Below are 56,724 nucleotides of genomic sequence, written 5' to 3'. Positions count from 1 at the left end.
GCGTGCACCGTGGAGCGCGAGCGAGGCGGCAAGGTTGACCGTCGTGGTCGTCTTGCCCACCCCACCCTTCTGATTGGCCACCACCATGACGCGCGTCCGGTCAGGACGAGGCAGGCCCTCGCCGGCGCGGCCAAGGGCCTCGACCGCCAGCTGGGCCGCGCGACCGATGGGTGTGTCGTCCATCGGCGGCGGTGTTTCACGTGAAACACCCTCCCCCGCCGATTCGGTTCGGGGACCGGGGACCGGATCGGTCATCGGTCCCGCAATGTTGGCGTCGGACCGCAAGGATTCACTCTCCTCGACTTCAGGCTCGCAATGAACAGAGCCTGCCATGCTTTCGGGGTCGTGAACCAGCGAGGCCCGCTCTTCTGTGGATGAATCCACTTCTGTGGACAACTCCGTAGCCCTATCGGGCCCGCGATACCGCGGCGCGGCAGCCGCACGACCGCGGCTGATGATCCCATGCAGCAGAGAGCGACGTTTCACGTGAAACACGATGCCCCTGCAGCGTAGCTACAGGGGCACGACACTCCGCACGGGGCACGTAAGGCTACTTGCCGGGATCATTACCAACAGACGACACAAACCATACGTAGTGGTTGAGTCCACAGCGTGACCCAGCGGGTCAGCGGCGCCGCCGCGTACGGCTCGTCCTCGCGGCCTTGGCCCGCTTCGCGGCGAACCTCACACCACCCGGGCTCTCGCCGACCACCACGCGCACCACCGTGGACATCGGATCGACGATGCCCTCTCCGACATGCAGCACCTCGGTCTCCACCACACCGAGCTTGCTCAGGGCCGCACGCGCCCCGGCGATCTCCTCCTCGGCCGTATCCCCCTTGAGCGCCAACATCTCCCCGTACGGACGCAGCAGCGGAACGCCCCAGCCGGCCAGCCGGTCGAGCGGCGCCACGGCCCGAGCCGTCACCACGTGAACCGGCTGAAGCGTTCCCAGGACCTCCTCGGCCCGGCCACGCACGACCGTCACATGGTCCAGCCCCAACAGTTCGACGACCTCCTGGAGGAAGTTCGTCCGACGGAGCAGGGGCTCCAACAAAGTGATCTTGAGATCCGGACGCACCAGCGCCAAGGGGATACCCGGTAGACCCGCCCCCGAGCCCACATCGCAGACCGTGACCCCTTCGGGCACGACTTCGGAAAGCACCGCGCAGTTCAGCAGATGCCGCTCCCACAGGCGCGGCACCTCACGCGGGCCGATCAGCCCGCGCTTCACCCCGGCATCCGCCAGCAGTTCCGCGTACCGGACAGCCTCCGGGAAGAAATCGCCGAAAACCACCCGCGCCCCTTCGGGCGCCTGGGGAAGCTCTACTTCCGCCGTCACGGGAACCGTCCTTCCATACCGCACTACCGCACTGTGGGCGGCTGACTATCAGGCTGATAAAGATCGGCCCCGCCTGCGAACAGACGGGGCCGACAGAACAAGGGTCCGGTCAGGCCGGGAGAACGACGACGAAGCGCTGCGGCTCCTCGCCCTCGGACTCGCTGCGCAGACCGGCGGCCGCGACCGCATCGTGCACGACCTTGCGCTCGAACGGCGTCATCGGGTCCAGCTTCACCGGCTCACCGGTGCTCTTGACCTCATCAGCGGCCTTGGCGCCCAGCTCGGCGAGCTCGGCCCGCTTCTTGGCCCGGAAGCCCGCGATGTCCAGCATCAGCCGGCTGCGGTCACCGGTCTCCCGGTGCACAGCAAGCCGCGTCAGCTCCTGGAGCGCCTCCAGCACCTCACCGTCGCGGCCCACGAGCTTCTGCAGATCACGTGCCGAATCGCTGATGATCGAAACCGCGGCCCGGTCCGCCTCGACGTCCATGTCGATGTCGCCGTCGAGATCGGCGATGTCGAGCAGGCCCTCAAGATAGTCCGCTGCGATCTCGCCCTCCTGCTCAAGGCGGGTCAAGGTGTCGCTGCCCTCAGCGGCCGTGGAGGTGGTGCCTTCCGTCACGGATGGACTCCTTCTTACTTCTTGGACGGGTGCTTGGGCCGCTGCGGACCCTTGCGCTGTCCGGACTTGGCTTGGCGTGAGGAGCCGGACGCGGACTTGCCCTCCGGCTTGGGCCTGTCGTCCTGCTTCTGCAGGGAGGTCTTGGACCCCGGCTCGGTGGAGCCGGCGTCCTTGGTGCCACCGGTCTGACGCTGGGCCTTGGTCTGGCGCTTGGGCTGCTGACGCCGCCCCGCGGCCCCGCCCTCGGCCTCGGCAAGAGCCGTGTCGCTCTTGATCACCGTGCCGTCCTCCTGGGCGGCAAGGCCCAGCTTGGCCAGCCCCGTGATGAACTTCCGCTCGATGTCATTGCGGTCCGGGCCCTTGGACACGATCCGCTTCACCGTATTGCGCTTGGTCCTGCCACGAACCTCACCGTGAGCGGTGACGCTCTTCAGCAGACGTCCCAGGTACTGGTCCTGCGCCTTGCTGCCCGGCGTCGGGTTCTGGTTGATCACGTACATCTGCTGACCCATGGTCCAGACGTTGGTGGTCAGCCAGTAGACGAGGACACCGACGGGGAAGTTGATGCCCATGACGGCGAAGATCACGGGGAAGATGTACATCAGCATCTTCTGCTGCTGCATGTACGGCGTCTTGACCGTCAGGTCGACGTTCTTCGTCATCAGCTGGCGCTGGGTGAAGAACTGCGACGCCGACATCATCACGATCATGACCGCGGTGACGACCCGGACATCGGTCAGCGAGGCACCGAGCGCGTGGAGCGTCGCTTCGCTGTCCATGAACTTGGCGGCGAGCGGAGCACCGAAGATGTGTGCCTTACGGGCGCTGTCGAGCAGCGGCTGGTCGATGACGCCGATCGTCTTGCCCGAGGCGATGGCCGACAGCACGTGATACAGGGCGAAGAAGAACGGCGACTGCGCCAGGATGGGAAGGCACGAGGAGAGCGGGTTGGTGCCCGTCTCCTTGTACAGCTTCATCATCTCTTCGGACTGACGCTGCTTGTCGCTCTTGTAGCGCTCCTGGATCGCCTTCATCTTCGGCTGGAGCACCTGCATGTTCCGGGTCGACTTGATCTGCTTCACGAAAAGCGGGATCAGGCAGATCCGGATCAGCACCACCAGGGACACGATGGACAGGCCCCAGGCCCAACCCGTGTCATCGCCGAAGATCGCTCCGTACAACGTATGGAACTGGACGATGACCCATGAAACGGGCCAGGTGATAAAGCTGAACAGACTGGCAATCGTGTCCACTAATCAAGCTCCTTGAGCATTGGGCGAAGTCTCTGCGGCCGGGCTCGGGGGTTCGGAATCCGACCCCCGGGGAGGCACATCAGCGGCGGAGTCCCCGCCCTTGCCACCGCGCATGGCATTACGCAGCAGTTCGTGCCAACGCGGACGTTTGCGCGGTGGAACATGGTCCACGCCACCGGGTGACCACGGATTGCACCGAAGGATGCGCCAAGCCGTCAGCGCGGTTCCCTTGATCGCTCCGTGCCGGTCGATCGCCGTATATCCATAGTGGGAACACGACGGGTAGTAACGGCAGACAGGCCCGAGGAGTGGGCTGATCGTCCACTGGTACAGCTTGATAAGAGCCAGCAGCGGGTACTTCATCGCGCGCCACCTCCCAGCAGCCGCTGCAGAGCGGCGTCCAGGTCTCGGGCCAGCTGTTCATGGTCGGCGTCGCCCGCTCCGGGCAACGCTCGTACGACAACCAGGCTACCGGGGGGCAGCAGGGCCAGCCGTTCGCGGACCAGGTGGCGAAGCCTGCGCTTCACCGCTGTGCGCACAACCGCTCCACCCACGGATTTGCTGACAACGAAACCCGCACGCGGCGGGGGAGCGTTCTCCCCAGTCACGTGCGGGTCCGTTGCACCGCTGCGTAGATGAACGACGAGTAGCGGGCGGCCGGCCCGGCGTCCTCGACGTACTGCGGTCGCGAAGTCCTCGCGCCGCCTCAGCCGATTCTCGGTAGGCAGCACGTCATGACCTGTAAGCGATCAGGCGGACAGGTTGGCGCGACCCTTGCCACGGCGGGACGCGAGGATCGCGCGGCCGGCTCGGGTACGCATACGCAGCCGGAAGCCGTGGGTCTTCGCGCGACGACGGTTGTTCGGCTGGAAGGTGCGCTTGCTCACTCGGGGGCTCCAGAAATGACTCGTGTGTTGGCGGGACATCGCCTGGCTGTCACCGTGCGCCCACGAGGAACTCGCGTAAACGCTCTAGTGCACCGCTTCACAATCACAGATCGTGATCTTTGCCCATCGGAGGCAGGCGGCAGCAGCCATCGACAACTCGACCTGGTCACGGTACGCGCGGCTACGCCATCCGGTCAAACCGGCCCCGCGGCACCCCGCACTGTGCACAGCCTGTGGACAACGACTTGAACCACGCGGGTCGGCCTGACTACCGTGGCTGAACTCCGGTTCTTTTTCTTCCTGCCTGCCGGTCCTCACCCATCCCGACCCATCCCGTCCCGAGAACCACACATTCGTGGGACCAGCGAGAGAGCGTGCCTTGTGGCTGATGTACCTGCCGATCTTGCCGCAGTGTGGCCACGCGTGCTGGAGCAACTCCTCGGAGAGGGCCAGCAGGCCATCGAGCCGAAGGACAAACAGTGGATCGAGCGCTGCCAGCCGCTCGCACTGGTCGCCGACACGGCGCTGCTCGCCGTACCCAATGAATGGGGCAAGCGCGTCCTGGAGGGCCGGCTCGCGCCGCTCATCAGCGAGACGCTGAGCCGGGAGTGCGGCCGCCCGATCCGCATCGCGATCACCGTCGACGACTCCGCGGGCGAGCCTCCGAGCCCGCCCGCGCCTCCGATGCATCAGTCCCAGCGGCCCCAGCAGCACCGCTATCCGGGACCGCAGCACGACGAGCGTCAGCACAACGACGCGTACGACGGATACGGGCACCGGCCCTCGGACGACGGCTTGCCGACCGCGCGTCCCGCCTACCCCGACTACCAGCAGCAGCGCCCCGACCCCGGTGCGTGGCCGCGCACCCAGGAGGACCTCTCCTGGCAGCAGCCGCGGCTCGGTGGATTCCAGGACCGCGACACCTCCGCGGAGCAGTGGCGCGAGTCGTACGCCGGCGGCCGTCCCCAGCAGCCGCAGCACGACTACCGGCCGCAGCCGCCCGAGCGCCAGGGCTACGAACAGCAGCGCCCCGAGCACCACGACATGCAGGAGCCGCAGCACCGGCAGGGCGGCGCGGGCACCGGCCGGCCCGGCGGCGGCACCGGGCCGACGGGCGCACAGCCCGCCCCCGCACCCGGCCCCGGTGAGCCCGCGGCACGGCTGAATCCGAAGTACCTCTTCGACACCTTCGTCATCGGTGCGTCCAACCGGTTCGCGCACGCCGCGGCGGTCGCGGTGGCCGAGGCACCCGCGAAGGCGTACAACCCGCTCTTCATCTATGGGGAGTCCGGACTCGGCAAGACCCATCTGCTGCACGCCATCGGGCACTACGCCCGCAGCCTCTACCCGGGCACGCGGGTGCGGTACGTGAGCTCCGAGGAGTTCACCAACGAGTTCATCAACTCGATCCGCGACGGCAAGGGCGACACCTTCCGCAAGCGCTACCGCGACGTGGACATCCTGCTCGTCGACGACATCCAGTTCCTGGCGAGCAAGGAATCGACGCAGGAGGAGTTCTTCCACACCTTCAATACGCTCCACAACGCGAACAAGCAGATCGTGCTGTCCTCCGACCGGCCGCCCAAGCAGCTGGTGACACTGGAGGACCGGTTGCGGAACCGTTTCGAGTGGGGTCTGACCACCGATGTGCAGCCGCCGGAGCTGGAGACGCGGATCGCGATCCTCCGCAAGAAGGCGGTACAGGAACAGCTCAACGCCCCGCCGGAGGTCCTGGAGTTCATCGCGTCCCGAATCTCCCGGAACATCAGGGAGTTGGAGGGAGCCCTGATCCGGGTCACGGCCTTCGCCAGCCTCAACCGTCAGCCGGTGGACCTCGGGCTGACCGAGCATGTGCTGAAGGACCTGATTCCGGGGGGCGAGGACTCGGCTCCGGAGATCACGGCGACGGCCATCATGGCGGCGACCGCGGACTACTTCGGTCTGACGGTGGACGACCTCTGCGGAACCTCGCGCAGCCGTGTGCTGGTGACGGCCCGCCAGATCGCCATGTACCTCTGCCGGGAGCTCACCGATCTCTCACTGCCCAAGATCGGGGCACAGTTCGGCGGTCGCGACCATACGACGGTGATGCACGCGGACCGGAAGATCCGTGCGTTGATGGCGGAGCGACGCTCCATCTACAACCAGGTCACCGAGCTCACCAACCGCATCAAGAACGGCTGACGACCAGCCGTACACGCTCCGTACGCGCCACAGGGGCGCTCGGAGATCCCTCACAGGGCTCTCCGAGCGCCCCTCCGCGTTGTCCGGCTCCTGTCCGGAGCCAGCCCGGAGCCAGCCTGTCCGAAGCCCGTCCGGAGCTTTCCTGGAACTTCCCGGGCGGCTCCGGGGCTTCTCGAGCTCTCCCTGAGCCGTCTGGGATCCGCCCCTGGGGACCATGGGACGCCACCGCGGAACCCGCGCGAAGGCCCTCTCGGCACCTCAGGCCGCTTCCTGAGCCCTCCCGAGCCCCGAAAACGCCCTCCGGAGCTCCCCGAACCTCGCCGTCGGCCCCCTCCGAAGCCCGTTCCCGGGCCTCCGGCACGGTCGCGGTGTTCGAATACCTGCCGTCGACCGTCCGTTCTCCACAGATCTGGGGAGAATCCCCCCTCCACAGCCTGGGGATTCGGAAGTTGTCCATATTGCTTCCACAGGGGCGACTGTCGATACTCCATCAGGCCAGGTCAAGGGCTTGGGGATTTGTGGCCAACAGTGATCCACAGGCTGTGGACAACATCTTCGTCCACAAGGAGCCGATGATGTTGTCCACCGGCAGCCCACAGCTCGGCCCGTGTTGTCCCCAGCTTGGTTGGGCTTCTCCACACCTCTGTCCACTGTTCGGCAACGCAACACCGCCTTTCACTGCCCAGAGTGAAAGGCGTCACATCAAGAAGGTCGGTTGGGCTGTGGGGAACCTGGGTAAAGCTGGGGACAGCCCTGGGGAGAAACCCCCCTGCCCTGTGCACCGGGTGTGCAGAACTTTCGCGTGTCCACAGAACCACCGGGTTGTCCACCGGTGCCACCCACAGGGTCGGTGGACAAAAAACCGCGCCTGACCTGGGAAAACGACGTTATCCACGGTTTCCACAGGCCCTACTACTACTGCCACCTAGAGTTAGCCCGGAATCCGCTTCGAAGTGGGGCCTGTGCACAACTCGGCGCCGGAGCGCTCCGACGCTCTTGTCGCGACTTGACCCCGAGCAGCACCGAGTGTCGGTGCCGTACGTCAGACTGGTCCCCGGCGTCCTCCCGCTCTCATCGGCGGGGCGACCCGATCAGACGACGAAGGCCAGCAGGGCGAGCGAGCAACAGCAGGAGGCGGTTCCGGTGAAGATCCGGGTGGAGCGCGATGTACTCGCGGAGGCTGTGGCCTGGGTGGCCCGTAGCCTCCCGGCCCGTCCGCCGGCGCCCGTTCTCGCGGGCCTTCTGCTGAAGGCTGAGGACGGCGCCCTCAGCTTCTCCAGCTTCGACTACGAGGTCTCGGCCCGGGTCTCGGTGGACGCCGAGGTCGAGGAGGACGGCACGGTGCTGGTCTCCGGCCGGCTGCTCGCCGACATCTGCCGCGCCCTTCCCAACCGCCCGGTGGAGATTTCCACAGACGGTGTACGGGCGACCGTGGTCTGCGGCTCCTCGCGATTCACCCTCCACACCCTTCCTGTGGAGGAGTACCCGGCGCTGCCGGAGATGCCGACCGCGACCGGCACGGTCCCCGGTGAGGTCTTCGCCTCGGCCGCCGCCCAGGTCGCCATCGCAGCGGGCCGCGACGACACGCTGCCGGTCCTGACCGGTGTGCGGATCGAGATCGAGGGCGAGACCGTCACCCTGGCCTCCACCGACCGCTACCGCTTCGCGGTCCGCGAGTTCCTCTGGAAGCCGGAGAACCCGGATGCCTCGGCCGTCGCCCTGGTGCCTGCCAAGACGCTGCTGGACACCGCCAAGGCGCTGACCAGTGGTGACACGGTGACTCTGGCGCTTTCCGGCTCGGGTGCCGGTGAGGGGCTGATCGGTTTCGAGGGCGCGGGCCGGCGTACGACCACGCGACTGCTGGAAGGCGATCTGCCGAAGTACCGCACGCTGTTCCCCACCGAGTTCAACTCGGTCGCGGTCATCGAGACCGCTCCGTTCGTCGAGGCCGTCAAGCGTGTGGCCCTCGTCGCCGAGCGGAACACCCCGGTGCGGCTCAGCTTCGAGCAGGGCGTGCTGATCCTGGAGGCGGGGTCCAGCGACGACGCACAGGCTGTGGAGCGGGTCGACGCGGTGCTGGAGGGCGACGACATCTCGATCGCCTTCAACCCGACCTTCCTGCTGGACGGGCTGAGCGCGATCGACTCCCCGGTCGCCCAGCTCTCGTTCACGACATCCACCAAGCCCGCGCTGCTCAGCGGCCGCCCGGCTGTGGATGCCGAGGCGGACGACACGTACAAGTACCTGATCATGCCGGTGCGTCTCTCCGGCTGATCCGGCCACCGGTCCCGCAACGGCAGGTCCCGACGGGCACGCTCAGCGCCGAGCATGCCCGTCGATCTGTCCCCGGCCGGGCGTAGGCTCGACTGTGGGTACGAATCGGCACAACGCTTAAGGAATCTCTGATGGAGCTCGGTCTCGTCGGCCTCGGCAAGATGGGCGGCAACATGCGCGAGCGCATCCGCCGCGCAGGCCACACCGTCATCGGTTACGACCGCAACCCGGACGTCTCGGATGTCCAGAGCCTCGAAGAGCTTGTGGGCAAGCTGAAGGGCCCCCGGGTCGTCTGGGTGATGGTTCCGGCCGGTGCCCCGACCCAGGCCACCATCGACGAGCTGGCCGGGCTCCTCTCGCCCGGCGACATCGTCGTGGACGGCGGGAATTCCCGCTGGACGGACGACGAGAAGCACGCGGTCGAGCTCGGCATCAAGGGCATCGGCTTCGTGGACTGCGGAGTCTCCGGCGGTGTCTGGGGCCTGGAGAACGGCTACGCGCTGATGTACGGCGGCGACGCCGAGAACGTGGCGAAGGTCCAGCCGGTCTTCGACGCGCTGAAGCCCGAGGGCGACTTCGGCTCCGTCCACGCGGGCAAGGTCGGCGCCGGCCACTTCGCGAAGATGGTCCACAACGGCATCGAGTACGCCATGATGCAGGCCTATGCCGAGGGCTGGGAGCTCCTGGAGAAGGTCGACTCCGTCACCGATGTGCGCGAGGTCTTCCGCTCCTGGCAGGAGGGCACGGTCATCCGTTCCTGGCTGCTCGACCTGGCGGTCAACGCGCTGGACGACGACGAGCACCTCGAGAAGCTCCGTGGTTTCGCCGCCGACTCCGGTGAGGGCCGCTGGACGGTGGAGGCCGCGATCGACAACGCGGTGCCGCTGCCCGCGATCACAGCGTCGCTCTTCGCGCGTTTCGCCTCGCGCCAGGACGACTCCCCGCAGATGAAGATGATCGCCGCGCTGCGCAACCAGTTCGGTGGCCACGCGGTCGAGAACAAGAAGTAGCCGCAACGAGGAGCGGGCCGGGCCGAGGCGTCCGACCCGCACTACGGAGCACGGAGCAGGAAGCCGGGAAGGTCGGCGTACACCCATGCATGTCACGCATCTCTCGCTGGCCGACTTCCGCTCGTACGCCCGGGTCGAGGTACCTCTCGATCCGGGCGTCACCGCTTTCGTGGGGGCCAACGGCCAGGGCAAGACGAATCTGGTGGAGGCCGTCGGCTATCTCGCGACGCTCGGCAGCCACCGGGTGTCCTCCGACGCACCGCTGGTGCGGATGGGCGCGGACCGGGCTGTCGTCCGAGCCGCTGTCACACAGGGCGAGCGTTCGCAGCTGGTCGAGCTGGAGCTCAACCCAGGCAAGGCCAATCGAGCCCGGATCAATAGATCGTCGCAGGTCAGGCCGCGTGATGTGCTGGGGATCGTGCGTACGGTGCTGTTCGCCCCGGAGGACCTGGCGCTGGTCAAGGGGGATCCCGGGGAGCGTCGGCGCTTTCTCGACGAGCTGATCACGGCGCGTTCGCCGCGGATGGCGGGTGTGCGTTCGGACTACGAGCGGGTGCTGAAGCAGCGCAACACCCTGCTGAAGTCGGCGGCGATGGCGCGCAGGCACGGTGGCCGGTCGATGGATCTGTCCACGCTCGATGTGTGGGATCAACATTTGGGCCGGGTCGGTGCGGAGTTGCTGGCGCAGCGCCTGGATCTGATCGCGACTCTCCAGCCGCTGGCCGACAAGGCGTACGCGGATGTGGCGCCGGGGGGTGGTCCGGTGGCGTTGGAGTACCGGAGTTCGGTGGGCGCGGGGGTGGATTCGGCGCATACCCGTGAGGAGCTGTTCGAGCAGCTGATCGCGGCCCTGGCGGAGGTCCGTAAGCAGGAGATCGAGCGGGGTGTGACGTTGGTCGGCCCGCACCGCGACGATCTGTTGCTGGGGCTGCGTGGCATGCCCGCCAAGGGTTATGCGAGCCATGGTGAGTCCTGGTCGTACGCGCTGGCGCTGCGGCTGGCCTCGTACGAGCTGTTGCGCGGCGAGGGCAACGAGCCGGTGCTGGTGCTGGACGACGTCTTCGCCGAGCTGGACGCGCGTCGTCGTGAGCGGTTGGCGGAGTTGGTGGCTCCGGGTGAGCAGGTGCTGGTGACGGCAGCGGTGGACGACGACGTTCCGGGGGTTCTGGCGGGGGCGCGGTATGCGGTGGCCGCAGGTGAGGTGGAGCGGCTGTGAGCGGTCGTGGTGAGGCGTCCGGGGAGCCGGCGCAGGCTCGGCCGGAGGAGGGCAGGCAGCCGGAGCCGTCGGGTGTCGATCTGGCGCGGGTGGCGTTGCGGGCGGCGAAGGAGCAGGCACGGGCGCGTGGAGCTGCCGCGCAGCAGAAGAAGCAGGCCAGACGGGGCGGCGGGCTGCGTTCGGGGGCGCGGGCGGACGGGCGTGATCCGCTGCCGCTGGGGGCGGCGATCAATCGTCTGATCACTGAGCGTGGCTGGGAGACGCCTGCGGCGGTGGGTGGGGTGATGGGGCGCTGGCCTCAGATCGTCGGTGCGGATCTGGCCAATCACTGTGTGCCGTTGCGGTACGACGAGGATCCGGACGAGCGGGTGCTGACGGTGCAGTGCGATTCGACGGCGTGGGCGACGCAGCTGCGGTTGCTGGCGCCTCAGCTGGTGGCCAGGCTGAACGCGGATCTGGGGCAGGGGACGGTCAGGTTGATCAAGGTGTTGGGGCCGGGGGGCCCGCAGCGTCGGTTCGGTCCCTTGCGGGCACCGGGGAGCACGGGGCCCGGCGATACCTACGGCTGAGAGCCTGTCGGGTGGCCTCGGACCGGATGGCGGGCGCGGTCCGGTGCGTGCGGTTTTGAGGCGGAGGGGGGGTCGGATGGGGTCTCCCCTGCTCGAACGCGGCTGAGAGCTCGGGGAAGGAACGTCGGCGACCGACGACGACGCGGGAAGCGTGCGCGCCGGACCGCGCCCGCCCGGTCGGAGGCCACCCGACGGGCTCTGAGGGCGTGAGCTGGGCTTCTTCCCGTTTCTGAGCGCGGTGGGGCGGTGTTCCGGGTGGAGCGCCGACCCTGTCCGGGCTTCTCGGCGGCGCTGTCCGTCGCATCCGAGTCGTGACGGTATGTGGTGGTTGCAACCGGACGGGAGGAGTGGGGCGTCCCTCACGGTAGCGGGAGGTTGACAGGCCGAAGCGCTCAATGCCCGTTTGAACGTCTTGGGGGCCCATCCTGAATATGGGGAGTCGTCAGGCGCTGGTTCAGGGCGGCACATGCGTACTCAGGTACCCGCAAACCCCCATTCGTGTCAGTGCTACCGGTAGACTGGTGGACAATCCCGCATACCTGCGGGAGTCGTCGATACAAGCCGAACGACGCAGCCGCTCCCGTTTGCCCGGAGAACGGCCTGTGCTGTGCCAGAAAGGGCGCTTCGTGGCCGATTCCGGCAACCCCAACGAGAACATTCCGTCCACCCCCGGTGAGAGCGGCGAGGTCATCGCCTCGGGCGAGGCATCGGCGTCGTACGACGCCAGCGCGATCACCGTCCTTGAGGGCCTGGACGCGGTCCGTAAGCGACCTGGCATGTACATCGGCTCGACCGGTGAGCGAGGCCTTCACCACCTCGTGCAAGAGGTTGTCGACAACTCGGTCGACGAGGCGATGGCCGGGCACGCGGACACGATCGACGTCACGATCCTCGCCGACGGCGGGGTCCGCGTGATCGACAACGGCCGGGGTATCCCGGTCGGCATCGTGCCGTCGGAGAAGAAGCCGGCGGTCGAGGTCGTGCTGACCGTCCTGCACGCCGGCGGTAAGTTCGGCGGCGGCGGTTATGCCGTCTCCGGTGGCCTGCACGGTGTCGGTGTCTCCGTGGTGAACGCGCTGTCCTCGCGTCTCTCCGTCGAGGTCCGGACGGACGGATACCGCTGGACCCAGGACTACAAGCTCGGTGTGCCCACCGCTCCGCTGGCCCGCAACGAGGCCACCGACGAGACAGGGACGTCCGTCACCTTCTGGGCCGACGGGGACATCTTCGAGACGACCGAGTACTCCTTCGAGACCTTGTCGCGCCGCTTCCAGGAGATGGCGTTCCTCAACAAGGGCCTGACCATCAAGCTCACCGACGAGCGCGAGTCGGCGAAGGCGACGCTGGGTGCCGAAGTCGCCGAGGTGGCCGAGGGCGCCGAGGCGGAGCAGGCCCGCACGGTCACGTACCACTACGAGGGCGGCATCGTCGACTTCGTGAAGTACCTGAACTCCCGCAAGGGCGATGTCATCCACCAGTCGGTGATCGACATCGAGGCCGAGGACAAGGAGCGCCTCCTCTCGGCCGAGATCGCCATGCAGTGGAACACGCAGTACAGCGAGGGTGTGTACTCCTTCGCGAACACGATCCACACGCACGAGGGCGGTACGCACGAGGAAGGCTTCCGTGCGGCGCTGACCACGCTGGTCAACAAGTACGCCCGTGAGAAGAAGCTGCTGCGCGAGAAGGACGACAACCTCACCGGTGACGACATCCGTGAGGGTCTGACGGCCATCATCTCGGTGAAGCTGGGCGAGCCGCAGTTCGAGGGGCAGACGAAGACCAAGCTGGGCAACACGGAGGCGAAGACCTTCGTCCAGAAGGTCGTCCACGAGCAGCTCACGGACTGGTTCGACCGCAACCCCAATGAGGCGGCCGACATCATCCGCAAGGGGATCGCGGCGGCCACGGCCCGTGTCGCGGCCCGCAAGGCGCGCGATCTGACCCGTCGCAAGGGGCTCCTGGAGAGCGCCTCGCTGCCGGGCAAGCTGAGCGACTGCCAGTCCAACGACCCGACGAAGTGCGAGATCTTCATCGTCGAGGGTGACTCCGCCGGTGGTTCGGCGAAGTCCGGCCGCAACCCGATGTACCAGGCGATCCTGCCCATCCGGGGCAAGATCCTGAACGTCGAGAAGGCCCGTGTCGACAAGATCCTGCAGAACACCGAGGTCCAGGCGCTGATCTCGGCCTTCGGTACCGGGGTCCACGAGGACTTCGACATCGAGAAGCTCCGCTATCACAAGATCATTCTGATGGCGGACGCCGATGTCGACGGTCAGCACATCAACACCCTGCTGCTGACGTTCCTCTTCCGCTTCATGCGTCCGCTGGTCGAGGCCGGGCACGTCTACCTCTCCCGCCCGCCGCTCTACAAGATCAAGTGGGGCCGCGACGACTTCGAGTACGCGTACTCGGACCGTGAGCGCGACGCTCTGGTCGAGCTGGGCAAGCAGAACGGCAAGCGCATCAAGGAAGACTCGATCCAGCGCTTCAAGGGCCTCGGCGAGATGAACGCCGAGGAGCTGCGCGTCACCACGATGGACGTCGACCACCGGGTCCTCGGCCAGGTCACGCTGGACGACGCGGCGCAGGCCGACGACCTCTTCTCGGTGCTGATGGGCGAGGACGTCGAGGCGCGGCGCTCGTTCATCCAGCGCAACGCCAAGGACGTCCGCTTCCTCGACATCTGAGTCGGCCGCACCAGCAAGCCGCCGCTCGAAAGGACTTTGACCAGCAATGGCCGACGAGAACACCCCTGTGACACCTGAAGAGGAGCCCACCACCGCCGGTGTGGGCATGCGTGTCGAGCCCGTGGGGCTCGAAACGGAGATGCAGCGCTCCTACCTCGACTACGCGATGTCCGTGATCGTCTCGCGTGCGCTGCCGGACGTACGGGACGGTCTCAAGCCCGTGCACCGCCGGGTGCTGTACGCGATGTACGACGGCGGCTACCGGCCCGAGAAGGGCTTCTACAAGTGCGCCCGTGTCGTCGGGGACGTCATGGGTACGTACCACCCGCACGGCGACTCGTCGATCTACGACGCACTGGTGCGACTGGCGCAGCCGTGGTCGATGCGCATGCCGCTGGTGGACTCCAACGGCAACTTCGGTTCTCCGGGCAACGACCCGGCCGCGGCCATGCGCTACACCGAGTGCAAGATGATGCCGCTGTCCATGGAGATGGTCCGGGACATCGACGAGGAGACCGTCGACTTCCAGGACAACTACGACGGCCGCAACCAGGAGCCGACGGTTCTGCCGGCGCGCTTCCCGAACCTGCTGGTCAATGGTTCGGCGGGGATCGCGGTCGGCATGGCGACCAACATCCCGCCGCACAACCTGCGTGAGGTCGCGGCCGGCGCCCAGTGGTACCTGGAGCACCCGGAGGCCTCGCAGGAGGAGCTCCTGGACGCGCTGATCGAGCGGATCAAGGGGCCGGACTTCCCGACGGGCGCGCTCGTCGTGGGCCGCAAGGGCATCGAGGAGGCGTACCGCACCGGCCGCGGCTCGATCACGATGCGCGCGGTCGTCGCGGTCGAGGAGATCCAGAACCGGCAGTGCCTGGTCGTGACGGAGCTTCCGTACCAGACCAACCCGGACAACCTCGCGCAGAAGATCGCCGACCTGGTGAAGGACGGCAAGATCGGCGGGATCGCGGACGTCCGTGACGAGACCTCGTCGCGGACGGGCCAGCGTCTGGTCGTCGTGCTGAAGCGGGACGCGGTCGCCAAGGTCGTGCTGAACAACCTGTACAAGCACACCGACCTGCAGACCAACTTCGGCGCCAACATGCTGGCGCTGGTCGACGGTGTGCCGCGCACCCTCTCCATCGACGCGTTCATCCGCCACTGGGTGACGCACCAGATCGAGGTCATCGTCCGCCGTACGAGGTTCCGTCTGCGCAAGGCGGAGGAGCGGGCCCACATCCTGCGTGGTCTGCTCAAGGCGCTGGACGCGATCGACGAGGTCATCGCCCTCATCCGGCGCAGCCAGACGGTCGAGGTGGCGCGTGAGGGCCTGATGGGCCTGCTGGAGATCGACGACATCCAGGCGAACGCGATCCTGGAGATGCAGCTGCGCCGGCTGGCGGCGCTGGAGCACCAGAAGATCACGGCCGAGCACGACGAGCTCCAGGCGAAGATCAACGAGTACAACGCGATCCTGGTGTCGCCGGAGCGCCAGCGGCAGATCGTCAGTGAGGAACTGGGTGCGATCGTCGAGAAGTTCGGCGACGACCGGCGTTCCAAGCTGGTGCCCTTCGACGGTGACATGTCCATCGAGGACCTGATCGCCGAGGAGGACATCGTCGTCACGATCTCGCGCGGCGGTTATGTGAAGCGTACGAAGACGGACGACTACCGCTCGCAGAAGCGTGGCGGCAAGGGCGTGCGGGGCACGAAGCTCAAGGAAGACGACATCGTCGACCACTTCTTCGTGTCGACGACGCACCACTGGCTGCTGTTCTTCACGAACAAGGGCCGGGTGTACCGGGCGAAGGCGTACGAGCTCCCGGACGCCGGCCGTGACGCCCGTGGCCAGCACGTCGCCAACCTGCTGGCCTTCCAGCCGGACGAGCGGATCGCGCAGATCCTGGCGATCCGTGACTACGAGGCCGCGCCGTATCTGATCCTGGCCACGAAGGGCGGTCTGGTGAAGAAGACCGCGCTGAAGGACTACGACTCACCTCGGTCCGGTGGCGTCATCGCCATCAACCTCCGGGAGATGGACCACGGCGCCGAGGGCACGGCCGACGAGCTGATCGGCGCGGAGCTGGTGTCGGCCGAGGACGATCTGCTGCTCATCAGCAAGAAGGCGCAGTCGATCAGGTTCACTGCGACGGACGATGCGCTGCGCCCGATGGGTCGTGCCACTTCGGGCGTGAAGGGCATGAGTTTCCGCGAAGGCGACGAACTGCTCTCGATGAATGTTGTCCGGCCGGGTACGTTCGTGTTCACTGCCACCGACGGTGGTTACGCGAAGCGGACCGCCGTCGACGAGTACCGCGTTCAGGGTCGTGGCGGCCTGGGCATCAAGGCCGCCAAGATCGTGGAGGACCGGGGCTCGCTGGTCGGCGCGCTGGTGGTCGAGGAGTCGGACGAGATCCTCGCCATCACGCTCGGCGGTGGTGTGATTCGTACGCGAGTCAATGAAGTCAGGGAGACGGGCCGTGACACCATGGGCGTCCAACTGATCAATCTGGGCAAGCGCGATGCCGTCGTCGGCATCGCCCGCAACGCCGAAGCCGGCCGTGAGGCCGAAGAGGTCGAGGGGTCCGAGGACGCCGAGGCCGCGACGGCGGGGGCTGCCGAGAGCACGGTCGAGGGCAATGTCGAAGGCACGTCGCCTTCGGCCGGGGAGCACGAGGAGTAGAGCGTGAGTGGAGCCACGGGCGCCGGTTCGGCCGCTTCCGGAGCTGGAGCGAACGGTGCCCGTGGCCCTGCCACGGACTCCCAAGGGGGCACTGTGACGGACACCCGGGGGCCTCAGCCCCAGTACGAGGGTTACGCGACCGGGCCGTTGCCCGGTGAGCGGGAGCCCGCACCGGGGCAGGCGAGCGGGCCGTACCACCCGCCGCAGGCGTATCCCACGCCCGCGGGCGGGACCCAGGGCGGCCGGACGCGCGGCGCGCAGGGCGCCGGCGCCGCGCAGGCGGCCCGGCTGCCGCGGACGGGGGCGCGGACGACTCCGCGTACCCGCAAGGCGCGTCTGCGGGTGGCCAAGGCCGATCCGTGGTCGGTGATGAAGGTGAGCTTCCTGCTCTCCATCGCGCTCGGCATCTGCACGGTGGTGGCGGCCGCGGTGCTGTGGATGGTGATGGACGCGATGGGCGTCTTCACCACCGTGGGCGGCACGATCAGCGAGGCCACCGGCTCGAACGAGAACAACGGCTTCGACCTTCAGTCGTTCCTGTCGCTTCCGAGGGTGCTCATCTTCACCTCGGTCATCGCGGTGATCGACGTGGTGCTGGCGACCGCGCTGGCGACGCTGGGCTCCTTCATCTACAACCTGTCGGCGGGTTTCGTGGGCGGCGTCGAGCTCACCCTGGCCGAGGACGAGTAGGGCTCGGAGTATCGATTTTGGGACTGGCCCCGACGTGCGCTAATCTTCAGAAGTCAGCGCGCAGCGCGGCGGGGCTATAGCTCAGTTGGTTAGAGCGCATCCCTGATAAGGATGAGGCCACAGGTTCAAATCCTGTTAGCCCCACCAGCACGAAGGCCCCTCACCGGAAACGGTGAGGGGCCTTCGGCGTCTGCCCCCGGCATCAGCCGATCAACGGATCTTCCAGCAGCTCCACGAGCATCGCCATGGCTTCCCGCTCCCCGTCGCCCACCGCGCGGGTCAGGAAGGCCGGCAGGGCGCCGCAGGTGTGCCTAGCGAGCCGCACTGTGATCCGACGGCCCCGGAGCGCTTCCCGAGGCGGTCGAAGGTCCGGGAGAAGCCCACGGGATCGATCGGGCCGCCGTGCTTCGGAGGAGAAGGTCAGATCTTGGTCCGGCTCCTGGGGACACCCGGTCCCCACGGTCCTTCGCTCCGGGTCTTGCAGCTCCCGGCGCTCCTGTGGGGCGCGGGCGCAGAACTCGGGCAGTGGCGGCACGGCATTTCACCGACCGTCGCCGTCATCGGAGTTGGGCTCCTGGCCATCGGCCACGTCGGTGTCGCGGGCACGTGATCGGTCAGCCGCAGAGCCCGTTCTCGGAGAATGCCGAGAGGGGCGATCGGCGATGACATCAGTGGCTGACGCCTGCGGCGCCGCACATCCGCGATCCTGGGCGGTCTGGCACGGCCGGTGAATCCGTGGCCGGGCGTGGTGCACCCCGTGCCACTGGAGCACGAGCGCGCCCGGCGCCGTGCTGGGACGAGCGGGGCAGGGTGCGGCGGGAGCGTACGAAGAAGCCCCCGTCCGGTGTGAACCGGCCCGGGGGCGCTGTGCGTCGATTGCGCCGCTCTCACGGCGGCAGGAGGGACACGTCCCCCGCTGGGGCCCCGTGGGTGGCGCGGGCGGCGCTTCTGATGTCCATGGCGTCCGTCGTGTCCGTGGACAGCTGCCGGGCGGCGGGCGAGGAGCCGTGTGCCTCGGCCCGGATGCGCTGCTTCATCGTGGGTGGCAGCGCCCGGTCACGCGGAAGGGTCCATCGCACCGACGGGGTGGTCGCGGTTGCCGCGGTCGCACCCGTGTGCTTCTGGTTCGTGGTCGTCGGCTCCGGGGCGCTCTGCTCCGTGGCCGCCGCCGGGCTGCTCATGAGCCCCAGTGCGGCGAGGAGGGCGAAGAAGGCGGTGACGAAGGCGGTCCAGATGCTCTTGGGCTTGAAGGTGCTCATGGCCCCTCGCTTTCGGGTGGTCCGGTTTGCTTACCTTTCCGATGATGTGGATGTCGCTCGCGATGTCATGGATCGACGCCGCAGATCGGTCGATCTTCAGATGAACACCACTCGTATGGTTCAACCGGCCTTGACGGGCTTGTCCTGCCCGGGACGAACGGTGTGACCGGGTCCGCCGGCCGGAGCGGTGCTCGTGACGGATCCGGGAGATCGCTCTTCTCCGGGCGCCAGTTGGGTCGCGGGCAGGTCACCGATCGATATCGGTCGGTGTGTATAGTCGGGCGGCAGAAGTCCCCTACGTCAAGGAAAGACGAGGTCGCGCGGTGAAGAAGCTTCTCCTGGTCGCACTGGCCGCCATCGGCGGGCTCCTCGTGTACCGCCAGATCCAGGCGGATCGCGCCGAGCAGGATCTGTGGACGGAGGCGACCGACTCCGTGCCCGCAGGTTCGGGTGTGTGAGACAGAACAGCCTGATTGCGGGCCCCGGTCGCTGAGCGGCCGGGGCTTCGTGCTGTTGCGGGACCGTGACACCTGTGCTCTTGAGTTCACCTAAGCAAATCAATAGGTTGCGGGAGCAAAACGCCGGGTTTTTCGGTCGAGGGGGCACGGGTGAAGGCACGGGACCACCATCGGCGCACCGCTGCTGCGGGGGCATGGATCGGCGGGGCGGTGCTCGCCCTGGTGGCGGGCGCGGTGCCGGCCGTGGCGGTGGCACCGGGCGGTGCCCCGGCCGCTTCGGAGGCGCCCGGCCGCGCGGCGGCCGGCAGCCTGGTCATGGTGCTCGACTCGTCCGGCTCCATGGCGGACGACGACGGTACGGGACGTACCCGGATGGAGAGTGCCCGTACGGCCGTCGGCACTGTCGTCGACGGCCTTCCCGACGGGTATCCGACCGGGCTGCGGGTGTACGGCGCCGACCGTCCCCGGGGCTGCACGGACACCAGGCTCGTCCAGCCGGTGCACGGACTCGACCGGGCGGCTGTGAAGCGGGCCGTGGCGGCCGTGGAACCCAAGGGTGACACCCCCGTCGGACTGTCGCTGCGCAAGGCCGCCGAGGACCTTCCCCGGCCCGCGGGTGGTGCCATCGGCACGCGCACCATCCTGCTGATCTCCGACGGCGAGGACAACTGCGGTACGCCGCGGCCCTGCGAGGTCGCCGCAGAGCTCGGCAGGGAAGGGATCGGGCTGCGGATCGACACCGTCGGCTTCCAGGTGCGGGGCGAGGCCCGTCGGCAGCTCGAATGCGTGGCCGCGGCGGGCAACGGCCGCTACTACGACGCCCCGGACGCCAGGTCGCTGGTCCGGCAGCTGCAACGGGCGTCACGGCTCTCCGCGGACGGCTACCGGTTCAGGGGCGAGCCGGTCGGGGGCGCGGCGACGGGCGCGGGCGCGCCGGTGCTCGCACCCGGGCAGTACCTGGACACCATCGGGCCCGGTGAGAAGCGGTACTACGCCGTCGACCTGGACGCCGTTTCGACGGTGGACTTCTCCGCGACGGCGGTGCCGCAGCCCGGGGCGGCCGTCGACGCGTTCGATGCGCTGCGCACCAGCATCACGTACGGCGCCGACAGCTCCTGCGGGACGGACATCGCGCACTTCCTCCGGAAGGAGGGGGCGACGCCGCTGACTTCGGCGCTGGCCCGTATCCCCACCGAGCGCGGCACCCGCCTCTGCGACCGGGCGGGCCGGTATCTGCTGATGGTGGAGCGGGACAGCAAAAAGGGCTCCGACGCCGCGCGTTGGCCGCTGGAACTCCTTTACGGGGTGGAGGCGCAGCTGGACAAGGGCGTCACGCCCGCCGGGTCGCGGCCGGAGTACGGCGAGGGCGGCAGGGACGCGGTGCCGCCCACCGGTGACCCCCGGGACGTGCGGGGCGGTACCGGCTTCAACGACGCCGAGGACATCGGACCGGGCGTGTGGCGCGACCGGATCCTTCCGGGGCAGACCCTCTGGTACAAGGTTCCGGCCGGATGGGGCCAGCAGGTGCGCTACGACGTGGAGTTCGCGAACGAGCCCACGGTGGAACGCGTCGGTTCCGCGTACTCGTACGGCGCGACCCAGCTGTTCACCCCGGCCCGTTCCCCGCTCACCGGTGGCGGCGAGTTCACCCCGACGACCGTGTACAGCGGCCGTCCGTCGGCGATCAGGATGGGGGGCGTGCCGGTCGCCTGGACCAATCGCTACGAGTACCGCTCCCACGTCCGGCCCGTGCACGCCGCGGGCGACTTCTACGTCTCGGTGACGCTGGGGGCGGGTGCCGCCGATATCGCGGAGAACCCGCAGATCGGCGTGGTGCTGCGGGTGTCGGTGCTCGGCGACGAACGGGCCGGACCCGAGCACAACGCTCCTGTCGCGGCCAAGAAGGTGGACAAGGGCGGCAATCCGACCAGGGGCGCAGACAGCGGCGGTACGGGCGGGGCAGGATGGACCGGCATCGTGGCCGTTGCCGGGGCGGGCGCCGTGGTGGTGGTGTTGGCGGGGCTCGTGTTCCTGCGCGGGCGTCGCGGGCGGGCCGCACAGACGACGAGGGGAAGCGCGTGATGAGGCAGCGCAACAGGGGCCGGGTGGCGCTGGCCGCGGCTGCGGTGATCTGTGCGGCGGCGGCGCTGCCGGGGCAGGCGTACGCGGCCGGGGAGCCCGCTGCGTACACCTTCGACCCCGGGGCGAAGTCGGTCGGTGGCGCGGAGGTCAGCACCGAGGCGACGGCGCTCACGCCCGGATCGGTCTACAAGAGCTCGATCGAGCAGGGCGAGAAGCTCTACTACCGGCTGAACCTGGACGCGAAGACCAACGGATACGTATCGGCGGTGGTCGTGCCCAGGGGCGGTGGACAGGTCGCCTACGGGGACGGCATCAAGCTCAGCATCAGGGACAGCACCGACCTGCAGTGCAGTTCGGAGTACGCGCGGTTCGAGTCGGCGGAGTTCCCGCGTCCGATCGCGGCGTACGCCTACCGGATCGCGGACAAGGACAGCAGCACCTGCCAGGAAGCCGGTACGTACAACGTCCTGATCGAGCGGGAGAGCAAGGCCACCTCGACGCCCGACGCGTGGGATCTGGAACTGCGCTACGAGTCGGAGCCGCAGCTGAAGCAGGGCGGTTCGACGCCGACCGAGGCGCCGGACAACTGGCCGTCGGTGCTGCCCGCGCCGCCCACCGACGCCCCGCAGAGGCGGTCGGGCGGCACCAGCTACTACGACGCGACCAGCCTGCAGACCGGCGAGTGGCACGACACCATCGCACCCGGGCAGACGCGCTTCTACCGGGTGCCGGTGGACTGGGGGCAGCAGATCTTCGCCACCGTCGACCTGGGCAACAACAACGCCTCGGACAAATTCATCGGCAGCGCGCTCGCACTCTCCCTCGACAATCCGGCACACGGCCATGTCGACAGCGCGACGCCGCTGTCGTACTCCGGAAAGTCCGCGTCCGTATCACTGGATCCGCTGCCGCCGGTGGCGTACGAGAACCGGTACGACTCCAACAGCAGTGTCAGCGCCATGCGATTTGCCGGCTGGTACTACCTGTCGGTCGCGCTCAGCCCGGAAGTCGCGAAGTCGTACGGCGACAAGGGGATTCCGATGATCCTCAAGGTCAAGGTGGACGGGACGGCGGCGAAGTCGCCGTACACGGGTGACACCGGCATCTTCTCGGTCACGCAGAACGACAAGGACATGGCGAGGAGTGGGAAGAGCGACCCCGAGGCGGCCAGGAGCGACACCATGAGGATGGTCGGTGTGGCCGGGATCGGCGTGGGAACGGTGCTGGTGCTCGGGCTGGGCGTGTGGACGCTGCTGGCGCGGCGCCGCGCCGTGACCGCCCCGGCGGGCCCGGTCGGTTCGAACGGTCCGGTGGGTGCGGCGGGTCCGGTCGGTTCGAACGGCCTGGTCGGTTCGAACGGCCCGGCGGCGGGAGGCCCGGCCGGGGGCGGGCAACCGCCGTACGGGGGACCGACACAGACCTGGTGAACGGGCCGGAGCCGCTGCCGCACACGGCGACGGCTCCGGCCCCGCCATGCTCGGCTCAGGGCAACGACGCGGGCTCCTTCCGCCGGCTCAGCTCTGGGTCAGTGCCCAGATGCCCACGGCGAAACAGATCAGCGCCAGCAGCACGACCGGGACCGCCACCTTCGTGGACGGTCCCGGGCGCTTCTGCGGAGCCTGCGCCGGAACGGCGGCCGAGAGGTGCGGGGAAACCCCTGGTCCGGAGGCGGGAATCTGCGGCTGCCCGACGGTGTAGGCCCGGGTGAGGGCCGGTTCGTGCGGCACCGCGGCCGTGGGGGCCTGTGAGAGATCCGGCGCGGGCGCGTGGAAAGGGGCGGCCGTATGCGCGGGGAGGGGAGTGGCAGGCGTGGACGGCTGCGTCGGCCGGGGCAGCTGTGTGGGCTGCTGCGGAGGCGGTGGGAGATGGAAACTGCCCGTCTCCGACATCGGCATCGACGGCTGGGTGCGGGGCTGCTCCACGGGCTGCTGGGCCGCCGGGTCCGTGTGAGCCGGCCGTGAGTCCTGCGCGGCCGTCCGGGGGGCCGTGAGCGGCCCGGCGGGGCCGAAGCCGTCGGGCAGCGGGCCGAGTTGGTCGAAGACCTCCACCGGCTCGTCGTCGATACCGGGCTCGGGCAGCATGTCGACCGCGGCGGTCAGTGCCTTGCGCGCGCCCGTCGCCGTACGGAACCGGGCCTGGGGATCCGGCTGCAGCAGTCCCGCGAGGACCTGCCACAGCGGTTCGGGAATCCCCTCCGGGGCGCCGGGAGTTCCGTACGAGGCGAAGTGCTCGACGATGGCCTGCGCGTCCGGTTTCCTCCCCTGCAGCAGATAGAGCGCGACGAGACCGACCGCGAACAGGTCCGCGGGGAAATCCGGTTCCGCGCCCATCATCTGCTCGGGCGCGAAGTAACCCGGCGTCCCCACCACGTAGTTGGTCTCGGTGAGACGCGGCTCCCCCTTGCGCATGGAGATACCGAAGTCCGACAGGCGCAGATGCGGCCGCCCGGTGCCGGTGGCCTCCATCAGGATGTTCGCGGGTTTGATGTCCCGGTGCACGACGCCCTCCGCGTGCACCGTCGACAGCCCGGACAACAGCTGATCGAGCAGCGTGCAGACGAAACGGGGCGGCAGCGGCCCGTAGTCGCCGATGACATGGGCCAGTGAACCTCCGCTCACCAGATCCATGGTGAACAGGACCTTGTCGTCGTCCGCGGCCCAGCTGGCCGGGGCGAGCACATGCGGATGCTCGATCCGCAGCGCCTGTTCGCGGACGAAGCGCAGCAGCGTGTGTGCGTCGCTCTGCTGGAGGACCTTGGCCGCCACATAACGGCGGCGCCGGTGGTCCCACGCGCGCCAGACGGCACCGACTCCACCACGTCCGATCGGATCGATCAGTTCGTACCGACCGGCGAAGACCTCACCCATTGCGCTGCGCCCGCTCCAGTTCCTGTTTCGGCTCGTGCCCGGTTCTCGGCGGTAGTGCCCCAGGGCCTCTCGTTCGGATCATGCCGGGCTCGCGTGCTCCGGCACCCCGCCTCGACGCGTCGTCGCCGGGTCGCCATGACTCCGCCATGACTCCCCCTCCGCCTCCACGGCACCGGGCCCCGCCCGCTGATCCGGCCCGATCCGAACGAGGGGGCCCACGGGACAGTCCTTAGCTCTGGTGTCCTTCGTAGTGCGCCACCGCGTCCGCGGTGCGCCCCGCGCCGTACACCTTGAGGAACTCTGCCAGTTCCGGGTGGGTCGGGGCGAGGGAGTCGGCGGCATCGATGATGTCGCCGGCGGCCGCGACCGACCGCAGCAGCGACTGGATCTCACGCACCACGCGCCGGACGGTGGGGGCGCCGCCGGTGGTGGAGGTCTGGCCGGTGCCGGTGAGGACGGAGCCGCCCTGAGACTTCTTGATCTCTTCCATGCGGTCGGTGGCCTCCCCCGCGCTGACGCTGCCGTCGGCGACCTGACCGGCCAGTTCCTGGAGCGCCTGGACGCGCTGGACGACCGCGGGATTGCCGATCTTCGCCCGCTGGCCGCTCATCAGCTGGGAGAGCATGGGGGCGGACAGCCCGAGGACCGCGGCGAGCCGAGCCTGGTTCAGGCCGAGATCATCGATCAGCCGACGGAAGAGCGCCCCGAGAGGTTCTCCGTACCAACTGCGCTGAAGCTCCCTGGCTCTTGCCGTTGCCTCTTGCTGAGCTGCATCCATGGCGTCTCCCCTTCGCTGCGGCTTCGCTGCTGCGAACCTCGACGAGCATCTTACGGAGAGTGGTCGTCCACCGGGAGTCCCCATCTTTTTGCAGGATTCCGGGGGGTACCCGGTACTCTGGTCTGCGACGGTTGCCGAGACGTCGAAGCGTCCGGTGCTGTCCCCTTTTCGGGGCCTTAGCTCAGTTGGTAGAGCGCTGCCTTTGCAAGGCAGATGTCAGGAGTTCGAATCTCCTAGGCTCCACAGAACAAGAAGCGGGCGCCGGAGGACTCAAGGTCTTCCGGCGCCCGCTTCCTTGTACGGCTCGGCTCAGCGCCCGTCGTCGAGATCGGTGCCGTCCACGCCCCCCGGACCGTCCGTCCCCCTGGCCTCCCTGTCGGTCTGCCCGCCCTGGGCGTCGGGGCCGGCCGAGGCCGGGCCGCTGCCGTCCACCGAGGACAGCGGCGCGCGGTCGGACACCTCCGTGGGAGCGGGCGGCTCGACCAGCCAGTCCGGATTGGCCTGCCTGTCCCACCACCGCCACGCGGCGTAGGCGCCGCCCGCCACGATGCCGGCCACGAGGAGGCCCTTGAACAGCCGGCCGGCCTTGGCCCGCCGCTCGTGCTTTCTGGCGAGTTGCCTGATCTCCTTCGCGGTGACCTGCCCGCGCAGGGCGGCCAGCGCGGCGGCGCTGCGCGCCGAGGCCTCCTCGGCCATGGGCTGGGCGACGGACATCGCGTAGCCGACGCGCGGGACGGTGTAGTCGGCGGCGGTACGAGCGGCCCGGCGGGTACGGACCGCGGCACGCTGGGCCGCCTCGTCGACCTTGGGGGGCACATGAGCACGGGCCAGTTCGAGACGCGGTGCGAGATGCGCGTCGTATCGGACGCGGGCCTGCCGGGCTGCCTTCGACATCTTCGGCGCGAGCCGCGCGCGGGCCTCGCACGCGAGATGCGCGGCCTGGTCCTTGGCCGTGTCGGCGTAGGGCGCCACCACTTCCGCGGCGTGCTGCACGCTGTCCTTGGCCGAGTCGGTTGCGGCGCGCACGCTGTCGATGCGGGTCACGGGATCCTCCTCCTTGGTGGCGGGTAGACACTCCGCCTTTCCACCCATTTCGAGATCATGCCCGCCGGAGACCCGTACGGCATGCGGGGCGGGCATCCGGGTCATTCGGCCCATGAGTGATGCTTTGGGGCAATGTGGTGCAAGGGGAGCTTGCCGACGACAATGCCACGGTTCGGCTCAGCCCGCGCCGGGGCGTCACGCGCTTGGCCGCATTTGTTCCTGCAGCGAGCGGACGGAAGGGGTTCCGGACACGTCGCAGGCGAGCGGGGCGGAGCCGGCCTCGGCGCACGGGGCGCGGAATCGGGCAAGAAGGTGAGCGAGGCGCGTTCGGGGTGGCGGCCGGGCGCCGGAGCGGACGGCCCGTGCGAGGATCGGTGGACGGCATCGAAGACTTAACGTCACCGAAGACTTACGGAAGGCAGATCGTGGCCGAGCAGCTTTACGCCACCTTGAAGACCAACCAGGGCGACATCGAGATCCGGCTTCTGCCGAACCACGCGCCCAAGACGGTCAAGAACTTCGTCGAGCTCGCCAAGGGCGAGCGCGAGTGGACGCATCCCGAGACCGGCAAGAAGTCCACGGAACCGCTGTACGACGGCACCGTCTTCCACCGCGTCATCAGCGGCTTCATGATCCAGGGCGGCGACCCGCTGGGCAACGGCACCGGCGGCCCGGGGTACGAGTTCGGTGACGAGTTCCACCCCGACCTCAGCTTCAACAAGCCGTACCTGCTGGCCATGGCCAACGCCGGCCCGGGCACCAACGGCTCGCAGTTCTTCGTGACCGTTTCCCCGACCGCCTGGCTGACCGGCAAGCACACGATCTTCGGCGAGGTCGTCGACCCCGCCAGCCAGAAGGTCGTGGACGCCATCGCCGCCACCCAGACCAACGCCCGCACCGACCGACCGCTGCAGGACGTCGTGATCGAGTCGGTCGTCATCGAGAACCGTTGATCACCGGTGGTCGTCACGTGATCACGCCCTGAATGTCCCTTCGGGGAACCAACAGCCCTGCTCGTCCGTACTTGTTACATAGCGGACGAGCAGGGCTGCGTTGTGCGTACTGCCGCCACGACGAGGACCGAAGGGGCCGGGAAGTGAGGGGACCGATGGACCAGCAGCCGCCGGGAGACCGGGACCGGACCGCCGCCACGGACGGCTCGCTCAGCTGCTACCGCCACCCCGGCCGCGGGACACACATCCGTTGCACCCGCTGCGACCGGCCGATCTGCCCCGAGTGCATGGTCAACGCCTCGGTCGGCTTCCAGTGCCCGGACTGCGTCCGCCAGGGAGCCGGTACGGGACACGGCCCGGGTGCCGCCCGGCCGCGCACGGTCGCCGGCGCCCCCGTCACGGCCGACCCCCGGCTCATCACCAAGATCCTCATCGGCATCAATGTCGCCGTGTTCATCGTGGTGTACGTGAAGGGGTCACTGCTCCAGGACCTGACGCTCTTCGGCCGGGCCAACCTCTACTACGGCGGCCCGGCGGAGGGTGTTGCGGAGGGTCAGTGGTACCGGCTGGTGACCTCGATGTTCCTGCACCAGGAGGTGTGGCACATCGCGTTCAACATGCTGGGACTGTGGTGGCTCGGCGGCCCCCTGGAGGCGGCGCTCGGCCGCGCCCGCTACCTCGCGCTCTATCTGCTCTCCGGCCTGGCGGGCAGTGCTCTCACCTACTGGCTCGCCGCGCCGAATCAGCCCTCGCTCGGTGCCTCCGGAGCGATCTTCGGTCTGCTGGGCGCCACCGCCGTGCTGATGCGCCGGCTCAACTACGACATGCGCCCGGTCTTCGTGCTTCTCGCGGTGAACCTGGTCATCACCTTCAACCCCTGGGGCGGAATCGCCTGGCAGGCGCATGTGGGCGGGCTGATCGCGGGCACGCTGATCGCGATCGGCATGGTGCACGCACCTCGAGAGCGGCGCGCACTGGTGCAGTACGGCACCTGCGCCCTCGTCCTGGCGGCCGTGGTCGTCATCGTCCTCGCCAGAACAGCAGCACTGACCTGAGCCGACGGAGCCGCGGGCGCCAGGCCTGCGGACACGGCGGCTGTGGACGCCGAAACGGTCACGGCCGCAGGTGCCGATGCGGACGTGGCCGGGGGCGCCGATGTTCGGTTGTTCCCTCGGTCAGTTGTCCACAGCACCAGTTGTCCACAGCGCGTACCGGATCTTGTGCATTCTGTGGGAACAACTGTGCCCCTTGTCGCTGAGCTGGGTTTTTCCAGCAGGGACAAGGGGCGTGCCGCCTCTGGACGAGGCAGGCTGCAGTCACATCGGCGTCAACAGCCAGGGAGTTATCCACAGATCGTCTGACCTTTTCCCCTGCCTGTGGATAACGCTGTGGGTAACTTGGGGCAAGGCTTGCCGGACCGGGTTCGGCCGTGAGGTCACCCGGTCCGCGGCACTACTTCCACTGCGTGGAGACACCGAAGCCGCCGGCGATGAAGCCGAAGCCGACGACGATGTTCCAGTTGCCCAGCGACTTGATCGGCAGGTCGCCGTCGGTCACATAGAAGACGACGATCCAGGCCAGACCGATCAGGAAGAGCGCCAGCATCACCGGCGCCACCCAGCTGCGGCTGGTCAGCTTTATGTTGGTTGCCTGCTTCGCCGGAGGAGGCGTGAAGTCGGCCTTCTTGCGGATACGTGACTTCGGCACGAGGAACTCTCCTGTCGATGCGCTGCGTGACCGCGCAGGGAACTGTGGCTGGCGCCGGGGCAGGGACCCGAGGGGGAATGCTGCCTCCCCCGGGCGTCCGTTAGCGTAGTGCTTCCGTGGCGCCTAAGGAGATAAGGGTACGTTGAGCAATTCTGCCGACTCCCCCGAAGGACCGGTCCGGCGCACCGTCCGGCACCCGGCCCGGGTGCTCACGGCTGCTGTCTTCGCCCTCGCCGGGCTGATCTTCGTCACCAGCGCCAACACGGCCAAGGGCACCAACATCCGCACCGACTCCTCGCTGCTGAAGCTCTCCGACCTCATCCAGCAGCGCAGCGGCAAGAACGCGGAACTGGACGAGACCACCGCATCCGTCCGCGAGGACATCGACTCCCTCGTCCGGCGCGACGACGGCAGCACCGAGGCCGAGGACGCGCGGCTCAAGGCACTGGAGCGCGCCGCGGGTACGGCGAAGCTCTCCGGGCGGTCCGTGGCCGTCACCCTCGACGACGCCCCGCCCAATGCCACCGCCAACCCCGGCTACCCCGACCCGCAGCCCAATGACCTGGTCATCCACCAGCAGGACCTTCAGGCGGTCGTCAACGCCCTCTGGCAGGGCGGCGCCCAGGGCATCCAGGTCATGGACCAGCGGCTGATCTCCACCAGCGCGGTCCGTTGCGTCGGCAACACGCTGATCCTCCAGGGCCGGGTCTACTCCCCGCCGTACAAGATCACCGCGGTCGGTGACCCGGGCAGGCTCAAGCAGGCGCTCAACGACTCCCCGGCGATCAGCAACTACCTGCTCTATGTGAAGGCGTACGGGCTCGGCTGGAAAGTCGACGAGAACGAGGCGGTGACTCTTCCCGGCTACTCGGGCACAGTGGATCTCCACCATGCGGAGCCGGTGCAGTAGCGAGCAGCAGTGGGGAGGCCGACACGGTGTCGGTGCGACTGGTCGTGAGGACGTTCAGTGAACTCTGCATCACCGTCGGTGCCTTGATCGTGCTCTTCGTGGTGTACGTGCTGTTCTGGACCGGGGTGAAGGCCGCCGACGCGACCGAGGGACAGATCGACACCCTGCGCGACCAGTGGTCCCGGGGGCCGGTGACCGCCCCCGCACCGGACAGATCTCCGAAGCCGACGGCCCCGCCCGCCCCGGCGGCGTACCGGGACGGCAAACCGTTCGCGATGCTCTACATTCCGCGCTTCGGCAAGGGCTGGGAGTGGCCCGTTCTGGAGAACACCGAGGTCCGGACCCTGCAGAAGGGGCTCGGCCATTACACCGGAACCGCCCGTCTCGGTGCGCAGGGCAATTTCGCGGTGGCCGGACACCGCCGTACGTACGGGGATCCGTTCAAGGACTTCCCGAAGCTGCGACCGGGCGACCCGGTGGTGCTGACGGACGGGACGACGTGGTTCACGTACCGCATCGACAAGAAGCCCTACCGGACGGTGCCGAGCGACATCGGGGTCATCGATCCCGTTCCCCGCAGGTCCGGCTTCGACGGGCCCGGCCGCTATCTGACGCTGACCACCTGCGACCCCGAGTGGGGCAGCAGCCACCGGCTGATCGCCTGGGCGCACCTCGACGCGACCCAGCCTGTGACCCAAGGCAAGCCGGCAGCTTTCCACAGCTGACCCACGCTTCTGCCCCGGCCCTTTAGTCTGGTCCCGTACCGAATGGAGGGGACAGCATGTACGGCTGGATCTGGCGGCATCTGCCGGGCAACGCATGGGTGCGTGCGCTCATCTCGCTCGTGCTGGTGCTGGCTGTCGTCTACGCGCTTTTCCAGTACGTCTTCCCGTGGGCGGAGCCGCTGCTCCCGTTCGGCGATGTGACGGTCGACGGCTCGACCGGGACGGGGGCCGGCCAGTGAGTGCCCGCATCCTTGTCGTGGACAACTACGACAGTTTTGTCTTCAACCTCGTCCAGTACCTCTACCAGCTCGGCGCCGAGTGCGAAGTGCTGCGCAACGACGAGGTGACCACGGCACACGCCCAGGACGGCTTCGACGGTGTCCTGCTGTCGCCCGGCCCGGGGACCCCGGAGCAGGCGGGTGTCTGCGTCGAGATGGTCCGCCACTGCGCGGCCACGGGCGTCCCGGTCTTCGGGGTCTGCCTCGGAATGCAGTCGATGGCGGTGGCGTACGGCGGGGTGGTGGACCGGGCGCCCGAGCTGCTGCACGGCAAGACCTCGCTGGTGACCCACGAGGGCACCGGGGTCTTCACCGGCCTGCCGTCCCCCTTCACCGCCACCCGCTACCACTCGCTCGCCGCCGAACCCGACACGGTTCCGCCGGAGCTGGAGGTGACGGCGCGCACAGCCGACGGCATCATCATGGGGCTGCGCCACCGTGAACTGGCGGTGGAGGGTGTGCAGTTCCATCCGGAGTCGGTGCTGACCGAGCACGGCCATCTGATGCTGGCCAACTGGCTGGCGCGCTGCGGCGACACAGAGGCTGTGGCGAGATCGGCGGGGCTCGCGCCGGTGGTGGGCAAGGCCGCCGCGTGACCGCACTCCGCCCCGAGCACGACGCCGGACAGGACGGCCCGTACGAGCAAGGAGCGTACGAGGCCGCGGGCGCGTTCGAGGCGGCGGTCGACCGGCTGGCGGATCCGCTGAACGATCCGCTGCCGGGGCAGCATGCCTCACCGTGGTTCCGGTCAGGCAGTATCCCGCCGGAGGGGGCGGGACAGGAGGCGGTACGGGGCCGAGGGCAGCACCGGGCCCCGGATCAGCAGCCACGGGCGCGGACGCGGACACAGGGACCGGTACCGGCTCCTCAGGGGGCGCGGGGCCCCGAGGAGACCCCGCGGGAGTGGTACGACCCCGAGGGGTTCGAACGGGACTGGTACGGGCGGCAGACACCCTCCCCGACGCCCTCTTCCGCACCCGTGGCGGAGCCCGCCCCTCAGCCCCCGGTGCCGCTCCCGCCGCACGACGCGACGGTCGGCCCGCGGACGGCGGCCCTCCGGATCCCGGCCGGTCGGCCGGTGGCGCCCCAGCGGTCGAGCCCCGGGCCGGATTCCGGGTTCGGACCCGAGCCGGAGCCGGAGCGGGAGCCGGTGGCGGTGGCGGTGAGCGACGCGGAGAGCTTCGTGCAACCTGGCGCCGGGCACGAGGGGACCGATCCGGAACCACGTACCGGAGGCCGCGCCGAGCGCCGACGTGCTGCGAAGGGGCGCGGCCGCCGGCGTGCCGAACAGCGCCCGGGAACCACGGGGCCGACCACTGCGCCGGCCGGGAAGCCGATGTCGCGGGTCGAGGCACGGCGGGCGGCGCGCGCGGCCAAGGACAGCCCGGCCGTGGTCGCCAGCCGGGTCACCGGGGAGCTGTTCATCACTCTCGGTGTACTGATGCTGCTGTTCGTCACGTACCAGCTGTGGTGGACGAATGTGCGTGCCGACCAGTACGCCGGCAAGGAGACGCACAAGATCCAGGACGACTGGGCGAAGGGCGACCGCAATCCCGGTGTGTTCGAAGCGGGGCAGGGATTCGCCATCATCCACATCCCCAAGCTGGACGTGGTCGCTCCGATCGCCGAGGGCATCAGCAAGGAGAAGGTCCTCGACCGCGGCATGGTCGGTCACTACAGCGAGGGCGCGCTGCGTACCGCGATGCCGTCGGCCAAGCAGGGCAACTTCGCGCTGGCGGGCCACCGCAACACGCACGGCGAGCCGTTCCGCTACATCAACCGGCTGCGCCCCGGTGACCTGATCGTGGTCGAGACGCAGGACGCGTACTACACGTACAAGGCGACGAAAACTCTCCCGCAGACATCTCCGTCCAATGTCTCGGTGATCGGCCCGGTACCGCCCGGTTCCGGGTTCACCGGGCCGGGCAGGTACATCACGCTGACGACCTGTACGCCGGAATTCACGAGTACGTACCGTTTGATCGTCTGGGGCAAGATGGTCGACGAACGACCGCGCAGCAAGGGAAAGCCCGACGCGCTCGTCGGCTGAAACATCATCACGACAGGGACGGGTGCGGTGACAGCGAGGACCGAGCACGAAGAGCGAGTCGGTGAATCCGGGCCCCCACCACGGCGCAGCGACCGCCATCCCGTCGCGACCGCGGTCAGCTTCTTCGGTGAACTCCTGATCACCGCGGGCCTGGTGCTGGGTCTCTTCGTCGTCTACTCGCTCTGGTGGACGAACGTGCTCGCCGACCGGGAGGCCACCAAACAGGGGCACACCGTCCGCGACCGCTGGGCCGGTGGGCCGGGTGCGCTGGACACCAAGGACGGCATCGGCTTCCTGCATGTCCCGTCGATGAAGAACGGCGAGGTGCTGGTCAAGAAGGGCACCGACACGGAGAACCTCAACGACGGCATCGCGGGCTACTACACGGACCCGGTGAAGTCGGCTCTCCCCTGGGACGAGAAGGGCAACTTCACCCTGGCGGCACACCGCGACGGGCACGGTGCCAAGTTCCACAACATCGACAAGGTGAAGACGGGGGACGCGGTCGTCTTCGAGACCCGGGACACCTGGTACGTCTACAAGGTCTTCAAGGAGCTTCCTGAGACGTCGAAGTACAACGTCGACGTGTTGCAGGCGGTGCCGAAGGGCTCGGGAGCGAAGAAGCCCGGCCGCTACATCACGCTGACGACCTGTACGCCGGTCTACACGTCGAAGTACCGCTACATCGTGTGGGGCGAGCTGGTGCGTACGGAGAAGGTGGACAAGGAGCGCACGAAGCCGGCGGAGCTGCGTTAGCGCCTCCCGTTCGGATCAAGCCCGGCCCGATCCCAACGAAACCACGCGACGAGTCGAACCCGAAGTCGCAACCGGACCTTGCGACTTCGAGCTGAGTGATAGTCAAGAGCCATGGACCGCAGGACGGTTCGGATGTGTCGGGCCGGGTCAGGTGCCGATCCGGAGTCGGACCCGGCCGGTCATGCTTGATCGAAGCACAGGCAGAAGGGGTGTCCGGCGGGGTCGAACATCACCCGGACGTTCTTCTGTGGCTGGAACTCCGCCAAGGTGGCTCCCAAGGCGACCGCCTCGGTGACAGCGGAGTCCAGATCGCCGACTTGGAAGTCGAAATGCATCATCGGGCGCTGTTCCCCGTCGATCGGAGGCCAGACCGGAGCCCGATAGTCATCCGCCTGCTGGAACACGAAGAAGGGTCCTTGCGGGGAGGCGGCGACAATGGCCGTTCCGGGCTCCTCGTCTCCGAGATGCCACCCGAGGAGTTCGGCGTAGAACTTGGCCAGACCGCTGGGGTCCGGCGCCTCGACCGTCGTTCCCCACCACATGCCACCCGTTCGAGATCTCATGCCAACAGCTTGCCTCACGATCTCGTCGTGCGACCGAGCTGCATTGCTCCTTAGGGCGCTGCGGGTTGTCGTGGCCTGCCGGCCACAGGCAAAGGGCCCCGGTCACCGTTGAGGTGCCGGGGCCCGATGGCGGTCGCTGCGGTTCGGGGTCAGTGCCGCCCGCCGGACGGGCCGCCGAAGATGTTGCCGTTCCCGTTGCCGCCCACCGTCGTGAGTGTGACGGGAGTGCTCGGGTCCACCTGGGTACCCGGCTGTGGGTCGATGCCGGAGACGATGGCGTTGTCGTCCGGGGAACTGCCGTTCGCGAACTGGATGTTCGTGAAGCCGGCCTGAGCCAGCAGCTGTTTGGCCTCGGAGACCTTCTTGGTCCTGACTTCGGGAACCGCTACCTGCGCCGGCTGCTGCGGACCCTTCGAGACCGTCAACACGATCTGGGTGGTCAGCGGCTGCATCGAGTCCGCGGGCGGGTTCTGGCTGATCACCTGGCCCGCGGGCTTGTCGGAATCGACGTCGGTCCTGGAGACGTTCTTGAAGCCCACACCGTTGAGCTGAGCCACCGCGGCGTCATAGTCCCGGTCGGCCACGTTCGGCACCTTCTGAGTGGCCTCCTTGGCGACCGTGATCGTGACCTCGGAGTTCTTCTCGGCCTTCGAGCCACCGTCGGGGTTCTGCTTGATGACCGTACCCGCGGTCTTGTCGGACTCGATCGCGGTGACGTTCACCGTGAAGCCCTTGGCCTCAAGGTCCTTGCGGGCGGTTTCCTCCGTCTTCTCCACGACGTCCGGGACCTCGACCTTGGGGGCACCGGTCGAGACGACGACCTCGACGGTGTCCTTCTCCGCCATCTTGCGGTCCGGGGTCGGTGTCTGGCTGCAGATCCTGCCCTTGGGCTGATCCTCGCAGGGTTCGCGCGAGACGACCTTGAGGACGACGCCGGAGGTGTCCGTGAGCTTCTGTGCTTCCTTCAGGGTCGAGCCGACCACGTTCGGCACATCGACCTGGCCGCTGTCGCTCTTGTCACTGAACACCGCCCGGCCGATGAGGATCGCGCCGATCAGCACCAGGACGCCGGCGACGACCAGCAGGATCGTCGAGGTGTTGTTCTTCTTCTGGCGACGCCGGTCCGGGCGGTCGTCGTAGCCGTAGCCGCCGTCGTCCGGGTTGACCGGGGGCAGCATGGACGTGGGGGCGCCGTTCTGGTCCGCGGCGCGCAGCGCGGTGGTGGGCTGGTCGTTGCCGTACCCCTCGTAGCCGCCGTAACCGGGCGCGCCCATCGCCGCGGTGGCGGCGACCGGCCGACCGTCGAGGTAGGCCTCGATGTCGGCGCGCATCTCGTCGGCCGACTGGTAGCGGTAGTCGGGGTCCTTGGTGAGGGCCTTCAGCACGATCGCGTCCATCTCGGGCGTGATCTCGGGGTCGAAGTTGCTCGGCGGCTGAGGTTCCTCCCGTACGTGCTGGTAGGCCACCGCGACCGGGGAATCGCCGACGAACGGCGGCCGGACCGCCAACAGCTCGTAGAGCAGACAGCCGGTGGAGTACAGGTCGGAGCGCGCGTCGACCTGCTCGCCCTTGGCCTGCTCCGGGGAGAGGTACTGGGCGGTGCCGATGACTGCCGCGGTCTGGGTCATCGTCATGCCGGAGTCGCCCATGGCGCGGGCGATACCGAAGTCCATGACCTTGACCTGGCCGGTGCGCGTCAGCATGACGTTCGCCGGCTTGATGTCACGGTGGACGATGCCCGCGCGGTGCGAGTACTCCAGCGCCTGGAGGATGCCGACGGTCATCTCCAGGGTGCGCTCGGGCAGCAGCTTGCGGCCGGAGTGCAGAAGTTCCCTGAGCGTCGACCCGTCGACGTACTCCATCACGATGTACGGGATGGAGACCCCGTCGACGTAGTCCTCGCCGGTGTCGTAGACCGCGACGATCGCCGGGTGGTTGAGCGAAGCGGCGGACTGGGCCTCACGGCGGAACCGGGCCTGGAAGGACGGATCGCGGGCCAGATCGGCTCGCAGCGTCTTCACAGCTACGGTGCGGCCGAGCCGGGTGTCGTGTGCGAGGTAGACCTCGGCCATGCCACCACGACCGAGCACCGAGCCCAGCTCGTACCGGCCGCCGAGGCGACGCGGCTCTTCCATAGCGGTAGACCTCTCCCTGAACCGTCCACGTACGGGTGCCTGGAATACGGTACCCGGCGAGGCAAATCAAACCCGGCGCTGCCCGGAGCCGATACGCGACCGGTACAAACGGTCCTGCTCGGCGGGCGTTGGCGGGTGCGGTTCGTGTGACATCCGCACGGGCCGCGCAGCGGCTCTGACCATGTCAATTCAGAGATGATGCGGCTTTCACCACGGTCTCGTTGTAGGTGCGCAGTTTGTTCAATTGGTCGGAATTCTCACGGATTGCGCCGTTCTGGTAGGCCGTCTCCGTTGCGTACCAGACACCCACGACATTGAACTTCTGCTTGCATTCCACATCTGCCGTCGCGGTGGTTTTCTCGGCAGTGGTCGGCGGTCCCGCGGCGGTGAATTCCTTCGCGGGGTCCATGGGCGTCTTGAAGTCGAAGCCCTTTTCCTTCATGCACCCGGACCAGGAAGCGAAGACCTTTTTGGCGCGCTGGTCGTCCATGGACCGTATGAAGCTTTCCTGGGAGAGGATCTGTGCGGCCATTCCATCGCCGATGTCCGGGGCACCCTCCGCCAGCTTTCGTTCCGCCGTGCCCACACAACCGCGGTCGGAGTTTCCGAGAGTGGTCGCCTTCGGGCGTTCTCCCGGCTTGAGCCCGGTGAGCACCTTGAATGCCTTGTCCGAGAGCCCCTTGTTCTCGGTCGGCGGCTTCTTCTGGGCACTCGGATCACGTTCCGGCGGCAACCGGTACCCGTACGTAGCGGCGATCTTCGCGTCAGCGCTTCCGTAGCGCAGCTCGTTTCCGAGCGGTCCGGCCGGGGGGATGGGTTTTTCGGGAACGTAGTCGAATCCCTGCTCCCGCATGCATTTCTGCTTCAGCTCTTCGGTTGCCAGGAAAATTTGCCGGGACCGGGCACTGTCGATCATGTAGGCGTCGAGAGGAAGTTTCAGGTCCCGTGCCACTGGATTCTTGGGGATGGCCCGTACCGGTGCGGGATCCGCCTCTTCGACGACCGATGAGGCCCTTCGCGTGGGCTGGGCCGGGCCTTCCGCGTCGCCGCTGCTGCCGCATGCCGCCGCACCGACCATGAGAACGAGGGTCGTGGCGATCCGCCGGGTGATGGCCGGGCGCGCGGTGGACCATCCTGCTGGAGCTGAGCGTGGCATTTCTGATTCGTGTCCCGGTCGCTGGGTGGGAACGACGAGTTGCCGCCGAGGCCGGCGGCAACTCGCCGACGGGCATTACGAAACGTACTGGGCGGACGCGTTGTTGTTCTTCAGCGTGCTGTTGAGCGGGCCGGCGTAGGAGCTGCTGAACACCTTGCCGAACGTCTGGTACGCACCCTGGTAGTTCGAGTTGTAGTAAATGCGGACGCTGCTGGAGTTGTTCCAGTTCACTACGTACGCCGCGTTGTTCTTTACGATCTGGGTGTAGCCACTGCCGTTGCCCCGGCACATGAAGTAGTCGTCACCGAAGCTGGGGTCGTTCCAGGCCCACCCCTGCCATGCGCTGCTCTGGTTCGAGTTGAAGTAGAGCTCGTAGCCGCCCTTGTCCGCTCCGGACATGCAGGTGTCGGCGGCAGCCGGAGTGGCTGTCGTGATGGTGACGGCCGCAGCCGCGGAAACGCCGGCTATGAGCAGGGAAAATGCCTTCTTCATGTGGGTACCCCTCCCTGGACTGGCCAGTTTCGATGGAAAGCGCCGACCGTTTTGTGAACGGAGTTCTTTGCTGTGTCCATATCAACTGGTTGATCTTGGGAGCGTAACCAGCCCGACCCCGCAGGGTAAGGAGTCCGCACTCGGTGTGACGGAGATCATGCGCGCACGCACTCGCACCCGGCCGTACGCGTACGACGACCGGGTGCGAGTGGATGGGCGGGTGCGGAAGGCTTACGGCCTGGCGCACGACAGCGAGTGGATCAGGCCGTCACCTGCTGCGTGCCAGGACTGCCTTCATCACGTCCCGGGCGATCGGCGCGGCCAGGCCACCACCCGAGATGTCATCGCTGACCGCGGCGCCGTCCTCCACCACGACGGCCACGGCGACAGGAGATCCCGCCTTGGTCTTGGCGTAGCTGATGAACCAGGCGTACGGCTTCTCGCTGTTGTTGAGGCCGTGCTGGGCGGTACCGGTCTTGCCGCCGACCGTGACGTTGGGGATCTGCGCGTTGCGGCCGGTGCCGTTCTGGACCACGGTCTCCATCATCTGCTGGAGCTTCTGGGCGTTCTCGGCCGAGAGCGGCTGGCTGAACTGCTCCTTCTCGTGGGTGTAGATCACGTCCAGATTGGGTGCCTGGCGTTCGGCGACCATGTACGGCTGCATCAGCTTGCCGTCATTGGCGACCGCGGCGGCGACCATGGCCATCTGGAGCGGGGTGGCACGGTTGGAGGCCTGGCCGATGCCCGCCATGGCGTTCTGCGGCCGGTTGTCCTTCGGGTAGACGCTCGCGACGGCGCGGACCGGAGTGAAGATCTCCTTGTTGAAGCCGAACTTGTCCGCTTCCTCGATCATCTTGTCGTTGCCGAGGTCGTCGCTCATCTTGCCGAAGACTGTGTTGCAGGAGATCCGAAGTGCCTCGCGGAGCGAAGCGTTCTCGCACGGGATGTTGCCCTCGTTGGCGAGGTTGTCGGTGGACAGCGGCAGCCGCCAGGGCAGCGGGGAGTCCGTCTTGGCGTCGATGTCGGAATGGAGGCCGTTCTCCAGGGCCGCGGCGGCCGTCACGACCTTGAAGGTCGAACCGGGCGGGTAGGTCTCGCGCAATGCCCGGTTGAGCATCGGCTTGTCCTTGTCGTTCAGGAGCTCCTGCCGCGCCTTGCTGTCCTTGTTGGAGTTGCCCGCGAAGACCGAGGGGTCGTACGAGGGGGTGCTGGCAAGGGCGAGGATCGCGCCGGTCCGCGGATCGAGGGCGACCACCGCTCCCTTCTTGTTGCCGAGCCCCTTGAAGGCGGCTTTCTGGGCGTCGCCGTTGAGAGTGGTGACGACGTTGCCGCCCTGCTTCTTCTCGCCGGTGAACATCGACAGCGTGCGGTCGAAGAAGAGCTGGTCGTCGTTGCCGGTGAGGATGCCGTCCTCAAGGCTTTCGAGCTGTGTCGCGTCGAAGGCCTGCGAGGAGAAACCGGTGACAGGGGCCCACATGGGGCCGTTCTTCCAGACCCGCTTGTACTTGAAGTCGCTGCCCTTGGTCTCGACGGAACCCGTGACGGGGTTGCCGTCGACGATGATGTTGCCGCGCTCGTGTGCGTAACGCTCGATGCGGACGCGACGGTTCTCGTCGCGGCTGTTCAGTTCGTCGGCGCGGACGTACTGCAGGTAGTTGGTCCGCACGAGCAGGGCGAGGATGAGGACGCCGCAGAAGATCGCGATCCGGCGGAGGGGCTTGTTCAAGGTCGGACCACCTGGGTCATCTCGGCGTCGGAGGACGGGGCGGGGGCCGGGGCGGGTCGACGAGCGGTGTCGCTGATCCGGATCAGAATGGCGATCAGCGCCCAGTTGGCCAGCACGGACGAGCCGCCGGCTGCGAGGAACGGCATGGTCATACCGGTCAGCGGGATGAGTCCCATGACGCCGCCGGCGACGACGAAGACCTGGATGGCGAAGGCGCCGGAGAGGCCGATCGCCAGCAGCTTGCCGAACGGGTCCCGGGCGGCCAGAGCGGTGCGTACGCCGCGTTCGATGATGAGGCCGTAGATCAGAAGGACGGCCATCATTCCGGCGAGCCCGAGCTCCTCACCGACGGTGGCGAGGATGAAGTCGGCGTTGGCGGCGAAGCCGATCAGGTCAGAGTGGCCCTGGCCCCAGCCGGTACCGAGAGTGCCTCCGGAACCGAAGGACATGATCGCGTTGGAGATCTGTTCACAGGCGCCGTCGGTCTTGAAGCAACCGAACGGGTCCTTCCAGGCGTTCACCCGGGACTGGACGTGATGCTCGAAGGTGGCGACACCGATCGCTCCGCCCGCGGACATCAGCAGACCGAAGACGATCCAGCTGGTCCGTTCCGTCGCGACGTACAGCATGATGACGAAAAGGCCGAAGAACAGCAGCGACGTGCCGAGGTCGGTCTCGAAGACCAGGATCAGGATCGACAGCGCCCAGATGACCAGAATCGGTCCGAGGTCACGGCCACGCGGCAGGTACATGCCCATGAAACGGCGGCTGGCGAGAGCCAGCGCATCGCGTTTCACCATGAGGTAGCCGGCGAAGAAGATCGCAATGATGATCTTGGCGAACTCTCCCGGCTGGATCGAGAAACCGGCGATCGTGATCCAGATCTTGGCGCCGAACTTGCCGGGGAAGAACATCGGCAGGATCAGCAGGATCAGTGCCGCGACCATGGAGATGTACGTGTAGCGCTGCAGGATGCGGTGGTCCTTGAGCACGAGCAGCACGCCCACGAACAGCGCGACACCGATCGCGGAGTACATCAGTTGCCTGGGCGCGGAAGGGGTGAAGACGCCGTACTGGTACTTGGCCAGCGAGATCAGCCGATCCGACTGGTCCAGCCGCCAGATCAGCACCAGGCCCAGGCCGTTGAGCAGGGTCGCCAGCGGCAGCAGCAGCGGGTCCGCGTACGGCGCGAACTTGCGTACTACCAGGTGGCTGACGCCGCCGAGCAGGATGAGCCCGCCTCCGTATCCGAACATGCCGGACGGGAGTTTGCCGTCCATGGCGAGTCCGACATTGGCGTACGCGAACACCGAGATGGCGATGGCGAAAACCATCAGTCCCAGCTCGGTGTTTCGGCGGCTCGGTGCGTCGATCGCGCCGATCGTGGTCGTGTTGGTGACAACGCTCATGGTGCTGAAGGCCCCCTACGGCTTTACTGCTTACCGCACTGCGGGGCCAGCTTTTTCTCTTCCTCCGAGAGGCTGGGACCAGGAGTGGGAGTCGCGGTCGGCTTGGTCTTGGTGGCATCGGACGTCTTGGTGACGTCCGAGCCGGTACCCCGGGCTTGGCCCTCGTCGGAGCTGGCCTTCTCGGCCGCACGTCGCTGGGCGTCCTTCTTGCAGGCGGACGCCTGGACAGCGAGTTCGCTGATCTTTTCGCGGGCGGAGGCGATGTCGCCCTCGGCGATGGTCGCCTTGACCTGCTTGCGCTGGTAGGGCGGGAGGTACTTGAGTTCGATCTCGGGATGGTCCTTCTCGACCTCCGAGAGCGAGACCCACGCCAGGTCCTGGCTGATGCCACGGAACAGCGCCACGTGTTCGTTCTTCGCGCCGACGTAGAACTGGTTCTGCGTCCAGCGGTACCCGCCGTAGAGACCACCGCCGAGGACGGCGAGCGTGAGCACGATGTAGAAGGACCTCTTGAGCCACTTGCGGCCGCCGCCGGGCTTGACGAAGTCGTCGTCGGTGTAGGCGTCGAAGGAGCCGTCCGGCATCCCGTCGTAGCCGGCGCCGTCGCCGCTTCCGGGCGGGCCGAAGCCACCCGCGGGCGGCTGGACGGGGCGGCCGAGGCCGGCCGCTCGTCCGGCGGGGGTCTGCATGGCGCCGCCGTCGTTCAGCTGGGCGGCCTGGTTCTCGGCGACCGCGCCGACGATGACCGGGGTGTCATTGAGCTGTCCGGCCAGGGTGTCGTTGCTGTCGACATCGACGACGTCGGCGACGATGCAGGTGATGTTGTCCGGGCCGCCGCCGCGCAGGGCGAGCTGGATCAGCTCCTGGATGGTCTCCTGGGGGCCCTGGTAACTGGCGAGGGTCTCTTCCATCGTCTGGTGGGAGACGACGCCGGAGAGCCCGTCGGAGCAGATCAGGTAGCGGTCGCCGACCCGGACCTCACGGATGGAGAGATCGGGTTCGACGTGGTCGCCACTGCCCAGCGCACGCATCAGCAGGGCGCGCTGCGGGTGCGTGGTGGCCTCTTCCTCGGTGATCCGGCCCTCGTCCACCAACCGCTGCACCCAGGTGTGGTCCTGGGTGATCTGGGTGAGCACGCCGTCGCGCAGCAAGTACGCGCGGGAGTCGCCGACATGGACGAGGCCGAGGCGCTGGCCGGTCCAGAGCAGGGCGGTGAGCGTGGTGCCCATGCCTTCGAGCTGGGGATCCTCCTCGACCATCATGCGCAGCTGGTCGTTGGCACGCTGGACCGCCGTACCGAGGGAAGTGAGGATGTCCGAGCCCGGGACGTCGTCGTCGAGCTGGACGAGCGTGGAGATCACCTCGGAGCTGGCGACCTCGCCGGCTGCCTGGCCGCCCATGCCGTCGGCGATGGCGAGAAGGCGCGGACCGGCGTAGCCGGAGTCCTCGTTGCCTTCCCGGATCATGCCCTTGTGCGATCCGGCGGCGAAGCGCAGGGAAAGACTCATACGCACCTCGCCCGTCGGCTCGGGGTACAGCCGGTCTCGAGCCACACTGCCCACCCTCCGGTCGGGAGCCGGGCCGGGTCCGTTGCCCGGGCCGCCGCGACTCGCTCGCTCCGCTCGCTCATTGTCGTACTACTTCCGCAGCTCGATGACGGTCTTGCCGATCCGGATCGGCGCGCCCAGCGGAACAGGTGTCGGGGTGGTGAGTCGGGTCCGGTCGAGATACGTGCCGTTGGTGGACCCGAGATCCTCGACGATCCACTGGCCGTCACGGTCGGGGTAGATCCTGGCATGCCTGCTGGACGCGTAGTCGTCGTCCAGGACGATCGTTGAGTCGTGGGCCCGGCCCAGCGTGATGGTCTGCCCCTGGAGCGCCACCGTGGTGCCGGTGAGGGTGCCCTCGGAGACGACCAGTTTTGTGGGTGCCCCCCGGCGCTGGCGGCCGGGCTGTTGGCGTTGCTGCGGCGGTGCCGCGGCATTCTGGCGCGCCTGGGGCGGTCGTGCGTCGGTCGCGGCGCGGCGTGAGCCGCGCTGCGTGACGCGCGTTCCGAACAGGTCGCTGCGGATGACCTGGACGGCCACGATCACGAACAGCCACAGAACAGCCAGGAAACCTAGCCGCATGACCGTCAGGGTCAGCTCTGACATTGCCCCCGCTTCACCCTTCGGCTTGCCGGTAAACGATGGTGGTGCTGCCCACGACGATCCGCGAGCCGTCGCGGAGCGTAGCGCGGGTTGTGTGCTGCCCGTCCACCACGATGCCGTTGGTGGACCCGAGATCCTGGATCGTCGAGGGCGTTCCGGTCCGGATCTCACAGTGCCGACGCGATACGCCGGGGTCGTCGATCCGCACGTCGGCTTCGGTGCTGCGTCCCAGCACCAGCGTCGGGCGGGAGATCTGATGGCGGGTGCCGTTGATCTCGATCCAGCGCCGCACCTGCGCGTTCGGCAGGGGGCTGGGTCCAGCCGGCGGGTGCCGGTCGGAACTGGGTGCTCCGGGCCGGCCGGCGCCAGGCGGCGGGCCCGCGGGCATGGGCGGGGCGGAGCTGGGTGGGTAGCCGTAGCCGCCGGTGGGCTGCGGGGGCCGCCCCGGGCCCGGGTAAGGGGGCTGGCCCTGCTGTCCCGGCCGGCCCTGGGGCTCCTGCTGCTGTGACGAACTCGACGCCAGGGTGCGGCTGCGTACCCGGTAGAGCCCGGTGTCGAGGTCGTCGGCCTTTTCCAGGTGGACCTTGATGGGGCCCATGAAGGTGTACCGCTGCTGCTTGGCGTAGTCGCGGACCAGGCCGGAGAGTTCGTCGCCCAACTGGCCGGAGTACGGGCTGAGTCGCTCGTAGTCGGGGGTGCTGAGTTCGACGATGAAGTCGTTGGGGACGACGGTCCGCTCGCGGTTCCAGATCGTTGCGTTGTTGTCGCACTCGCGCTGGAGGGCTCCCGCGATCTCGACCGGCTGGACCTCGGACTTGAAGACCTTGGCGAAGGTGCCGTTGACCAGACCTTCGAGACGCTGCTCGAAACGCTTCATGACTCCCATGGGGCACCTCCTCCGTTGTAGTCGTCCCTGTACTGCTTACTGATCGTATCCACGCGTCGGGAAATCGGCTGGTTCCCCTTGTCTGCCCTGTGGATGAGTGTCACCTCTCACACGGATCGTAGAGGCGGCCTCCTGACAGTGTCCCGCACCAGGGGTGCACTGAGGAGGAGTGGGGGCTGCCGTTCGGCGTTCCCGGTTCCCGCCAGGCCTTCGGTGAAACAACGGATGTGAATCCACCCTGTCCAGCGTGCTAATCTTCCGGATGTCGCCAGGCGCTCGCACCAAACGGTGAGAGAGTCTGGAAACACCACTCTTGCGCGAGTGGCGGAACGGCAGACGCGCTGGCTTCAGGTGCCAGTGTCCTTAGGGACGTGGGGGTTCAAATCCCCCCTCGCGCACAAGAGAGAAGCCCCACAGGCCCAACGGCCCGTGGGGCTTCTTCGTTCCTCGATGGACACCGATATTTCGTCGATGGTCGGCCACGCCCGTCGGTGCCGGGCGCCGAGTGCCGGTTGGCGTTCGTCGATGCGTGGTGGCGTTCGTCGGTGTGCCTGGGTGCCCCGGGGCTTCTGTGCGGCGGGCAGGGGCTCAGCGGGGTGCGGGCTACTTTCGTCGTGGGCGAATGCGACGAAAGTGGGGCGCCGTGAGTCTGGAGGCTGCCTAGGGTGCGGGGCGTGTACGCGATATCGAAGCTTCGGGCCGGGTGGCAGTGGTGTGCGGCACCCGAACTGTGGTCCCGGCGCAGGACGGCCGGAGAGGCCGTGCTGGCCGTGGTGCTCGGGCTGCTCGCCGCCGGGATGGAAGAGCTGCTGCGCAGCGGTGAGCTGAGACTGTGGACGGTCTCGGCCCTGGTCGTGGTGCTGTCCCTGATGAGGCGACGGCTTCCGGTGACCGTGCTGGTGGCCACGGCGGCCCTCGCCGGGCTCTCCGATGGCTTCGCACTGCTGCTGATGGTGGTGGCGTGGAGTTCCGGGCGTCGGATCGCCGGAGCCGGGCGGGCTCTGGGGGCTTTCACCGCTGCCTACGCGGTCTACGTCGGTCTGGCCCTCGTGGTGAACTGGGCCGGATTGCGGCCGCTGACCCAGGTGCTGTTCACCACCCTCTACTTCCTGGCGACGACACTCGTGCCCGGCCTCGCCAGCCGCTACTGGACGCAGCGCCGGACCCTGCTGCACGCCCTGCAGGAACGTAATGCCCAGCTCGTCCGGGAGCGGGTCATGATCGTCGGGCAGGCGCGGCTCATGGAGCGCCAGCGGATCGCTCAGGACATGCACGACAGCCTCGGCCACCGGTTGGCACTCATCTCTGTCCATACAGGAGCGCTGGAGGTCGACCGCGAGCTGACGGCGCGGCAGCGGGAAGTGGTCGGAGTGCTGCGGGACGCCTCGGTCCATGCGATGCATGAGCTGCGCGAGGTCGTCGGCATTCTCCGCGACGGTGTCGAGGGGCCGTCGCAGGGCGACGAGGGCGGGCAGCCCACGGCGCGGGGCACGGCGGGCATCGAGGAGCTGACAGCGACGGCGCGGGCCGCCGGCAGCGATGTGGAACTTCGTCGTACGGGAACGGTCCGGACGCTTGCGGCGGCCTCGGACCATGCGGCGTACCGGATCGTCCAGGAGGCCTTGACCAACGCGTACAAGCACGCACCGGGTGCGGAGATCAAGGTCGAGCTGCGCTACGAGCCCGACTCCTTCGTCGTCGAGATCGTCAATGGTCCACAGCGGCAGGCGCGGCCGGCGGGCGAGGTGGTCAGCGGCGGCCAGGGGCTGCCCGGTCTGCACGAGCGGGCCCGGCTGGTCGGCGGCATGGTGCACACCGGCCGGATCGAGGGCGGCGGCTTCCGGGTGGCCGGTGTGCTTCCGTACGGAGCCGAGGGCATGCCTGGCGGGATGCCGGTCACGCCGATGGTTGACGCGGAGGACGACTTCCGGCAGCAGTCCCAGGGGGTCCTGTGGGGGAACGGTGGTCCGGTCATGGACGGGACGGTTTCCGAACGGGAGTTGGCGATGAGCGGCAGCGGAAGGAAGACGGGCGGCGGGGTCGCGCTGGGCTGCGGGATAGGGGCGGGAGCCCTGGTGCTCCTGGTGCTGGCCGGTGGCTTCGGTCTGTACTTCTTGGTGAAGGAGATGGACAAGGCGATGATCGACCCGAGTCGGTATCGGTCGATCAAGATCGGCACGGCGGAGGACGAGGTGCGGGAAGCGCTGCCCACCGGGGATACATTCGTGGCGGCCGGGCTGGACGGCGAGGGGCCCGAGAAGCCGGCCGGGTCACGGTGTCTGGTTCTCATGTCCTCGGAGACGGGTGCGAACATCAACACCGAGCCGGTGTTCCGGTTCTGTTTCCGGGACGGCAAGCTGATCGAGAAGAGGTCCTACGAGATCGCCAGCAGGTGAGGCGTCCGGGACGAGCACGGGGGTACGAGTGACGGGTCGGCCGATCAGAGTCGTCATTGCCGACGACGAGCCCCTCATCAGGGCCGGGATACGCATGATCCTCACCTCGGACCGTTCCATCGAGGTCGTCGCGGAGGCGACGAACGGGCGGGAAGCCATCGAGCTGGTCCGTGCCCATGCGGCGGACGTGGTGCTGCTCGACATCCAGATGCCGGTGATGGACGGGCTCACGGCGCTGGCGGAACTGCGAACGGCGGCGCCGACGGCGCGAGTGATCGTGCTCACAACGTTCGGCGAGCGGGAGAACGTCCTGCGGGCGCTGGAACAGGGGGGTGCCGGATTCCTGCTCAAGGACACCGCCCCGACCGAGCTGATCCAGGCGGTGCGGGCGGCGGCTGCCGGAGACGCCTATCTTTCGCCCGGTGCCACCCGTCATGTGGTGGATCAGCTGACCCTGGGACGGGCGGCGGTCCGGGGCGAAGAGGCGCGGCGGCGGGTGGCGGCGCTGAGCGGGCGCGAGTGCGAGGTGCTGGCGCTGCTCGGGGAGGGGCTCTCCAACGCGGATGCGGGACGGCGGCTGCACATGAGCGAGGCGACGGTGAAGACCTATGTGAGCCGGATCCTGGCGAAGCTGGGGTGCGAGAACCGGGTGCAGGCCGCGTTGCTTGCGAGGGATGCGGGGCTCTAGAAGGCCGTGGGGCGGGCTCGGGAAGTTGGGTCGTGTTTCACGTGAAACGCCCGATTGGAAGCATTCCCGCCTGTGGAAAGTGTGCTCGTGTGCACGAGGGGGCCGGAGCGTCCCGAGTCGTTGACCACCGGACCCCGGCCCTCCTCGCACGGTTCAGGCGGCGAGGCGGATGGCGAGCGCCTTGGCCTTCTCCACAGCCGCGGCGAACGCCTTGTCGCGGGACGCGTCGGCGAGCGGGATGAGGTCGGCCATCTCGGGCTTGGACCGGGCCAGTGTCAGTTCCGGAACGATGAAGTCGACCTCGGCACCGAACATGCTCGTCAGCAGCTTCTCCAGGTAGTTCTGGACGAACTCCGCATCCTCGCGCGGGGTGCCGGCGGCGTACGAGCCGCCACGGCTGGCGACGACGGTGATCGGGGTGCCCGCCACGGGGCCGTCCGGGCCCGCGTTGTGGCCGACGATGATCACCTGGTCGAGCCAGGCCTTCAGCGTGGACGGAATGCTGAAGTTGTACATCGGAGCGCCGATCAGGACGGCGTCCGCCGCCGCCAGCTCGTCTGCGAGCTCGCGGCGCAACGGGTCCTCGGCGCCGGCGGCGACGGCCGCGGCGTCCAGGTGGGGCAGCGGGGCGGCGGCGAGATCGCGGTAGACGACCTGCCCGTCGGGGTGCTGCTCACGCCAGGCCTGCACGAAGGCGGCGCTGACGTCGCGTGATGCGGAGCCCTCGGGGAAGACGGCGGAATCGATATGCAGGAGTGTGGCCACGGGGGGTCTCCACGGATGTCTGGGGGTGGCGGCGCACCGATGTGGTGGGCCGCTTTTTTGTGCGTACCTAGTAATAACACAGGGACTTACTATTCGTAAGCCTCGCACTCTGGCGCAGTACCCTGGGTGTATGGCGGAGCACAGCGAGCAGGCGTGTCGGCGGGTCGATGTGGGCATCACCCGCGTGTTCGAGCTGTTCGGCAAGCGTTGGACGGGGCCGATCGTCTCCGTGCTGATGCAGCAGCCGGTGCACTTCGCGGATCTGCGGCGGGCGATTCCGGGCATCAGTGAGCGCATGCTCTCGGACCGGCTTTCGGAGCTGGGTGCGGCCGGGCTTGTGGTCCGAGAGGTCGACGAGGGGCCGCCGCTGCGGGTCTCGTACCGCCTGACCCGGGCGGGTGCCGCGATGGAGCCCGCGCTCAAGGAGCTTGCTCACTGGTCCAGGACGTATCTGTCCTCCGATGGCCACTGTTGAGGCGCGCCCGGGTGGTGAGGGCCGTTTCTTCGGGTCATGAGGGGCTCGCGTGCCCCGGTGATCCGGTCTGAGCCGGGCGAAGAGCCTTGAGGTGGTTTGAGGGCGTGCGCCTGGGGTGAGTGGCTCGCGCGCTGTTCTGTCGGCTCAGGTCTTCGGTGCGTGCTGGGTGGCTGTGCTCGTGCCGCCTGCCGAGTTGTAGCGCAGCAGGTACTCCGCGAACCTGGCGAGATCGTCCGCCGTCCAGTCCGCGAGGCGCTCCTGGTAGGCGGCCCGGCGGCTGGCCTGCGTCGAGGCGAGCGCCTGGGTTCCGGCCTCGGTGGGGTGCAGTACCTGGATGCGGTGGTCGTCCGGGTCGGGGTGGCGCTCGACCAGCCCCAATTTCTCCAGGGCGCCGATCTGTCGGCTGACTGTTGATTTGTCCAGCATGTAGTGCGCGGCCAGATCCGTTGCGCGGCAGCCCTGCCGGTCGTCGATGTGGGCCAGCAGTGTGTAGGAGACCAGGGGCAGCTCCGGGTGGAGGCGGGCCGCTGCGGCTCGCGCGCGGCGGGCGAAGGCGGTGAGCTCGCGCTGGATGACGTCCAGCGATTCTTCGCGTTCTCCGGGAGTGCCTGGCACTGATCCGCCTTCCTTCGCCTTCCTCGGGATTTCAGTTGTATAGTACAACGGATTAGGAGTTGTAAAAGCCAACTATTGGAGTGCCCCGCATGTCCCCAGGCCCGAGTGCCGCCGCAGGCTCCACCGCCGCCGCTCTGCGTCATGTGCTGAGCCATCTCGTCACACCACTGCTGATGTGTATCGGCATGGGGCTCGCCTACCTCGGGGCGTTCCACGCCCCCGAGCCGCATGACCTGCGGGTGGACGTGGTCGGATCCGGGCCGAGTGCGCGGGTACTCGCGCAGACACTGCAGGACAAGGGTGACGGGGCGCTGAGCGTGCGTACCGTCCCCGATCGCGCGACCGCCGAGACCAACCTGAGGGACCAGGCGAGCTACGGCGCCTACCTGCCGGGGAAGCACCCCGAGCTGCTGGTGGCGAGCGCGTCCTCCGACACCAGCGCCACGGTCGTCGAGAAGGTCTTCACCAAGGTCGCGGCCGAGCAGGGGCATCCGCTGAAGGTGACCGACACCGTACCGACGGCCGCGGGCGATCCGACCGGTCAGGGCATCTTCTTCCTGTTGGTCGCGGTGAGCATCGGCTCCTACGCGTCGGTCGCGGTGATCGGCGGCGCGGGTGCGGTGCTGGGGCTGCGGATCAGGGCCGCACTGGCGGTCGCCGCATCCCTGGTGGTGAGCGTGATCGGGGCGGTGTTCGCCGGCCCGATGTTCGGCCTCGTGGATCACGGGCTCGGCGGTCTGTGGGCGATGGCCTGGCTCTACTCGGCGGGCATTCTGCTGATCGGCGTCGGGCTGCACACCTTCCTCAAGCGGTGGACGACGCTCGGCGTGATGGTGCTCTTCGTGATGCTCAACTTCACCAGCTCGGGCGGCATCTTCCGGCCCGAACTGCAGCCCGGGTTCTTCGGTGCGCTGCACTCGTTCTGGAACGGTGCGGGCTTCGTCGAGGGCGTACGCAGCCATGTGTACTTCGGCGGACACGCGCTCGGCCGGCAGGTGCTGGTGCTGGCGCTCTGGTTCGTGGTGGGCCTGGCAGTGTTGGCCCTGGCGGGGGCGGCCGAGGCGAAGCGGCGGAAGACCGCAACGGAGACGGTTCCCGCCCTCGCCGGATCCGTCGAGGCCGGGGGAGCACAGGGACGGGGTCGGCACGTCAGGGCCGAAGCCCCGACCGGGGCGGACGGCGCGGAAGAGCTGGAGGAAGAGCTGGAAGAAGCCGTCGCCGTCTGACCAGGGCAGAGAGTTGTCCGAACCACGTTGTCCACAGGTCGGCCGGTGAGTTCTCCACAGGGGCGGACGGCTTTCGGTGGACGGCGGTACCTTCGTCGCAATTGATCTGCGACAGGGCGTCGGGCCAGGAGCGCAGGACGAGGACGGGGGAGGCCGCGCCATGGGCGAAATCGAAGCGACAGTGCCTGTTCAGCGGGGTGTTGCAGGGGGTCCGCGCATTCCGGTCGTGCCCGGATTCGCGCGGCGGGCGGCTGCGGCGGGCGGAAGCGCGTCGGTGTCGCCCAAGGAGGCGGGCAAGGCGCTGCGCGAGAGGGTGCCACGGGCCTCTCACGCCTCCCTGGTCCTTCCACTGGGCCGGCCCGATGCCGTGCGGGCGGTCGAGGAGTCCAGTCGGGGCAGGGTGCCCGCTCTCGCCCCGATCCGGGTGGGGCGGATGGCGGCCACACCGTTCGCCTTTCTGCGCGGCTCGGCCGGGCTGATGGCCCATGACCTGACGGGCTCACCGGTCAGCGGGGTGGGCGCGCAGCTCTGCGGCGATGCGCACGCGGCGAATTTCGGGTTGTACGGCGATGCGCGGGGCAGCCTGGTCATGGATCTGAACGACTTCGACGAAACCGTCTTCGGCCCCTGGGAATGGGACCTCAAGCGGCTCGCGGCCTCGCTGGTGCTTGCCGGCCGGGAGGCCGGGGCGGACGAGGACACCTGCCGCCGGGGCGCGTACGACACGGTGGGCGCGTACCGGCGGACGATGCGCCTGCTGGCCGGACTGCCCGCGCTCGACGCCTGGAACGCCATCGCTGACGAGGAGTTGGTCTCACACACGGACGCGCGGGATCTGCTCGGCACCCTGGAGCGGGTCTCGGAGAAGGCCCGCAACAACACCAGCGCCCGTTTCGCGGCCAAGTCCACCGAGGACTCCGGGGACGGCGGACGCCGCTTCGTCGATGCGCCGCCGGTGCTGCGACGGGTGCCGGACGAGGAGGCAGCGGCGGTGGCGGCGGGGCTCGGCGACTATCTGGGCACGATCTCCGAGGACCGGGTGCCGCTCCTCGCCAGGTACACGATCCACGATGTGGCGTTCCGGGTGGTCGGCACGGGGAGCGTCGGCACCCGGTCGTACGTGGTGCTTCTGCTCGATCACCGTGGTGAACCCTTGGTACTGCAGGTGAAGGAGGCGCGGCCCTCCGTGCTGGCTCCGTATCTGCCGGCTGTCGGGTTCGATGTGCCGGAGGTGGCGCACGAGGGACGCCGGGTGGTCGTCGGGCAGAAGCGGATGCAGGTCGTCAGCGACATCCTGCTGGGGTGGGCCACCGTCGGCGGGAGGCACTTCCAGGTGCGGCAGTTCAGGAACCGGAAAGGCAGTGTGGATCCGGCGGCTCTGGCGGCCGACCAGGTCGACGACTACGGCAGGATGACCGGTGCGCTGCTCGCGCGGGCTCATGCGCACAGCGCGGATCCACGGCTGATAGCGGGCTACTGCGGCAAGAACGAGGAGCTGGACGAAGCGGTGGCGGCGTTCGCGGTGATGTACGCGGACCGTACCGAGGCGGACCACGCGGAGTTGGTGCGGGCCGTCGGAGCAGGTCGAATAGCCGCCGAAACGGGCGTGTGAGGGACGTCGGGCCGACCGTGCGTCCTCGGGGTGTGGGTGGTGGCCATACGCTGGACGGGTGACCCACGAAGCCGCCGGGGTGCCGACCACCCGGAACGACGAAGACCGGCAGGACAACGACCGGCAGCACGAGCACCACGATCAGGATGCGCACCATGTGCGGCCGGGCGGTGCTGGTGCCGGTTCCGAGGCGGACGCTGCCGCTGGAACTGCCGAGGAGACGGGCGGGGCTGCCGACGGGACCGCCGAGGAGACCGGCGGGACCGCTGAGGGGGCCCGGCCCGAGGCCCGGCTCGCCAAGGCCGTGCGGGCGGCGGAGCAGGCGCTGATCGAATTCGAGATCGCGGTGGAGACCTTCCGGGTCGAGGTCGAGAATTTCTCCCGGTTGCACCATCAGAAGCTCGGGCCGATGTACGCCCGCCTCGATGAGCTCGATGCCCAGATCGCGGAGGCCCGCGCTGCCAAGACCGGTGACCCCGAGGACCTCCGCAAGGCACAGGAGGCCCGGGCGATCGTGATGCCGATGCCGGGCGTCGACGAACTGTTCCACGACTGGATGGACTCGGACGGGCTGTCCCCCGAGGCGGCGGCGATGCTGACCGAGCAGCCGGTCCGGCCGCCCAAGCGGGTCCGGCCGACCGAAGAGGCGCGCAAGCTCTACCGCGAGCTGGCGCGCAAGGCCCACCCTGACCTGGCACAGGACGAGACGGAGCGGGCACGCCGGGAGGAGTTCATCACCCGCGTCAACGCCGCCTATGGGCGCGGGGACGAGGCGCTTCTGACGGAGCTGGCGCAGGAGTGGGCGTCGGGGCCGGTGGTGCCGGAGGCCGAGCTGAGCGAGAGCGAGGAGCTCTACGCCCGGCTGAACTGGCTGACCCAGCGCAAGGAACTTCTCACGGTGCTCGCCCGGGAGCTTGAGGAGAGTGCCATCGGAGCCATGCTGCGGATGGCGCCCGATGATCCGGACCGGCTGCTCGACGAGATCGCCGATCAGCTGCTGGGCGAGGTCTCCCAGCGAGAGGCGGAGCTGGCAGGTCTGGTGCAGTAGCGTTCCTGGTGACTTTGGAGCGTACGTACGAGAGAAGGCATGACCCATGAATTTCGCCCCGCTGCCCTCGATGGACGTCGCGGCGGTTCCGTCGGACGGCTTCGTGCTGGATGTCCGGGAGGACGACGAATGGGCGGCCGGGCATGTCGAGGGCGCCCTGCACATCCCGATGAGCGATTTCGTGGGGCGCTTCGGTGAGCTGACCGAGGCGGCCGAGGACGGTCGGCGCGTCCATGTGATGTGCCGGGTCGGTGGCCGGTCCGCCCAGGTCACCCAGTACCTGGTGCGGCAGGGCATCGACGCCGTGAACATCGACGGCGGGATGCTCGCCTGGGACGGCGCCGGACGTCCGATGGTCACCGACAACGGCTCCGCTGCCTTTGTCCTCTGAGCCCGGGTGGCTGACCGGCTGCCGGGGCACCGGCACTCACGGCCGGTGCCTGCCGAGGTCACGGCGGACGGTCGAGGTCACGGCGGACGGTGTCGGTCGAGGTCCTGGGCGGGTTCAGCCGAGGAGATGCGCGGACAGCAGGTCGCCCAGCGCTTCCTCGTGCGCCGCTGCCGGACCGAGGGAGAGCTCGATCTGCTTCGCCCAGGCATGGAAGCGGTGCAGCGGACAGTCGGTGTCCGCGCCGAAGCCCCCGTGCAGATGCTGTGCGGTCTGTACGACCCGGCGGACACCGTCCGAGGCCCAGATCTTCGCCACGGCGATGTCGCCCTCGGCGGGAAGCGCGCCGTCGGCCCCGGTGGAGATCCGCCAGGCCGCCTGCCAGAGCGTCACTTCCATGGCGCGCAGGTCGATGTAGCGGTCCGCGGCCTGTACGGCGACGGACTGGAAGGTCGCGACCGGAAAGCCGAACTGTTCGCGCTTGCCGGTGTAATCACTCGTCATGGCGAGTACGGCCTCACCCAGGCCGAGCGCCAGCGCGCAGGTCCCCGTGGTGAGCAGGGCGCGCAGCCAGTCCCAGGCCCCGGCGGCGTCCATCAGCGCACGGTTGTCGATCCGCACCGAGTCCAGCCGGACCTCGGCGAACAGCTCACCACTGGTGGAGACCTGCTCGGCCAGGGTGACGCCGTCGTGGGTGGGCCGGATCAGGGCGACAACGGCTCGGCCCTCGCCCGTGTGGGCGGGAACCGCGATCCAGTCCGCGGCCTGTGCCCAGGGCACCCCTGACTGCACGCCGTCGAGCACCCAGCCCGCAGTGTCGGCGGCGGCATCCGTGGGTGCCTTGCCAGATCCCTCGCCGGACGGGTCGTCCGTCGCGGGAACGACCCGGCGGGCCGTGACCGCGAGTTCGGCCGGATCGTGGCCGGAGCGGCCGTTGGCCCCGACGGTGAGGACCAATTCGCCCCGGCCGACCCGGGGGAGCAACTCGGCGGCCAGCCCGCGGTCGCCGTAGCGCTGGAGAGCCATCGCGACCGCACAGGTCTCCAGCAGCGGTACCCGTGCGAGCACCCTGGCGGATTCGCGCAGCACCAGGCAGAGCGCGACGAGATCGAGTCCGGCGCCGCCGTGCTGCGGCGACAGTGTCAGGCTCAGCAGGTCGCCCGCCGCGAGCCCGGCCCACAGGGGCCGGTCGATGTCCTCGGACACCGCGCCCGGTACGAGAGCGGGGCTGGGCACCCCGTCCGGCGCAACGCCCGAGAAGGCCGCTCTCGCCGCCTCCGTGGCTGCCTGCTGTTCCTCGGTGAAGGTGAAGTCCACTGCCCTGGCCTCCCGCCAACCGCTGCCCTCGTGACCGGATCTGACGGTTCGTCAAGATAGAACAGGTTCTACGAGAAGGGAACAGGCAGAGGCACGGGCTGTGAGGGGGAGGGGGAGGACGGGGCCGGGGGTGCGGTCAGCGGTCGAAGTCGAGCTCCACCTCCGCGGTGACCGGATGGGACTGGCACGCCAGCACATAGCCGGCACCCGTCTCTTCGGGTTCCAGCGCGAAGTTGCGGTCCATCCGCACCTCGCCCGAGACCAGGAACGCCCGGCAGGTCCCGCACACACCACCCTTGCACGCGTACGGTGCGTCGGAGCGGCTGCGCAGCACGGTTTCCAGCAGTGATTCGCCGTCCTGCACCGGCCATGTGCCGGAGCGGCCGTCCAGGGTCGCGGTGAGTCTGCTGTGAGCCGGTGTCTCGGCCCGGGGGCGGGCAGGTGCGTTCGGGCCGTCGTCCACATGGAAGATCTCCTGGTGGATACGGGTCCGGTCCACGCCCAGGTCGTGCAGTGCGCTTTCGGCCGCCTGGACCAGCCCGAACGGCCCGCACAGATACCAGCCGTCCACCTCTGTCACCGGGAGCAGCGAGGGCAGCAGTCCGGTGAGCCGGTCCCGGTCCAGTCGGCCGGACGGAAGACCTGCCTGCTGCTCCTCCCGGGAGAGCGCCGTCACCAGCTGGAACCGGTCAGGGTAGTGGTCCTTGAGGTCGGCGACCTCGTCCAGGAACATCGTCGAGACCGCGGTCCGGTCGCTGCGGATCAGACAGAAACCGGCGTCGGGCTCCCGTGCCAGCAGTGTCGCCGCGATCGACAGCACCGGTGTGATCCCGCTGCCTCCGACGATCGCTGCGAAACGTCCGGCGCGCGGTGTGAGCACGAAGCGGCCCATCGGAGGCATCGCCTCCACCAGGTCACCGACGGCGAGTTCCTTCAGTGCGTAGGTGGAGAACACGCCGCCGTCGACGAGCCGAATCCCCACCCGCAGTACCGGATCGGCCGGTTCCTCGACGGCCGGGGAACAGATCGAGTACGAGCGGCGGATCTCCTCGCCGTCGACGTCGTAGCGCACATTGAGGTGCTGTCCCGGCTGGTGTCGGAAGGTCTCGCGAAGCTCGGGCGGCACGGCGAGGGTGACGGCCACCGCATCGTCCGTGAGCCGTTCGATCGCGCGGACCCGGAGCGGATGGAACATCTACAACTCCTTGAAATGGTCGAACGGTTCGCGGCACGTCACGCACCGGCGCAGAGCCTTGCAGGCGGTGGAGGAGAACCGGCTCAGCAGCTCCGTGTCGGTCGAGCCGCAGTGCGGGCAACGCACCGAGAGCGTGAGAGGCACCGGGCCGCCTGCGGGGACCCCGACGCCGTGCGGGCGCGGGGGCGCGATGCCGAACTCGGCGAGCTTGCGCCGCCCTTCCGCGCTGATGTCGTCCGTGGACCAGGCCGGCGAGAGCACCGTGACCACGGAGACCTCCGGTATGCCGTGGTCATGCAGCACTCGCTCGATGTCGGCGGACATGGCCTCGATCGCCGGACAGCCGGTGTAGGTCGGGGTGAGACGCACGGTCACCCTGCCGGGTGCGAGCACGTCCACGCCCCGGAGCACGCCCAGCTCGTCCAGAGTCAGCACCGGCAGTTCCGGATCGGGCACGGAGCCTGCGATCCGGTGCAGCTCCTCCTCCAGGAGTGTCTCGGTCACCATGACGCCCCCGGGTGGCTGCGATGCAGATGCTGCATCTCGGCGATCATCCGGCCGAAGGGTTCGGTGTGGATGCCCTGACGGCCCGCGCCCGCCGTCCACGCTCCGGACTGCGGACCGTCCGGCACGGTGAGCGTGGCCTGCTCCAGCACCGTGGTGACGGACTCCAGCCAGCCGCTGCGCAGCGACTGCCAGTCGATCTCCACACCCTCGACGGGCTGGAACAGCTCGCCGGTGAACCGCCACAGCGCGTCCACCGCGCGCTGCATCCGCTCGTGGCTCTCGGTCGTGCCGTCGCCGAGCCGCAGTGTCCAGTGCTCCGCGTGGTCCTGGTGGTACGCGACCTCCTTGACCGCCTTCGCCGCCAGGCCGGCGAACGGGCCGTCACCGGCCGACAACTGCTCGTACAGCAGTCGCTGGTAGCCGGAGAAGTAGAGCTGGCGGGCGATGGTGTGGGCGAAGTCGCCGTTCGGCTGCTCGACCAGTTGGACGTTGCGAAAGGCGCGCTCCTCACGCAGATACGCCAGCTCGTCCTCGTCCCCGACGAGGGAGAGCAGCACTCGGGCCTGCCCCAGCAGGTCCAGGGCGATGTTGGCCAGGGCCACTTCCTCTTCCAGCACCGGGGCGTGGCCGGCCCACTCCCCCAGCCGGTGCGAAAGCACCAGCGCGTCGTCGCCCAGGGCGAGAGCCGCGGTCA

56 protein-coding genes and 3 tRNA genes (3 of these 59 cut by a window edge) are annotated in these 56,724 nt (G+C 68.4%); 30 read left to right on the top strand and 29 right to left on the bottom strand.

All coding sequences use genetic code 11. The annotated features are described in order from the left end of the window. The 7 genes from ACIQCZ_RS18070 to rpmH all read right to left on the bottom strand — a co-directional run. Positions 1-333, bottom strand: partial view of a ParA family protein gene (locus tag ACIQCZ_RS18070; RefSeq protein ID WP_376283908.1) — the beginning only. 744 nt of this gene lie to the left of the window's left edge; the window shows 333 of its 1,077 coding nt (coding positions 1-333); it begins with the start codon at positions 331-333; the stop codon falls past the left edge of the window. Between the two features lie 292 nt (positions 334-625). Beyond that, complete coding sequence (gene rsmG / locus ACIQCZ_RS18065; protein ID WP_402283310.1) at positions 626-1,342, bottom strand: 16S rRNA (guanine(527)-N(7))-methyltransferase RsmG; 717 nt, start codon at positions 1,340-1,342, stop codon at positions 626-628. A gap of 109 nt (positions 1,343-1,451) precedes the next feature. Then, on the bottom strand, positions 1,452-1,961 hold the full coding sequence (locus tag ACIQCZ_RS18060; protein WP_114245516.1) for a R3H domain-containing nucleic acid-binding protein: 510 nt from the start codon (positions 1,959-1,961) through the stop codon (positions 1,452-1,454). 14 nt (positions 1,962-1,975) lie between these two features. Continuing rightward, complete coding sequence (gene yidC, locus ACIQCZ_RS18055; protein WP_402283309.1) at positions 1,976-3,214, bottom strand: membrane protein insertase YidC; 1,239 nt, start codon at positions 3,212-3,214, stop codon at positions 1,976-1,978. Between the two features lie 3 nt (positions 3,215-3,217). After that, a complete protein-coding gene (gene yidD, locus ACIQCZ_RS18050; RefSeq protein ID WP_402283308.1) occupies positions 3,218-3,577 on the bottom strand; it encodes a membrane protein insertion efficiency factor YidD in 360 nt (119 codons plus the stop codon). Further along, on the bottom strand, positions 3,574-3,945 hold the full coding sequence (gene rnpA / locus ACIQCZ_RS18045) for a ribonuclease P protein component (protein WP_351072269.1): 372 nt from the start codon (positions 3,943-3,945) through the stop codon (positions 3,574-3,576). The genes yidD and rnpA overlap by 4 nt, the downstream gene beginning before the upstream one ends. Positions 3,946-3,963: 18 nt before the next feature. Further along, on the bottom strand, positions 3,964-4,101 hold the full coding sequence (gene rpmH, locus ACIQCZ_RS18040; protein WP_030930485.1) for a 50S ribosomal protein L34: 138 nt from the start codon (positions 4,099-4,101) through the stop codon (positions 3,964-3,966). Positions 4,102-4,482: 381 nt separating this feature from the next. Here rpmH and dnaA point away from each other — a divergent pair, with 381 nt between their 5' ends. The 9 genes from dnaA (at position 4,483) to ACIQCZ_RS17995 (ending at position 17,561) form a co-directional block, all read left to right on the top strand. After that, a complete protein-coding gene (gene dnaA, locus ACIQCZ_RS18035; RefSeq protein WP_402283306.1) occupies positions 4,483-6,285 on the top strand; it encodes a chromosomal replication initiator protein DnaA in 1,803 nt (600 codons plus the stop codon). A 1,143-nt stretch (positions 6,286-7,428) separates the two neighbouring features. Continuing rightward, the gene (gene dnaN, locus ACIQCZ_RS18030) at positions 7,429-8,559 is read left to right on the top strand and encodes a DNA polymerase III subunit beta (RefSeq protein WP_351072338.1); all 1,131 of its coding nucleotides are present in this window, start codon (positions 7,429-7,431) and stop codon (positions 8,557-8,559) included. 131 nt (positions 8,560-8,690) lie between these two features. Then, complete coding sequence (gene gnd / locus ACIQCZ_RS18025; protein ID WP_402283304.1) at positions 8,691-9,569, top strand: phosphogluconate dehydrogenase (NAD(+)-dependent, decarboxylating); 879 nt, start codon at positions 8,691-8,693, stop codon at positions 9,567-9,569. A gap of 85 nt (positions 9,570-9,654) precedes the next feature. Continuing rightward, positions 9,655-10,785, top strand: coding sequence for a DNA replication/repair protein RecF (recF, locus tag ACIQCZ_RS18020; RefSeq protein ID WP_402283302.1), 1,131 nt, complete (start codon positions 9,655-9,657; stop codon positions 10,783-10,785). Then, positions 10,782-11,354, top strand: a complete 573-nt coding sequence (locus ACIQCZ_RS18015; RefSeq protein WP_376276626.1) for a DUF721 domain-containing protein — start codon at positions 10,782-10,784, stop codon at positions 11,352-11,354. The genes recF and ACIQCZ_RS18015 overlap by 4 nt, the downstream gene beginning before the upstream one ends. Positions 11,355-11,956: 602 nt before the next feature. Next, on the top strand, positions 11,957-14,044 hold the full coding sequence (gene gyrB, locus ACIQCZ_RS18010; RefSeq protein WP_402283301.1) for a DNA topoisomerase (ATP-hydrolyzing) subunit B: 2,088 nt from the start codon (positions 11,957-11,959) through the stop codon (positions 14,042-14,044). Positions 14,045-14,090: 46 nt separating this feature from the next. After that, positions 14,091-16,724, top strand: a complete 2,634-nt coding sequence (gene gyrA, locus ACIQCZ_RS18005; RefSeq protein ID WP_402283300.1) for a DNA gyrase subunit A — start codon at positions 14,091-14,093, stop codon at positions 16,722-16,724. Between the two features lie 93 nt (positions 16,725-16,817). Next, positions 16,818-17,414 (top strand): DUF3566 domain-containing protein, encoded by a 597-nt coding sequence (locus ACIQCZ_RS18000; protein ID WP_402283299.1) that lies wholly within the window; start codon positions 16,818-16,820, stop codon positions 17,412-17,414. Between the two features lie 70 nt (positions 17,415-17,484). Further along, positions 17,485-17,561, top strand: a tRNA-Ile gene (locus tag ACIQCZ_RS17995). Between the two features lie 55 nt (positions 17,562-17,616). On the opposite strand, the gene ACIQCZ_RS17990 is transcribed toward ACIQCZ_RS17995, so the two are convergent. Then, positions 17,617-17,739 carry a hypothetical protein gene (locus tag ACIQCZ_RS17990; protein ID WP_402283298.1) on the bottom strand — a complete coding sequence of 41 codons (123 nt, stop codon included), beginning with the start codon at positions 17,737-17,739 and terminating at the stop codon, positions 17,617-17,619. 153 nt (positions 17,740-17,892) lie between these two features. On the opposite strand from ACIQCZ_RS17990, the gene ACIQCZ_RS17985 reads away from it, so the two are divergent. Next, on the top strand, positions 17,893-18,024 hold the full coding sequence (locus tag ACIQCZ_RS17985) for a hypothetical protein (RefSeq protein ID WP_402283297.1): 132 nt from the start codon (positions 17,893-17,895) through the stop codon (positions 18,022-18,024). A gap of 277 nt (positions 18,025-18,301) precedes the next feature. Here ACIQCZ_RS17985 and ACIQCZ_RS17980 read toward each other — a convergent pair whose 3' ends face one another. Continuing rightward, a complete protein-coding gene (locus ACIQCZ_RS17980) occupies positions 18,302-18,673 on the bottom strand; it encodes a DUF6344 domain-containing protein (protein ID WP_402283296.1) in 372 nt (123 codons plus the stop codon). A 323-nt stretch (positions 18,674-18,996) separates the two neighbouring features. Between ACIQCZ_RS17980 and ACIQCZ_RS17975 the strand changes: the two genes are divergently transcribed. The 3 genes from ACIQCZ_RS17975 to ACIQCZ_RS17965 all read left to right on the top strand — a co-directional run bounded on the left by ACIQCZ_RS17975 (position 18,997) and on the right by ACIQCZ_RS17965 (position 22,640). After that, positions 18,997-19,131, top strand: coding sequence for a DLW-39 family protein (locus ACIQCZ_RS17975; protein ID WP_003958712.1), 135 nt, complete (start codon positions 18,997-18,999; stop codon positions 19,129-19,131). Positions 19,132-19,281: 150 nt separating this feature from the next. Beyond that, on the top strand, positions 19,282-21,213 hold the full coding sequence (locus ACIQCZ_RS17970) for a VWA domain-containing protein (protein WP_402283294.1): 1,932 nt from the start codon (positions 19,282-19,284) through the stop codon (positions 21,211-21,213). Then, entirely contained in the window at positions 21,213-22,640 is a 1,428-nt protein-coding gene (locus tag ACIQCZ_RS17965; RefSeq protein ID WP_402283293.1) for a hypothetical protein, read from the top strand. The genes ACIQCZ_RS17970 and ACIQCZ_RS17965 overlap by 1 nt, the downstream gene beginning before the upstream one ends. Positions 22,641-22,727: 87 nt before the next feature. Here ACIQCZ_RS17965 and ACIQCZ_RS17960 read toward each other — a convergent pair whose 3' ends face one another. Both ACIQCZ_RS17960 and ACIQCZ_RS17955 read right to left on the bottom strand, forming a co-directional pair. Continuing rightward, positions 22,728-24,080, bottom strand: coding sequence for a serine/threonine protein kinase (locus ACIQCZ_RS17960; RefSeq protein ID WP_402283291.1), 1,353 nt, complete (start codon positions 24,078-24,080; stop codon positions 22,728-22,730). A 229-nt stretch (positions 24,081-24,309) separates the two neighbouring features. Then, a complete protein-coding gene (locus ACIQCZ_RS17955; protein ID WP_189543011.1) occupies positions 24,310-24,858 on the bottom strand; it encodes a DNA-binding protein in 549 nt (182 codons plus the stop codon). A 170-nt stretch (positions 24,859-25,028) separates the two neighbouring features. On the opposite strand from ACIQCZ_RS17955, the gene ACIQCZ_RS17950 reads away from it, so the two are divergent. Then, positions 25,029-25,101, top strand: a tRNA-Ala gene (locus ACIQCZ_RS17950). A 66-nt stretch (positions 25,102-25,167) separates the two neighbouring features. On the opposite strand, the gene ACIQCZ_RS17945 is transcribed toward ACIQCZ_RS17950, so the two are convergent. After that, the gene (locus ACIQCZ_RS17945; protein WP_402283289.1) at positions 25,168-25,902 is read right to left on the bottom strand and encodes a DUF5324 family protein; all 735 of its coding nucleotides are present in this window, start codon (positions 25,900-25,902) and stop codon (positions 25,168-25,170) included. Positions 25,903-26,327: 425 nt separating this feature from the next. Here ACIQCZ_RS17945 and ACIQCZ_RS17940 point away from each other — a divergent pair, with 425 nt between their 5' ends. Then, on the top strand, positions 26,328-26,855 hold the full coding sequence (locus ACIQCZ_RS17940) for a peptidylprolyl isomerase (RefSeq protein ID WP_402283287.1): 528 nt from the start codon (positions 26,328-26,330) through the stop codon (positions 26,853-26,855). Between the two features lie 155 nt (positions 26,856-27,010). Then, complete coding sequence (locus ACIQCZ_RS17935) at positions 27,011-27,910, top strand: rhomboid family intramembrane serine protease (RefSeq protein WP_402283285.1); 900 nt, start codon at positions 27,011-27,013, stop codon at positions 27,908-27,910. 397 nt (positions 27,911-28,307) lie between these two features. Here the strand turns inward: ACIQCZ_RS17935 and crgA are convergent, their stop codons facing one another. Beyond that, on the bottom strand, positions 28,308-28,562 hold the full coding sequence (gene crgA / locus ACIQCZ_RS17930; RefSeq protein ID WP_265543105.1) for a cell division protein CrgA: 255 nt from the start codon (positions 28,560-28,562) through the stop codon (positions 28,308-28,310). A 142-nt stretch (positions 28,563-28,704) separates the two neighbouring features. Here crgA and ACIQCZ_RS17925 point away from each other — a divergent pair, with 142 nt between their 5' ends. Genes ACIQCZ_RS17925 through ACIQCZ_RS17900 form a run of 6 tightly spaced genes read left to right on the top strand, consistent with a single transcriptional unit; the run spans position 28,705 to position 33,281 of the window. Then, the gene (locus tag ACIQCZ_RS17925) at positions 28,705-29,472 is read left to right on the top strand and encodes a DUF881 domain-containing protein (RefSeq protein ID WP_402283283.1); all 768 of its coding nucleotides are present in this window, start codon (positions 28,705-28,707) and stop codon (positions 29,470-29,472) included. Between the two features lie 26 nt (positions 29,473-29,498). Next, on the top strand, positions 29,499-30,197 hold the full coding sequence (locus tag ACIQCZ_RS17920) for a class E sortase (protein WP_402283282.1): 699 nt from the start codon (positions 29,499-29,501) through the stop codon (positions 30,195-30,197). 56 nt (positions 30,198-30,253) lie between these two features. Further along, complete coding sequence (locus tag ACIQCZ_RS17915; protein WP_351072028.1) at positions 30,254-30,436, top strand: hypothetical protein; 183 nt, start codon at positions 30,254-30,256, stop codon at positions 30,434-30,436. Further along, complete coding sequence (locus ACIQCZ_RS17910) at positions 30,433-31,071, top strand: aminodeoxychorismate/anthranilate synthase component II (RefSeq protein WP_376274372.1); 639 nt, start codon at positions 30,433-30,435, stop codon at positions 31,069-31,071. The genes ACIQCZ_RS17915 and ACIQCZ_RS17910 overlap by 4 nt, the downstream gene beginning before the upstream one ends. Beyond that, the gene (locus ACIQCZ_RS17905; protein WP_402283281.1) at positions 31,068-32,525 is read left to right on the top strand and encodes a class E sortase; all 1,458 of its coding nucleotides are present in this window, start codon (positions 31,068-31,070) and stop codon (positions 32,523-32,525) included. Before ACIQCZ_RS17910 ends, ACIQCZ_RS17905 begins: the two co-directional genes overlap by 4 nt. 27 nt (positions 32,526-32,552) lie before the next feature. Continuing rightward, complete coding sequence (locus ACIQCZ_RS17900; RefSeq protein WP_402283280.1) at positions 32,553-33,281, top strand: class E sortase; 729 nt, start codon at positions 32,553-32,555, stop codon at positions 33,279-33,281. A 179-nt stretch (positions 33,282-33,460) separates the two neighbouring features. Here ACIQCZ_RS17900 and ACIQCZ_RS17895 read toward each other — a convergent pair whose 3' ends face one another. The 9 genes from ACIQCZ_RS17895 to ACIQCZ_RS17855 all read right to left on the bottom strand — a co-directional run bounded on the left by ACIQCZ_RS17895 (position 33,461) and on the right by ACIQCZ_RS17855 (position 43,798). Next, positions 33,461-33,844, bottom strand: a complete 384-nt coding sequence (locus tag ACIQCZ_RS17895) for a VOC family protein (protein WP_402283278.1) — start codon at positions 33,842-33,844, stop codon at positions 33,461-33,463. A gap of 149 nt (positions 33,845-33,993) precedes the next feature. Next, a complete protein-coding gene (pknB, locus tag ACIQCZ_RS17890; protein ID WP_402283277.1) occupies positions 33,994-35,979 on the bottom strand; it encodes a Stk1 family PASTA domain-containing Ser/Thr kinase in 1,986 nt (661 codons plus the stop codon). A gap of 184 nt (positions 35,980-36,163) precedes the next feature. Continuing rightward, positions 36,164-37,057 (bottom strand): hypothetical protein, encoded by an 894-nt coding sequence (locus ACIQCZ_RS17885; RefSeq protein ID WP_402283275.1) that lies wholly within the window; start codon positions 37,055-37,057, stop codon positions 36,164-36,166. Positions 37,058-37,210: 153 nt separating this feature from the next. Then, entirely contained in the window at positions 37,211-37,627 is a 417-nt protein-coding gene (locus ACIQCZ_RS17880; RefSeq protein ID WP_376274357.1) for a hypothetical protein, read from the bottom strand. A 268-nt stretch (positions 37,628-37,895) separates the two neighbouring features. Beyond that, complete coding sequence (locus tag ACIQCZ_RS17875) at positions 37,896-39,353, bottom strand: peptidoglycan D,D-transpeptidase FtsI family protein (protein WP_402283273.1); 1,458 nt, start codon at positions 39,351-39,353, stop codon at positions 37,896-37,898. After that, positions 39,350-40,762 (bottom strand): FtsW/RodA/SpoVE family cell cycle protein, encoded by a 1,413-nt coding sequence (locus tag ACIQCZ_RS17870; RefSeq protein WP_402283272.1) that lies wholly within the window; start codon positions 40,760-40,762, stop codon positions 39,350-39,352. Before ACIQCZ_RS17870 ends, ACIQCZ_RS17875 begins: the two co-directional genes overlap by 4 nt. Before the next feature lie 23 nt (positions 40,763-40,785). Next, positions 40,786-42,270 (bottom strand): Stp1/IreP family PP2C-type Ser/Thr phosphatase, encoded by a 1,485-nt coding sequence (locus ACIQCZ_RS17865; protein ID WP_402283270.1) that lies wholly within the window; start codon positions 42,268-42,270, stop codon positions 40,786-40,788. A 129-nt stretch (positions 42,271-42,399) separates the two neighbouring features. After that, positions 42,400-42,915 carry an FHA domain-containing protein gene (locus tag ACIQCZ_RS17860; protein WP_376209218.1) on the bottom strand — a complete coding sequence of 172 codons (516 nt, stop codon included), beginning with the start codon at positions 42,913-42,915 and terminating at the stop codon, positions 42,400-42,402. 10 nt (positions 42,916-42,925) lie between these two features. After that, positions 42,926-43,798 (bottom strand): FhaA domain-containing protein, encoded by an 873-nt coding sequence (locus ACIQCZ_RS17855; RefSeq protein WP_402283268.1) that lies wholly within the window; start codon positions 43,796-43,798, stop codon positions 42,926-42,928. A gap of 315 nt (positions 43,799-44,113) precedes the next feature. On the opposite strand from ACIQCZ_RS17855, the gene ACIQCZ_RS17850 reads away from it, so the two are divergent. From ACIQCZ_RS17850 to ACIQCZ_RS17840, 3 genes are all read left to right on the top strand, one after another. Next, a tRNA-Leu gene (locus ACIQCZ_RS17850) sits at positions 44,114-44,196 on the top strand. 276 nt (positions 44,197-44,472) lie between these two features. Continuing rightward, positions 44,473-46,194, top strand: a complete 1,722-nt coding sequence (locus ACIQCZ_RS17845) for a sensor histidine kinase (RefSeq protein ID WP_402283266.1) — start codon at positions 44,473-44,475, stop codon at positions 46,192-46,194. Positions 46,195-46,222: 28 nt separating this feature from the next. After that, positions 46,223-46,882, top strand: a complete 660-nt coding sequence (locus ACIQCZ_RS17840; RefSeq protein WP_351071995.1) for a response regulator transcription factor — start codon at positions 46,223-46,225, stop codon at positions 46,880-46,882. Between the two features lie 153 nt (positions 46,883-47,035). Here the strand turns inward: ACIQCZ_RS17840 and ACIQCZ_RS17835 are convergent, their stop codons facing one another. Next, complete coding sequence (locus ACIQCZ_RS17835; RefSeq protein ID WP_402283264.1) at positions 47,036-47,647, bottom strand: FMN-dependent NADH-azoreductase; 612 nt, start codon at positions 47,645-47,647, stop codon at positions 47,036-47,038. Positions 47,648-47,777: 130 nt separating this feature from the next. Between ACIQCZ_RS17835 and ACIQCZ_RS17830 the strand changes: the two genes are divergently transcribed. Next, positions 47,778-48,122, top strand: a complete 345-nt coding sequence (locus ACIQCZ_RS17830) for a winged helix-turn-helix transcriptional regulator (RefSeq protein WP_376276554.1) — start codon at positions 47,778-47,780, stop codon at positions 48,120-48,122. 144 nt (positions 48,123-48,266) lie between these two features. Here the strand turns inward: ACIQCZ_RS17830 and ACIQCZ_RS17825 are convergent, their stop codons facing one another. Next, positions 48,267-48,737, bottom strand: a complete 471-nt coding sequence (locus ACIQCZ_RS17825) for a MarR family winged helix-turn-helix transcriptional regulator (RefSeq protein WP_402283262.1) — start codon at positions 48,735-48,737, stop codon at positions 48,267-48,269. A gap of 89 nt (positions 48,738-48,826) precedes the next feature. Between ACIQCZ_RS17825 and ACIQCZ_RS17820 the strand changes: the two genes are divergently transcribed. The 4 genes from ACIQCZ_RS17820 (at position 48,827) to ACIQCZ_RS17805 (ending at position 53,014) form a co-directional block, all read left to right on the top strand. Continuing rightward, positions 48,827-49,963 carry a hypothetical protein gene (locus tag ACIQCZ_RS17820; RefSeq protein WP_402283260.1) on the top strand — a complete coding sequence of 379 codons (1,137 nt, stop codon included), beginning with the start codon at positions 48,827-48,829 and terminating at the stop codon, positions 49,961-49,963. A 160-nt stretch (positions 49,964-50,123) separates the two neighbouring features. After that, positions 50,124-51,575, top strand: a complete 1,452-nt coding sequence (locus ACIQCZ_RS17815; protein ID WP_402283259.1) for a DUF2252 domain-containing protein — start codon at positions 50,124-50,126, stop codon at positions 51,573-51,575. A gap of 58 nt (positions 51,576-51,633) precedes the next feature. Continuing rightward, entirely contained in the window at positions 51,634-52,623 is a 990-nt protein-coding gene (locus tag ACIQCZ_RS17810; RefSeq protein ID WP_402283258.1) for a hypothetical protein, read from the top strand. A gap of 46 nt (positions 52,624-52,669) precedes the next feature. After that, positions 52,670-53,014: a rhodanese-like domain-containing protein gene (locus ACIQCZ_RS17805; RefSeq protein ID WP_402283257.1), complete on the top strand. Its 345-nt coding sequence runs from the start codon at positions 52,670-52,672 to the stop codon at positions 53,012-53,014. A gap of 114 nt (positions 53,015-53,128) precedes the next feature. On the opposite strand, the gene ACIQCZ_RS17800 is transcribed toward ACIQCZ_RS17805, so the two are convergent. Next, the gene (locus tag ACIQCZ_RS17800) at positions 53,129-54,328 is read right to left on the bottom strand and encodes an acyl-CoA dehydrogenase family protein (RefSeq protein WP_402283256.1); all 1,200 of its coding nucleotides are present in this window, start codon (positions 54,326-54,328) and stop codon (positions 53,129-53,131) included. A gap of 136 nt (positions 54,329-54,464) precedes the next feature. Further along, complete coding sequence (locus ACIQCZ_RS17795) at positions 54,465-55,523, bottom strand: 2Fe-2S iron-sulfur cluster-binding protein (RefSeq protein ID WP_402283254.1); 1,059 nt, start codon at positions 55,521-55,523, stop codon at positions 54,465-54,467. Continuing rightward, positions 55,524-56,030 carry a 1,2-phenylacetyl-CoA epoxidase subunit PaaD gene (gene paaD / locus ACIQCZ_RS17790; protein ID WP_402283252.1) on the bottom strand — a complete coding sequence of 169 codons (507 nt, stop codon included), beginning with the start codon at positions 56,028-56,030 and terminating at the stop codon, positions 55,524-55,526. It abuts the gene before it with no gap. Next, a protein-coding gene (paaC, locus tag ACIQCZ_RS17785) for a 1,2-phenylacetyl-CoA epoxidase subunit PaaC (protein WP_402283250.1) crosses the window boundary here: on the bottom strand, positions 56,024-56,724 show its 3' portion. Its footprint extends 1 nt past the window's final position; the window shows 701 of its 702 coding nt (coding positions 2-702); only part of the start codon is in view: it crosses the right edge, with 2 bases visible at positions 56,723-56,724; its stop codon occupies positions 56,024-56,026. Before paaC ends, paaD begins: the two co-directional genes overlap by 7 nt. Further along, positions 56,722-56,724, bottom strand: the 3' end of a protein-coding gene (paaB, locus tag ACIQCZ_RS17780) for a 1,2-phenylacetyl-CoA epoxidase subunit PaaB (protein ID WP_327368469.1). It continues 288 nt past the right edge of the window; 3 of the gene's 291 nt are visible here — the last part of the coding sequence; its start codon lies beyond the right edge, outside the window; it ends in the stop codon at positions 56,722-56,724. The genes paaC and paaB overlap by 4 nt, the downstream gene beginning before the upstream one ends.

It is taken from the genome of Streptomyces sp. NPDC093149 (assembly GCF_044754145.1).
Classification (GTDB): domain Bacteria; phylum Actinomycetota; class Actinomycetes; order Streptomycetales; family Streptomycetaceae; genus Streptomyces.
The sequence above is the reverse complement of the archived record's forward strand: the minus strand, read 5'-3'. Positions and strand labels throughout refer to the sequence as shown.

Bases quoted from the DNA above. Each gene is read 5' to 3' on its own strand.
- yidD (WP_402283308.1), bottom strand. From the start codon at position 3,577: ATGAAGTACCCGCTGCTGGCTCTTATCAAGCTGTACCAGTGGACGATC.
- gnd (WP_402283304.1), top strand. From the start codon at position 8,691: ATGGAGCTCGGTCTCGTCGGCCTCGGCAAGATGGGCGGCAACATGCGC.
- recF (WP_402283302.1), top strand. From the start codon at position 9,655: ATGCATGTCACGCATCTCTCGCTGGCCGACTTCCGCTCGTACGCCCGG.
- gyrA (WP_402283300.1), top strand. From the start codon at position 14,091: ATGGCCGACGAGAACACCCCTGTGACACCTGAAGAGGAGCCCACCACC.
- ACIQCZ_RS17980 (WP_402283296.1), bottom strand. From the start codon at position 18,673: ATGAGCACCTTCAAGCCCAAGAGCATCTGGACCGCCTTCGTCACCGCC.
- ACIQCZ_RS17965 (WP_402283293.1), top strand. From the start codon at position 21,213: ATGAGGCAGCGCAACAGGGGCCGGGTGGCGCTGGCCGCGGCTGCGGTG.
- ACIQCZ_RS17960 (WP_402283291.1), bottom strand. From the start codon at position 24,080: ATGGGTGAGGTCTTCGCCGGTCGGTACGAACTGATCGATCCGATCGGA.
- ACIQCZ_RS17955 (WP_189543011.1), bottom strand. From the start codon at position 24,858: ATGGATGCAGCTCAGCAAGAGGCAACGGCAAGAGCCAGGGAGCTTCAG.
- ACIQCZ_RS17935 (WP_402283285.1), top strand. From the start codon at position 27,011: ATGGACCAGCAGCCGCCGGGAGACCGGGACCGGACCGCCGCCACGGAC.
- ACIQCZ_RS17915 (WP_351072028.1), top strand. From the start codon at position 30,254: ATGTACGGCTGGATCTGGCGGCATCTGCCGGGCAACGCATGGGTGCGT.
- ACIQCZ_RS17895 (WP_402283278.1), bottom strand. From the start codon at position 33,844: ATGAGATCTCGAACGGGTGGCATGTGGTGGGGAACGACGGTCGAGGCG.
- pknB (WP_402283277.1), bottom strand. From the start codon at position 35,979: ATGGAAGAGCCGCGTCGCCTCGGCGGCCGGTACGAGCTGGGCTCGGTG.
- ACIQCZ_RS17885 (WP_402283275.1), bottom strand. From the start codon at position 37,057: ATGGTCGGTGCGGCGGCATGCGGCAGCAGCGGCGACGCGGAAGGCCCG.
- ACIQCZ_RS17880 (WP_376274357.1), bottom strand. From the start codon at position 37,627: ATGAAGAAGGCATTTTCCCTGCTCATAGCCGGCGTTTCCGCGGCTGCG.
- ACIQCZ_RS17870 (WP_402283272.1), bottom strand. From the start codon at position 40,762: ATGAGCGTTGTCACCAACACGACCACGATCGGCGCGATCGACGCACCG.
- ACIQCZ_RS17865 (WP_402283270.1), bottom strand. From the start codon at position 42,270: ATGAGTCTTTCCCTGCGCTTCGCCGCCGGATCGCACAAGGGCATGATC.
- ACIQCZ_RS17860 (WP_376209218.1), bottom strand. From the start codon at position 42,915: ATGTCAGAGCTGACCCTGACGGTCATGCGGCTAGGTTTCCTGGCTGTT.
- ACIQCZ_RS17855 (WP_402283268.1), bottom strand. From the start codon at position 43,798: ATGGGAGTCATGAAGCGTTTCGAGCAGCGTCTCGAAGGTCTGGTCAAC.
- ACIQCZ_RS17830 (WP_376276554.1), top strand. From the start codon at position 47,778: ATGGCGGAGCACAGCGAGCAGGCGTGTCGGCGGGTCGATGTGGGCATC.
- ACIQCZ_RS17820 (WP_402283260.1), top strand. From the start codon at position 48,827: ATGTCCCCAGGCCCGAGTGCCGCCGCAGGCTCCACCGCCGCCGCTCTG.
- ACIQCZ_RS17815 (WP_402283259.1), top strand. From the start codon at position 50,124: ATGGGCGAAATCGAAGCGACAGTGCCTGTTCAGCGGGGTGTTGCAGGG.
- ACIQCZ_RS17805 (WP_402283257.1), top strand. From the start codon at position 52,670: ATGAATTTCGCCCCGCTGCCCTCGATGGACGTCGCGGCGGTTCCGTCG.
- ACIQCZ_RS17795 (WP_402283254.1), bottom strand. From the start codon at position 55,523: ATGTTCCATCCGCTCCGGGTCCGCGCGATCGAACGGCTCACGGACGAT.
- paaD (WP_402283252.1), bottom strand. From the start codon at position 56,030: ATGGTGACCGAGACACTCCTGGAGGAGGAGCTGCACCGGATCGCAGGC.